General features: G+C 70.3%; 49 protein-coding genes (2 of these 49 running past the window's edge). 29 read left to right on the forward strand and 20 right to left on the reverse strand.

Annotated features, from left to right (window positions below; translation table 11 throughout):
* The 3 genes in view from K4S16_RS00575 to K4S16_RS00585 are tightly spaced (each overlapping or abutting the next) and all read right to left on the reverse strand, a layout consistent with a single transcriptional unit that may run on beyond the window.
* Positions 1-456 carry the 5' portion of a class II fructose-bisphosphate aldolase gene (locus K4S16_RS00575; protein ID WP_149256812.1) on the reverse strand. 393 nt of this gene lie to the left of the window's left edge, so the window shows 456 of its 849 coding nt (coding positions 1-456); it begins with the start codon at positions 454-456; its stop codon lies off the left edge, out of view.
* Positions 444-1,334, reverse strand: coding sequence for a 1-phosphofructokinase family hexose kinase (locus K4S16_RS00580; RefSeq protein ID WP_149256813.1), 891 nt, complete (start codon positions 1,332-1,334; stop codon positions 444-446). The genes K4S16_RS00575 and K4S16_RS00580 overlap by 13 nt, the downstream gene beginning before the upstream one ends.
* Positions 1,334-2,203 carry an SIS domain-containing protein gene (locus K4S16_RS00585; RefSeq protein ID WP_149256814.1) on the reverse strand — a complete coding sequence of 290 codons (870 nt, stop codon included), beginning with the start codon at positions 2,201-2,203 and terminating at the stop codon, positions 1,334-1,336. The genes K4S16_RS00580 and K4S16_RS00585 overlap by 1 nt, the downstream gene beginning before the upstream one ends.
* Before the next feature lie 1,631 nt (positions 2,204-3,834).
* Here K4S16_RS00585 and K4S16_RS00595 point away from each other — a divergent pair.
* The 7 genes from K4S16_RS00595 (at position 3,835) to K4S16_RS00625 (ending at position 9,056) form a co-directional block, all read left to right on the forward strand.
* Positions 3,835-4,380: a barstar family protein gene (locus K4S16_RS00595; RefSeq protein WP_149256816.1), complete on the forward strand. Its 546-nt coding sequence runs from the start codon at positions 3,835-3,837 to the stop codon at positions 4,378-4,380.
* A 277-nt stretch (positions 4,381-4,657) separates the two neighbouring features.
* On the forward strand, positions 4,658-5,377 hold the full coding sequence (locus K4S16_RS46870) for a tyrosine-type recombinase/integrase (protein WP_149256817.1): 720 nt from the start codon (positions 4,658-4,660) through the stop codon (positions 5,375-5,377).
* 51 nt (positions 5,378-5,428) lie between these two features.
* Entirely contained in the window at positions 5,429-6,094 is a 666-nt protein-coding gene (locus K4S16_RS00605; protein ID WP_149256818.1) for an alpha/beta fold hydrolase, read from the forward strand.
* A gap of 167 nt (positions 6,095-6,261) precedes the next feature.
* The gene (locus tag K4S16_RS00610; protein WP_149256819.1) at positions 6,262-6,981 is read left to right on the forward strand and encodes an alpha/beta fold hydrolase; all 720 of its coding nucleotides are present in this window, start codon (positions 6,262-6,264) and stop codon (positions 6,979-6,981) included.
* 125 nt (positions 6,982-7,106) lie between these two features.
* A complete protein-coding gene (locus tag K4S16_RS00615; protein WP_200841603.1) occupies positions 7,107-7,946 on the forward strand; it encodes an alpha/beta fold hydrolase in 840 nt (279 codons plus the stop codon).
* Positions 7,947-8,052: 106 nt separating this feature from the next.
* Entirely contained in the window at positions 8,053-8,814 is a 762-nt protein-coding gene (locus K4S16_RS00620) for a pyridoxamine 5'-phosphate oxidase family protein (protein WP_149256820.1), read from the forward strand.
* Positions 8,811-9,056, forward strand: a complete 246-nt coding sequence (locus tag K4S16_RS00625) for a DUF2630 family protein (protein WP_149256821.1) — start codon at positions 8,811-8,813, stop codon at positions 9,054-9,056. The genes K4S16_RS00620 and K4S16_RS00625 overlap by 4 nt, the downstream gene beginning before the upstream one ends.
* A 107-nt stretch (positions 9,057-9,163) precedes the next feature.
* Here the strand turns inward: K4S16_RS00625 and K4S16_RS00630 are convergent, their stop codons facing one another.
* The 5 genes from K4S16_RS00630 to K4S16_RS00650 form a co-directional block, all read right to left on the reverse strand.
* Positions 9,164-10,330, reverse strand: coding sequence for a S9 family peptidase (locus K4S16_RS00630; protein ID WP_149256822.1), 1,167 nt, complete (start codon positions 10,328-10,330; stop codon positions 9,164-9,166).
* Between the two features lie 91 nt (positions 10,331-10,421).
* Entirely contained in the window at positions 10,422-11,393 is a 972-nt protein-coding gene (locus K4S16_RS00635; RefSeq protein ID WP_149256823.1) for a fumarylacetoacetate hydrolase family protein, read from the reverse strand.
* A 14-nt stretch (positions 11,394-11,407) separates the two neighbouring features.
* The gene (locus tag K4S16_RS00640; RefSeq protein ID WP_149256824.1) at positions 11,408-12,346 is read right to left on the reverse strand and encodes a VOC family protein; all 939 of its coding nucleotides are present in this window, start codon (positions 12,344-12,346) and stop codon (positions 11,408-11,410) included.
* Between the two features lie 26 nt (positions 12,347-12,372).
* Entirely contained in the window at positions 12,373-13,503 is a 1,131-nt protein-coding gene (locus K4S16_RS00645) for an FAD-dependent monooxygenase (protein ID WP_149256825.1), read from the reverse strand.
* A 23-nt stretch (positions 13,504-13,526) separates the two neighbouring features.
* Positions 13,527-14,549, reverse strand: a complete 1,023-nt coding sequence (locus K4S16_RS00650; RefSeq protein ID WP_149256826.1) for a cyclase family protein — start codon at positions 14,547-14,549, stop codon at positions 13,527-13,529.
* A 178-nt stretch (positions 14,550-14,727) separates the two neighbouring features.
* Between K4S16_RS00650 and K4S16_RS00655 the strand changes: the two genes are divergently transcribed.
* Positions 14,728-15,654 carry a LysR family transcriptional regulator gene (locus K4S16_RS00655; RefSeq protein WP_149256827.1) on the forward strand — a complete coding sequence of 309 codons (927 nt, stop codon included), beginning with the start codon at positions 14,728-14,730 and terminating at the stop codon, positions 15,652-15,654.
* 10 nt (positions 15,655-15,664) lie between these two features.
* Here the strand turns inward: K4S16_RS00655 and K4S16_RS00660 are convergent, their stop codons facing one another.
* Positions 15,665-16,924, reverse strand: a complete 1,260-nt coding sequence (locus K4S16_RS00660; RefSeq protein ID WP_149256828.1) for an ROK family protein — start codon at positions 16,922-16,924, stop codon at positions 15,665-15,667.
* 197 nt (positions 16,925-17,121) lie between these two features.
* Here K4S16_RS00660 and K4S16_RS00665 point away from each other — a divergent pair, with 197 nt between their 5' ends.
* The 9 genes from K4S16_RS00665 to K4S16_RS00700 are packed head-to-tail and all read left to right on the forward strand — an operon-like array spanning position 17,122 to position 28,543.
* Entirely contained in the window at positions 17,122-18,192 is a 1,071-nt protein-coding gene (locus K4S16_RS00665) for a Gfo/Idh/MocA family protein (protein WP_149256829.1), read from the forward strand.
* A 14-nt stretch (positions 18,193-18,206) separates the two neighbouring features.
* The gene (locus K4S16_RS00670) at positions 18,207-19,400 is read left to right on the forward strand and encodes an ABC transporter substrate-binding protein (protein ID WP_149256830.1); all 1,194 of its coding nucleotides are present in this window, start codon (positions 18,207-18,209) and stop codon (positions 19,398-19,400) included.
* A gap of 53 nt (positions 19,401-19,453) precedes the next feature.
* Positions 19,454-22,210: a branched-chain amino acid ABC transporter permease/ATP-binding protein gene (locus K4S16_RS00675; protein ID WP_149256831.1), complete on the forward strand. Its 2,757-nt coding sequence runs from the start codon at positions 19,454-19,456 to the stop codon at positions 22,208-22,210.
* Complete coding sequence (locus K4S16_RS00680) at positions 22,207-22,914, forward strand: ABC transporter ATP-binding protein (protein WP_149256832.1); 708 nt, start codon at positions 22,207-22,209, stop codon at positions 22,912-22,914. The genes K4S16_RS00675 and K4S16_RS00680 overlap by 4 nt, the downstream gene beginning before the upstream one ends.
* Before the next feature lie 2 nt (positions 22,915-22,916).
* The gene (locus K4S16_RS00685; protein ID WP_200841604.1) at positions 22,917-24,218 is read left to right on the forward strand and encodes a DUF6379 domain-containing protein; all 1,302 of its coding nucleotides are present in this window, start codon (positions 22,917-22,919) and stop codon (positions 24,216-24,218) included.
* Positions 24,218-24,604: a DUF6379 domain-containing protein gene (locus K4S16_RS00690; protein WP_149256833.1), complete on the forward strand. Its 387-nt coding sequence runs from the start codon at positions 24,218-24,220 to the stop codon at positions 24,602-24,604. Before K4S16_RS00685 ends, K4S16_RS00690 begins: the two co-directional genes overlap by 1 nt.
* A complete protein-coding gene (locus tag K4S16_RS44835; RefSeq protein ID WP_200841605.1) occupies positions 24,601-25,602 on the forward strand; it encodes a sugar phosphate isomerase/epimerase in 1,002 nt (333 codons plus the stop codon). The genes K4S16_RS00690 and K4S16_RS44835 overlap by 4 nt, the downstream gene beginning before the upstream one ends.
* The gene (locus K4S16_RS00695) at positions 25,599-27,056 is read left to right on the forward strand and encodes a GMC oxidoreductase (protein ID WP_200841606.1); all 1,458 of its coding nucleotides are present in this window, start codon (positions 25,599-25,601) and stop codon (positions 27,054-27,056) included. Before K4S16_RS44835 ends, K4S16_RS00695 begins: the two co-directional genes overlap by 4 nt.
* Complete coding sequence (locus tag K4S16_RS00700) at positions 27,053-28,543, forward strand: GMC oxidoreductase (protein ID WP_200841607.1); 1,491 nt, start codon at positions 27,053-27,055, stop codon at positions 28,541-28,543. The genes K4S16_RS00695 and K4S16_RS00700 overlap by 4 nt, the downstream gene beginning before the upstream one ends.
* Before the next feature lie 152 nt (positions 28,544-28,695).
* On the opposite strand, the gene K4S16_RS00705 is transcribed toward K4S16_RS00700, so the two are convergent.
* The 3 genes from K4S16_RS00705 to K4S16_RS00715 all read right to left on the reverse strand — a co-directional run bounded on the left by K4S16_RS00705 (position 28,696) and on the right by K4S16_RS00715 (position 35,498).
* Complete coding sequence (locus tag K4S16_RS00705; RefSeq protein ID WP_235036489.1) at positions 28,696-31,383, reverse strand: nucleoside hydrolase-like domain-containing protein; 2,688 nt, start codon at positions 31,381-31,383, stop codon at positions 28,696-28,698.
* 223 nt (positions 31,384-31,606) lie between these two features.
* Positions 31,607-33,646, reverse strand: coding sequence for a nucleoside hydrolase-like domain-containing protein (locus tag K4S16_RS46340; RefSeq protein WP_160160827.1), 2,040 nt, complete (start codon positions 33,644-33,646; stop codon positions 31,607-31,609).
* Between the two features lie 436 nt (positions 33,647-34,082).
* Complete coding sequence (locus K4S16_RS00715; protein ID WP_149256837.1) at positions 34,083-35,498, reverse strand: cellulose binding domain-containing protein; 1,416 nt, start codon at positions 35,496-35,498, stop codon at positions 34,083-34,085.
* A 287-nt stretch (positions 35,499-35,785) separates the two neighbouring features.
* On the opposite strand from K4S16_RS00715, the gene K4S16_RS00720 reads away from it, so the two are divergent.
* A complete protein-coding gene (locus K4S16_RS00720; RefSeq protein ID WP_235036481.1) occupies positions 35,786-36,793 on the forward strand; it encodes a sugar-binding transcriptional regulator in 1,008 nt (335 codons plus the stop codon).
* On the opposite strand, the gene K4S16_RS00725 is transcribed toward K4S16_RS00720, so the two are convergent.
* The 5 genes from K4S16_RS00725 to K4S16_RS00745 all read right to left on the reverse strand — a co-directional run bounded on the left by K4S16_RS00725 (position 36,787) and on the right by K4S16_RS00745 (position 42,305).
* Positions 36,787-37,806 carry a sugar phosphate isomerase/epimerase gene (locus K4S16_RS00725; RefSeq protein ID WP_149256838.1) on the reverse strand — a complete coding sequence of 340 codons (1,020 nt, stop codon included), beginning with the start codon at positions 37,804-37,806 and terminating at the stop codon, positions 36,787-36,789. The two genes, K4S16_RS00720 and K4S16_RS00725, sit on opposite strands and share 7 nt — an antisense overlap.
* Positions 37,803-39,320: an FGGY family carbohydrate kinase gene (locus K4S16_RS00730; protein WP_149256839.1), complete on the reverse strand. Its 1,518-nt coding sequence runs from the start codon at positions 39,318-39,320 to the stop codon at positions 37,803-37,805. The genes K4S16_RS00725 and K4S16_RS00730 overlap by 4 nt, the downstream gene beginning before the upstream one ends.
* A complete protein-coding gene (locus K4S16_RS00735; protein ID WP_149256840.1) occupies positions 39,307-40,269 on the reverse strand; it encodes a transketolase family protein in 963 nt (320 codons plus the stop codon). The genes K4S16_RS00730 and K4S16_RS00735 overlap by 14 nt, the downstream gene beginning before the upstream one ends.
* On the reverse strand, positions 40,266-41,147 hold the full coding sequence (locus K4S16_RS00740; RefSeq protein ID WP_149256841.1) for a transketolase: 882 nt from the start codon (positions 41,145-41,147) through the stop codon (positions 40,266-40,268). The genes K4S16_RS00735 and K4S16_RS00740 overlap by 4 nt, the downstream gene beginning before the upstream one ends.
* A 135-nt stretch (positions 41,148-41,282) precedes the next feature.
* Positions 41,283-42,305, reverse strand: a complete 1,023-nt coding sequence (locus K4S16_RS00745) for a sugar-binding transcriptional regulator (RefSeq protein WP_149256842.1) — start codon at positions 42,303-42,305, stop codon at positions 41,283-41,285.
* 409 nt (positions 42,306-42,714) lie between these two features.
* Here K4S16_RS00745 and K4S16_RS00750 point away from each other — a divergent pair, with 409 nt between their 5' ends.
* From K4S16_RS00750 to K4S16_RS00765, 4 genes are all read left to right on the forward strand, one after another.
* Positions 42,715-43,401: a DUF2291 family protein gene (locus K4S16_RS00750; RefSeq protein WP_149256843.1), complete on the forward strand. Its 687-nt coding sequence runs from the start codon at positions 42,715-42,717 to the stop codon at positions 43,399-43,401.
* The gene (locus tag K4S16_RS00755) at positions 43,398-44,972 is read left to right on the forward strand and encodes a sugar ABC transporter ATP-binding protein (protein ID WP_149256844.1); all 1,575 of its coding nucleotides are present in this window, start codon (positions 43,398-43,400) and stop codon (positions 44,970-44,972) included. Before K4S16_RS00750 ends, K4S16_RS00755 begins: the two co-directional genes overlap by 4 nt.
* Positions 44,969-46,048, forward strand: coding sequence for an ABC transporter permease (locus K4S16_RS00760; protein ID WP_149256845.1), 1,080 nt, complete (start codon positions 44,969-44,971; stop codon positions 46,046-46,048). The genes K4S16_RS00755 and K4S16_RS00760 overlap by 4 nt, the downstream gene beginning before the upstream one ends.
* A 97-nt stretch (positions 46,049-46,145) precedes the next feature.
* Positions 46,146-47,090 (forward strand): D-ribose ABC transporter substrate-binding protein, encoded by a 945-nt coding sequence (locus K4S16_RS00765; protein WP_200841608.1) that lies wholly within the window; start codon positions 46,146-46,148, stop codon positions 47,088-47,090.
* Positions 47,091-47,158: 68 nt separating this feature from the next.
* On the opposite strand, the gene K4S16_RS00770 is transcribed toward K4S16_RS00765, so the two are convergent.
* From K4S16_RS00770 to K4S16_RS00780, 3 genes are read right to left on the reverse strand one after another with little or no spacing between them, the layout of a single operon-like run.
* Positions 47,159-47,632, reverse strand: a complete 474-nt coding sequence (locus K4S16_RS00770) for a nuclear transport factor 2 family protein (protein ID WP_149256847.1) — start codon at positions 47,630-47,632, stop codon at positions 47,159-47,161.
* A gap of 57 nt (positions 47,633-47,689) precedes the next feature.
* Entirely contained in the window at positions 47,690-49,222 is a 1,533-nt protein-coding gene (locus tag K4S16_RS00775; RefSeq protein ID WP_149256848.1) for an AarF/ABC1/UbiB kinase family protein, read from the reverse strand.
* Positions 49,223-49,276: 54 nt separating this feature from the next.
* The gene (locus K4S16_RS00780; RefSeq protein WP_149256849.1) at positions 49,277-49,483 is read right to left on the reverse strand and encodes a hypothetical protein; all 207 of its coding nucleotides are present in this window, start codon (positions 49,481-49,483) and stop codon (positions 49,277-49,279) included.
* An 820-nt stretch (positions 49,484-50,303) separates the two neighbouring features.
* On the opposite strand from K4S16_RS00780, the gene K4S16_RS00785 reads away from it, so the two are divergent.
* The 7 genes from K4S16_RS00785 to K4S16_RS00815 all read left to right on the forward strand — a co-directional run.
* Entirely contained in the window at positions 50,304-51,305 is a 1,002-nt protein-coding gene (locus K4S16_RS00785; RefSeq protein WP_149256850.1) for a hypothetical protein, read from the forward strand.
* Between the two features lie 128 nt (positions 51,306-51,433).
* Positions 51,434-53,146 (forward strand): DUF11 domain-containing protein, encoded by a 1,713-nt coding sequence (locus tag K4S16_RS00790; RefSeq protein ID WP_149256851.1) that lies wholly within the window; start codon positions 51,434-51,436, stop codon positions 53,144-53,146.
* Positions 53,147-53,614: 468 nt separating this feature from the next.
* Positions 53,615-54,892: a beta-ketoacyl synthase gene (locus tag K4S16_RS00795; protein ID WP_149256852.1), complete on the forward strand. Its 1,278-nt coding sequence runs from the start codon at positions 53,615-53,617 to the stop codon at positions 54,890-54,892.
* Positions 54,889-56,049, forward strand: coding sequence for a beta-ketoacyl synthase N-terminal-like domain-containing protein (locus K4S16_RS00800; RefSeq protein WP_149256853.1), 1,161 nt, complete (start codon positions 54,889-54,891; stop codon positions 56,047-56,049). Before K4S16_RS00795 ends, K4S16_RS00800 begins: the two co-directional genes overlap by 4 nt.
* Before the next feature lie 37 nt (positions 56,050-56,086).
* The gene (locus K4S16_RS00805; protein ID WP_149256854.1) at positions 56,087-56,359 is read left to right on the forward strand and encodes an acyl carrier protein; all 273 of its coding nucleotides are present in this window, start codon (positions 56,087-56,089) and stop codon (positions 56,357-56,359) included.
* Between the two features lie 40 nt (positions 56,360-56,399).
* Positions 56,400-57,482 carry a methyltransferase gene (locus K4S16_RS00810; protein ID WP_200841609.1) on the forward strand — a complete coding sequence of 361 codons (1,083 nt, stop codon included), beginning with the start codon at positions 56,400-56,402 and terminating at the stop codon, positions 57,480-57,482.
* Between the two features lie 58 nt (positions 57,483-57,540).
* Positions 57,541-57,671: the 5' portion of a methyltransferase gene (locus tag K4S16_RS00815; protein ID WP_149256855.1), read on the forward strand. It continues 889 nt past the right edge of the window; only the first 131 of its 1,020 coding nucleotides appear in the window; it begins with the start codon at positions 57,541-57,543; the stop codon falls past the right edge of the window.

Raw genomic sequence — 57,671 nt, forward strand, 5'->3', positions numbered from 1 at the left:
GCCGGGATCGGTCCGGACGCCCGGCGCGTGCGCGCCGTCCTTGCCGCCGACCTCGCCGAGCTCGGCCTCCACCCACAGGCCCCGCTCGTGGGCCCAGGCGACGGCGGCGACGGTGCGCGCGACGTTCTCGCCGTAGTCGTGCTCGGACCCGTCGTACATCACCGATCCGAAGCCGTGGTCGGCGGCCTGCCGGAGCAGGTCGTCATCGGTCACGTGGTCGAGGTGCAGCGCCACCCTGGCGGTGGAGCCCTCGGCCACGGCTGCCGTGCCGGCCGCGATCGGGCCGAGTCGGCCGCCGTGGAACCGCACCGCGTTCTGGCTGATCTGGCAGATGACCGGCCGTCCGGTCCGCTCGGCCGCCGCGACGATCGCCTCGGCGTGCTCCAGCGTGATCACGTTGAACGCGGCGACGCCGCGGCCGGGCCCCACGAGCTCGGCCGTCCTCACCAGGGGCATGGTGTCTCCCTAACCTTCGGGGCCCGGCGCTGCCGCCGGAGAACGTCGGGGTCGAACTCGCCGGCGGCGGGCGCCGCGACCGCGGCGGCCGCCAGGGCGACGGCCTCGCCGAGCGCTCGCGGCCAGGGCAGCCGCTCGCGCAGGGCCACGGCCAGCGCCGCCGCGGCCGCGTCCCCCGCGCCGGTCGGGTTCCCGGCGACGATTTGGGACGGGACCGCCTCGAAGCAGCCCTCGGGCGTGACGGCGATCATCCCGTCGGCGCCGCGCGACACGACGAGCGAGCCGGCGGGCGAGCCGTCCGCCGGAAGACGGTCCAGGTCCGCCGCCGCCATCTCGGCGGCATTTGGCTTGAGCACGTCCGGACCGGCCGCTGCGGCGGCGCGCAGCGCGGCGCCGCCCGCGTCGACCAGCACCCGAGCCCCCGCCGCCCGCGCCAGGCGGGTCAGGACGGCGTAGGCGTCCTCCGGCACGCCCGGCGGAAGGCTCCCGGACATCACCACCACCGCGGCCTCGGCGGCCTGCGCGCCGAACGACTCCTGAAAGGCCGTCCACTCGTCCGGGTGGACTTCGGGGCCGGGCTCGTTGAAGACGGTGGCGTCGGTGTCCACGACGGTGACGGTCCGGCGCGTCTCCCCGGAGATCGCGACGAAGTCGTGCGGGACGTCCAGCGCGGCCTCCACCATGGCGCCGGTGGCGCCGCCCGCCAGGCCCGTCGCCATGGTCCGCTCGCCCAGGGCGTGCAGGACGCGGGCGACGTTCAGCCCCTTGCCGCCCGGACGCTGCAACGTCGCGCCGACGCGGTGGGACCCGTGCCGCGTCAGCCGGGGGACCCGGTAGGTCACGTCCCACGCCGGGTTCAGGGTGACCGTGAGGATCATCAGGACAGGATGATCGACCGGGTCAGGTTGCGCGGCCGGTCCGGGTCCAGGCCCCCGGCCCCGGCCAGCGCGACCGCGAGCCGCTGGACGCGGACCAGGTCGGCCAGGGCGTCCGCCCCGGACGCCTCGACCTGCGCGCCGGTGCCCCGCACCTGCTCGGCCAGCCCTGCCGGCGGCGTGCCGAAGAACCAGACGAGGCTGCGCTCGTCGGTCACGCTGATCGGCCCGTGCCGGTACTCCATCGCCGGGTACGACTCGGTCCACGCGCTCGCCGCCTCCCGGACCTTCAACGCCGCCTCGTTGGCGATCCCGTTCGTCCAGCCTGCCCCGAGGAAGGTGAATTGGCCGCGTCCGGTGGCCCCGGCGGGCAGCGGCGCGTCGACCGCGGCGCGGCACTGGTCGACCAGATCGGCGGGGAACAGGCCCAGGTGCGCGCGCAGCAGCGCCAGCGTCGTCGTGGCGAACCGGGTCTGTACCACCGACCGCTCGTCGGCGAAGTCGAGCACGGCGGTCGCGCCGGCGGCGTCCACGATGGGCGTCCGCGGGTCGCCGATCACGGCGACGGTGGGCAGCGCGGTGGTCCGCAGCAGCTCCAGCACCTCCGTCGTGGTTCCCGACCGGCAGATCACCACGACCCGGTCGTACTCCCGCGCATGGGGGAACTCCGACGCCGGGAAGGCGTCGCTCTCGCCCGCCCCGGCCGCCTCCCGCAGGCCCGCGTACGCCTGGGCGATGAACAACGAGGTGCCGCATCCGACGACCGCGACGCGCTCGCCCCGCGCAGGCAGGCCGCGCACGCCGTCCGCCATCTCGGCGGCGCGCTGCCAGCAGCTCGGCTGCGAAGCGATCTCCTCACTAACGAACGACACCGAAGCTCTCCTCTGCTCATTTGTGCGCTTTATAGGCCTATAACGTACAAGAGCGCGCACATCACCGGCAAGGACCCCGCGCGGCAACGCCCCCATCACTCCGGAGAGCGATGAGGGCGTCGGGCGGACGAGGGCTCCGTGGCGCGGCTGCGCGCCGGGGAGCCGGGGGCTCAGGGGCGGCCGGCGATCGACTGCTTGTTGCGGGCATCGCCGGCCGGGTCGGCTCGGTCTTCGCTGACCGGCAACGGCACCCGACCGAGTTGGCGTGTGCCAGAGCGGCAGAGGTTCCTCACTTGCAGTCAGGGTCTACGGGAGTTCAGGTGAACCCGGTACGGCTCATCTCGCTCTGCTAGGAAGGCGCGGGAGCCAGTTTCGGGAGCCACCGCAGTCAGGCTCCGATCGACACAATGCGACTTGGACAGGGCGTTTGTACAGGTGAGAGGCTCCCCGTTCGACTCCGATCGACCTAGATCGACTTGCCTGCTTTGCTGCGCGCTAGAGAAGTTGATCAGGGTCGCTGTGGCTGCGTGATGTTGTGCGCTGGTTCGTGCAGGGTGGCGATGGCTCGGACGTCGTGTTGCCCCGGGCCTGACCGGCGATGAGTGGGCGCTGGTGGAGCAGTTGCTTTCCCGCGCCTGGCAGCGGGCGCCGTCCGGGGGAGCACTGGCGGCGCGAGGTCGTGGGAGTGGTGTACGTGGTGCGCACCGGCTGCGCTTGGCGGCGGCTGCCTGCTGGCTCCCTGCCTGGCGGGCGGTGTGTTGGTACTTCGTGCGGTGGGGGAGAGCAGCGGGCTATCCAGCGGATGCTGGACGTGCTGCGGCAGCAGGTCCAGCGGGACAAGGGCCAGGGCGCCGCGCCCAGCGTGAGCCCCCATGGGTGCCCGAGATCGTTCCGGTTCCGATGGACGACGGCTCAGGCAGGTACATCCTGGTCATTCGTGTGGTCCCCGGCGTCGGGCCGCGGCCGCTGGTGGCGACTGCAGCATTCGCAAGTTCCACCGCCGCGGACACAACCGGTCCCGCACAATCAGGCTCCAGTGGCAGGGACTACCCCCGGGCCGGTGCTGGTGCACAACGACAACGAAGTTCCTGGGTGGGCTGCAAGCGAGATTGCCAGGATTAAGGCCGGGCAGGGGACCCCGCGCACGGTAAGCCCCACAGATCCTACTCAAAAGCTTTATCAATGGCGCGAATCGGCGAGGCGCGCGGCCAAGTGGGGTCCTCACGCGGAGTCGGGTTTCCAGGGCTCGCCCGAATGGGAGGTTCCCGGGAAGGGCGATACGTACAGGATCGTCGGTCCGAACCGCTTTGGGGAGTATGGCTAGACGGACCCGAAAGTCAGGTCCATGGAGATCTCCGTTGTCTCCTGTTGATTCGACGTGTTCCCAGTGGAAGGTGGGCGACGTTGTCAGTGAAGTATTCTGTCCGGTTCGAGGAAAGTGACACATTCGTATTTGCCTGCGATCTGGAAGGGTTATTTGTCGGGCGCTACAGCGGCGACGACTTTGGCGCGTTGCTCGACACCGAGAACGCCCGAGTCGCCTTCAGGCTTGTGCGGCCGACCCTATACGCGCCGATCGAGACGCTCAGGGGGACATCGAGGTACTTGTCCTCGACGCCGAAGGTCGGCCCATGGGGCGCTACGTGCTGTGGGCCGCCAAGCTAGTAGCCGGGGATACGCCGGAATATCTAGTCGTCACGGCACGAACGGGTTTGGCTCCGCATGCCGAGGCCCGCAGGTTGTGGGACAGGTTCCGCGTTTCCCGGCCGCAGCGCGGTGAATGGTGCACGCTTCAGGTCGGAGCCCGTGAAGCGTGGCTGGAAGTAGCCGGTCTTAGGTACGCCGAATCCCCTTCTGAGGGGGAGCATTCGGTTCCCCCTCGAGAGTTCGTTATGGAGGGTGATGAAATCAAGGATGTCGCGAGTTTCTTCTGTGCGATTGGCGAGGCTTTCCGTGGCCCAGGAGGGTATATCGGGTGTAGTTTTACCGAATTGGACGAGTCCCTTGAGGATTATCTCCAAGGCGCTCCGGTTCGGCTGATTTGGCGGAACATTTCCGTTGCGCGCTCGTCCTTGTCTGCAGTGATGGATATTGCTGGCGGGCCGATTTCCAAATTCGACCTGCTTCTTAGTATTCTGTCGCAGAATAATGTTGAAGTCATTCTTGACGGGCCATAGTCTGAATGTTCGAAGTGCTGAATCTGGGGCGACGGCTCGAATTCAGCATGATGGTGTAAATGTGTGGTCATGCCGAGAAGGCATCGGCAGCATGAGAGTCTTCCGATCCAAGGAGCTCTAGCCTCAGGATTTGCGATGGCCCGCAGGTCCGCGGGTACGTTCTGTCGGCGGGAAGCAAGAACGTCAACGTCGGCTACGACTACGACCCGGCGGCGCTCAGCATGACCCTGTCCCTGCCGAAAACTGGTGTGCCCGCTCAAGACCGCGCAGCACCCGGATGATCGCGCTGGACCGCACCACCATCGCGGCGCTGCGCGTGCACCGCTCCCGGCAGCAGGCCGAGGTGGCGGCCTATGGTGAGGGGTACCGCGACAGCGGGTATGCGTTCACCAACCTCAACGGTGACCCGGTCGCCCCGGGCCGGCTCACCCACGTGTTCCAGAAACTGATCGCCGAGCACGATGTGCCGCAGATCCGGCTCCACGACCTGCGCCACGGCGCCGCCACTTTGGCGCTTGCGGCCGGGGTGCAGTTGAAGGTGGGACAGGAGATGCTCGGGCATTCCAGCATCGTGCTGACCGCCGACACCTACACCTCCGTCCTGCCCGAGGTCGCGCACACGGCCGCAAAGAAGACCGCCGCCTACCTGCTTCACGCGGCTGGGTGGTGCCTGGCACCACCCAGCGCCGGGCCGTGCTCCGGCTCGCCGTCGACGGCCGGCGGCGAACCGTACCCGGGCGGGCCTGGTGCGGCGCCGGTCGATCGCCCCGCTCCCCGAACCGGCGTGGTTGCCGCGACGCGAGGCGCGTGTCTCCCCTGCCACCGTCTACGCCCAGTGCGGAGGCAAGGAGGGGCTGCTCCAGACCTTGATGGACATATGGACGACGAGCCCGACGGTGGGACGGATCATCACCGACGCGGCGGCGGCGCCGACGGGCCGGACCAAGCTGGAGGTTCTGGCCGCCGGTTACGCCGCGCACGCCGCGGAGGCGGGTGACATCATGCGCATCGTCGAACGCGTCGCCCCGAGCTCCCCGGCCGCCCAGGAATTCCTCGACGTGGCCGACCGGCGCCACATCGAGGCGCTGGAGATGACGACCTCACGCAGGCCCTCCTCGCGCGGCTCGGCATCGATCGGTACTGCCTGTTCGTCCACGACCACGGCGCGGCGATCGGGTGGCGGCTTGCCCTGAGGGCACCGGAGGCGGTCACGGCGATCGTCACCCAGAACGGGAACGCGTACGCGGAGGGACTGCGGCCGGAGTTCTTCACCGCCGTGGGCGACTACTGGCGAGAGCAGACCCCCCGGACCGAGGCCGGGATCCGACAGGCGCTCACCCTTGAGCTGACCCGCTGGCGGTACCTCGCGGGCGTGACGGACGAGACCCTGGTGGACCCCGTCACCTGGACTCACGATCACGACCTGCTGTCGCGGCCCGGCAACGACGAGGTGCAGCTGGCGCTGTTCCAGGACTACGCCAGCAACCTGGCCATGTACCCCGAGGTGCACAGATACTTCCGCGAGCGGCAGGTTCCGCTGCTCGCCGTCTGGGGGAGGAGCGACCCGATCTTCGGACCCGCCGGGGCGCTCGCCTTCGCCACCGACCTGCCGGACGCCGAGGTCCACCTTGTGGACGGCGGCCACTTCCTGCTCGAGAGCGCTCTCGACGAGGTCATGCCTCTCATCCGTGCCTTTCTCGACAAGCACCTCTGACGCGCCACTTCCCGGGCGCGATCCACAAACCGGTCACTGGAAGTCCACCGCGGCTCCCTAGCGTCGGAGGCGATGGCAGGGGCTCCCGAGGAGCATCCGACATCTCACGGACGTGCCGGACGGCGCGTTCCCACTGCCGCCACCGGCGGTCCACCGAAGGAGATCCCATGTCCGACACGTCCACCGTGGTCCTGGTCCACGGAGCCTTCGCCGACGCGTCGAGCTACGCCCGCGTCGCCGCCGAACTGCTCGCCGACGGCACCCGGGTGCTGGTTCCGGCCGTGCCCAACCGCGGCCTGGCCGGCGACGCGGCGTACGTCGCCTCCGTCGTCCGGCAGATCGAGGGCCCCGTCCTTCTCGTCGGCCACTCCTACGGCGGCGCGGTGATCACCGTCGCCGGCCGTGAGGACAACGTGGTGGGGCTGGTGTACCTGGCCGCCTACGTCCTCGACCAGGGCGAGAGTCTCGGGGAACTGCAGAGCCGCTTCCCCGACTCGCCGCTGGCCGAGGCCCTCGTCTTCACGCCCTACCCCGTCGAGGGCTCCGACGAGCCGGGCACCGACGTGTCGGTGGACGTCTCCAGGTTCCCGGAGATCTTCGCCGCGGATGTGGACACCGCCCTCACGCGTGTCCTGGCCGTCTCGCAGCGGCCTCTCGCCGCGGCCGCCTTCGGCGAGCCGGCCGGCGCGGCCGCCTGGAAGGACCTGCCCGCGTGGGGGATCGTCGCGGCCGCCGACCAGGCCATCAACCCCGACGTCCAGCGGTTCGGCTACGAGCGCGCCCAGGCCAAGGTCACCGAGGTCGACTCCTCGCACCTGGTGATGCACGCCCACCCGGCGGAGGTCGTCAGGGTGATCCGCGAGGCACTCGCTTCCGCGGCCATGTGACAACACCCGGAGCAGGTCAAGGCAGCGTCGCGGGCCCGACCCGTGAGGCTGAGCCACGACCCTCCACACAGCGAGCGCCAGCGGCACTCGAACCTCTCGATCCCATGAACTCATCAGGAGTCACAGTGGAAATTTCCCGAGCGCGGCGGCTGCACAAGGCCGGCCTTCTCGCCCTCATCGGGATGCTGGTTCTGACCGGCATCTCCGCGACCCAGGCGTCCGCGACGAGCACGGCGCTTTCAGGTAAGCCCAAACCCACGGTGGTGCTCGTCCACGGAGCCTGGGCGGACTCCTCGGGTTGGGCGAAGGTCACCCGTGGCCTGCAAGCCAAGGGCTACCAGGTCCTCGCTCCGCCGACCCCGCTCCGCGGGCTGCGCGAGGACTCGGACTACCTCGCCGCATTCCTCCGTGACCGGACCACCGGCCCGGTCGTCCTCGTCGGCCACTCCTACGGAGGAGCCGTCATCACGAACGCCGCCAGGTCGGACAAGGACGTCGAGGCCCTCGTCTACATCAACGCGTTCGTTCCCGACGAGGGCGACAGCATCCTCGGGTTGCTGGACCCGAACCACGAACTCGACCCGGCCGATCTGTTCGACTTCGTGCAGTACCCGGGCGCTCCGGCCGGCGACAACGACCTCTACCTGAAGCAGAACGTCTTCCCGGACGCCATCGCGAACGGGATCCCGGCACGGGACGCGGCTGCGATGGCCGCCGCCCAGCGGCCCGTCACCCTCAGTGCGCTCACGGCTGGGTCCGGCGCGCCGGCCTGGAAGTCGCTGCCGAGCTTCTACCTGCTCGGGACCCAGGACCACATCGTCCCTCCCGCCTTGCAGAGCACGATGGCCGGGAACGCAGGGGCCAAGATCACCAGAGTCAGGGCGGGGCACCTCCCGCTGATCACCAACCCGCACACCGTCGAGGCGCTGATCGTCCAGGCCGACCGGTCGACGCCGGCAAGGTAGGCGACGCGGTCTCGGGCCACCGGGCCGCCTGCGCCCCGCGCAGGCGGCCTGTGAGTGGTCATAGGACGTCTCATCCCAGCAGTCGCTCGCTCCACGAGGGGGACAGGTGAGCCGCAACTACCATTCGATCGCCTTCACCGAGCCGGTCCTGGAGGCACAGGACCAGTACGGAAGCCGACCCGCTATCGACCGCGCGGACCGGCGCCTCTCCAGCCCGAGGCGTCCGGGCATCGGGGCGGCGGACGGGAGCGGCTCGGCTCCGAACACCGAGGCCGCGGAGACCGACGGACTCGAGCAGATCAAGGACCCCTTGGGCCGCGCTGAACGAGACTTCATCGCCGGGCGGGACGGCTTCTATCTGGCGACGGTCGCCGTCGGCGGGTGGCCGTACGTCCAGTTCCGCGGCGGCCCACCGGGATTCGTGACAGTGCCCGACGAGCACACCCTGGCCTGGGCCGACTTCCGAGGCAATCGTCAGTACATCAGCACCGGCAACGTGGCGCACGACCCGCGCATGTCCATCATCTTCATGGACTACGCCCGCCGGCTGCGCCTCAAGATCTTCGGAGTCGCGACCATCAACGACGTACGCCACCAGGGACCGTCGCCGAGTGCGTCCGCGATACCGGGGTACCGGGCGATCGTCGAACGTGAGGTGCGCGTCGAGGTCAAAGCCTTCGACTGGAACTGCCCTCAGCACATCACTCCGCGCTACACGGCCGAGGAAGTGGCGCCCATGCTGCGACCGCTTCGACAGCGCGTTGACGTTCTCGAGGCCGAGAACGACCTACTTCGTCTTCGGGTCGCATCACCCCTGGCGGACCCCGAGAATCGTCCGTCCCAGCCACAACGGCCGGAGGACCAGTGAGCGACGACAACATCCTGGACCGGATAAGCGCACTGGTCGATCGTGAGCACGCGTTGCGCAGCCATCGGGCAGACGGGTCCCTGGACGAGCGGACCGAACACCGCGAACTGCAGGCAATCGAGGTGGAACTCGATCAGTGCTGGGACCTCCTCCGGCAACGTCGCGCGAAGCGGGACATCGGCGGAGACCCTGATGAGGCCGTCCCCAGGTCCGCTTCAGTAGTCGAGAGCTACTGGCAATAGGTCGGCGGCAGGCCCCGCCGCTCCCGCCGCCAGTGACGAGACCTGCCCACCTCCACCACAGAAGGCAGCCATCCCCGATCGGAGTATGGGAGGCAAGAACAGGCGCCCTAAGAGTTGGCCTGGTCGGTGAACGTGTCGGCTACCCAGTCGGCGATGAAGGTGCTGACGTGGGGGAGGTGGTCCAGGCCGATGTGCTCGGTCGCGCCTTCTTCGGGGCTGAAGATCCGGAGTTCGCGTTTGGGGGAATTGACGGCCTGGTCGTAGGAACGGTGCGCGTATTCGAGGGGGATCTGCCGGTCGTTCGCGCCGTGCGCGATGAGGAACGGCGCGGTGATGCGTTCGACGACGCCGTCGAGGTGGACGTCGTCGGCGAAGCCGATGAAATCTTGGAGGTCGGTGTGGCCCCACACCCACAGGACGTGCTCCCAGTAGTGGGGGACCGGTCGCTCGCCTTCGCGTTCGAGGCGGCGGCGCTGGACGGCTCCCCAGTTGTGGTTGGCGCCCCAGGCGACGACGAGGGCGTAGCGCTTCTCGAAGGCGGCGACCCGCGGGGCGTAGTAGCCGCCGAGCGACCAGCCGACGATGCCGATGCGGGCTGGGTCGACGTCGGTGCGGGTGTGGAGGTAGTCGATGGCGGCCGAGCCCCAGGCCTCCGCGTCGATCCGAGCGGTCAGCCCCTGCATGCGTAGCGCTTCACCGGTTCCGGGCTGGTCGAGCATGAGGCAGGAGATGCCGCGGGCGGCCAGCTCTTCCCAGTGCCCGGAGGAGTACTGGTGCTCCTTGGTGGAGTCCAGGCCGTTGACGAGGACGACGGCCGGTGCGGGACCGTGTGCGGTGGCCGGCGCGGCGCTGAAGTACCCCGGCAGCGTGGTGCCCTCGTAGGGGACGGCTACACGGGTCACGTGCCCGTGGTCCTTGAGGTCGAAGGCCTTCTGCTGCAGGTCGAGCACCCGCCGGTAGGCGGGGAGGCGGTCGGGGTCGGAGTTGGACAGCATCCGTTCGGCCTGGCAGAGGTAGTTGGTCGCTCGCGCGTATAGCTGTCCTGCGGTGCGCGTGTGCCCGGCCTTCTCGGCGGCTTCCGCCTGGCCGGCGAGCTGGTCGGTGAGTGCGGTCCAGGCGCGCAGGAAGTCCGGTGTGCCGGCGTCCTCGCCGTCGGCGGCGGCCTGCCGGATCGGGCGGCAGGCGCGGTCGACCTCGTCGATGAGGCCGCCGGAGTTCAGCGCGGCGACCACGCCCAGGTTCCAGACGTAGTTGCCGGGGAAGTACTCGAACACATTGATCCTTTCGCGGTGATGAGGTCAGCGGACCGGCCGCCGTCGGCCACGGCGCCGGTGACGGTGGCGATCATGTCGGCGGCCCGTGCTCTCACGCTTGACGCTTCCGGGCTCGGGGGCGCGGCCGGGCCGCGCGGACCGGCGGCAGATCGCGGCCGGGCACGACGCGGTTGCGGAGGGTGCCGATGCCTTCCACGGTCATCTCGACGACGTCGCCGGGCCGCAGCGGCGGCGGGTCGAGTTCGCCTCGGCGGCCCCACAGCTCGGCGAGGCAGCCCCCGTTGCCGCAGGTGCCGGACCCGATGGCGTCGCCGGCGCGGACCAGGGTGCCGCGCGAGGCGTAGGCGATGAGTTCCTCGAAGGGCCAGCCCATGTTGCTCAGCAGGTCCTGGCCGACCTCGACGCCGTTGACCGCGACCCGCATCTCGAGCGCGAGGAAGCCGTCGTCGTCGCGGTGGCCGTCGAGCTCGTCCGCGGTGACCAGCCATGGGCCGAGTGTCGTCGCGGAGTCCTTTCCCTTGGCCGGTCCGAGGTTGACCTTCATTTCCCGTGCCTGCAGGTCGCGGGCCGACCAGTCGTTCATGACGGTGTAGCCGAAGATGCACTCGCGGGCCTGTTCGGGAGCGAGCGAGGCGCCGTCACGGCCGAGGACGGCGGCGACTTCGAGCTCGAAGTCGAAGCGCTGCGAACCCGGTGGCACCGGCACGTCGTCGTACGGGCCGACCACGGCGTAGGGGTTGGTGAAGTAGAACGTCGGAGCCTCGTACCACTCCGGTGGAACCCCGCCCACGCCGTCGATGCTCTTGCGGACTCCTTCGACGTGTTCTTCGAACGCGACATAGTCCCGCAGCGTCGGGGGTGCCAGCGGGGCCAGGAGCCGGATCCGTTCGTCGCGGGGTACGGCGGGCCCGTCCAGTGCGTCGGCTCCGGCCTGCAGCGCCGCGGGCAGCCCCGCGCGGACGAGTTCGAGCACGGTGGTGCCGCCAGGAAGCGGGTGCAAGCCGGCGTCGCCGACGACGCCCGTCCGGACGCGTCCGTCGGCCTCCCAGGTGGCGAACCTCATGGGATGGGCTCCGATCAGACCGGCGGGGCCACGAACAGGCCCTTGTCCGGGTCGTTGAAGGACCTCTGGGCGACGAACTCGTTCATCGCGTTGGCCGTGCCCCACTGGTCGGAGACCTCGGGCCGGGAGAAGTCGTAGAGGTGGGGGTGCCAGGTGTCCTCGTCGACCAGTTCCAGCTCGGTGGTGTACTCCATCGTGTTGCCGGACGGGTCGAGGAAGTAGCTGAAGGTGTTGTCGCCGGCCAGGTGGCGGCCCGGACCCCAGATCTTCTCCACGCCGGCGCGCAGCACCCGGCCGGTGCCGCGCATGTACTCGTCCAGACCGCGCAGCTCGAAGCTGGCGTGGTGCAGCGACGGGTGCGGGCAGCGCGCGATCGCCAGGCTGTGGTGCCAGGCGTTGACGCGCAGGAACCACATCATCTCGCCCATGCGCGGGTGCATGAGGGTGTCCGACAGCGCGAAGGCCAGGTGCTTCTCGTAGAACGCGCGGGTGCTCTCGGGATCGGCGGAGTTGACGACCACGTGCGAGAGGCGGACCGGGACGGACTCGCCCTCCTCGATCGTCCGGTGCCGCCGGACGGCGACGTCGCAGGAGACCTCGACGGTGCGGCCCTCGTTGTCGAAGAACCGGAAGCCGTAGCCGCCGCCGGGGGTCTGCAGGACGTCCGGTTCGCTGACCAGCCGCACCCCGTCCGCGGCCAGGCGCGCGGCCAGAGTGTCGACGTCGGCGGCGGTGGCGGCGCCGAAGGAGATGAGGTCGATGCGCTTGTCGTCGGATTCGCGCAGCCGCACGACGTACTGTTCGGGGCTGCCCTCGGCGGTGAGGAAGGCCAGGCCGGTGTCGCTGTGCTCGGCCCTCAGGCCCCAGGTGCCGGTGTAGAAGTCGAGTTGCCGGCGGTAGTCGGGCACGGCCAGGGCGACGTGCCGCAGGTGGGTGATCAGTCGGTCGGGCATGGATCTCTCCTGAGCGGGACGTGGGGTCAGGCGGGTCGGCCGACGAGTTCGGCGATGCGGTGCATCAGGGCCGGGACGTCGCCGGGCTGATGCGTGAGCTGCCATTCGGCGAGCCGGTTGGACGCGTCGACGACGGCCCGCGCCCTGGGCAGGCGCCGGGCGTGGAAGGCGTCCCAGAGGTCCTGGTCGACGGCCTGCCGGTCGGCCAGCAGTTCGGTGAGCACGGTGGCGTCTTCGAGGGCTTGGGCGCCCCCTTGAGCCAGGGTGGGCGGGCAGGTGTGCGCGGCGTCGCCGATCAGGACCACGCGGCCGCGGTTCCACGGCGCCGGCAGCACGTGCGTCTCGAACCAGGTGTAGTTGACCCGGCCGGGATCGGTGAGGGTCTCGCGGATGTCGTCCCAGGGGCCGTGATAGGCGGCGGCCAGTTCTTTGAGGACGGCCAACTGCTCGTCGGGTGACAGCGTGGAGCGGTCCTGCGCCGGTTCCACGATGTACGCGTAGAGCGAGTCCTCCCCGGTCGGGCAGTAGCCGGCGATGAAGGAGGGGCCGCCGTAGTAGAGGTCGGTGCGGGTGACGGCGGCGGGCCTTGGTCCGAACGCACGCCAGATGCCCATCCCGACCGGTTTGGTCTCCAGGTCGATGCCCAGGGCGCGGCGGGTCCACGAGCGGACGCCGTCGGCGCCGACCACCAGGTCGTAGCGGCCGGTCGAGCCGTCGGAGAACGTCACGTCCACACCTGTGCCGTCCTGCCGGAGGTCGGTGTGGGTGATGCCGAAGCGGATCCGGGCGCCGGCGTCGGTGGCGCGGTCGAGCAGGATGCGCGCCAGGTCCGGGCGTGGCATCCCCAGTACCGCGGGCAGGTCCGGGCCGCCGGTCCGGGCGTCGGGGATCTCGGCGATGACGGTGCCGTCGGCGTCGGGCGCGCGGATGCCGGTGACGTCGAAGGCGTATCCGTGCTTCTGGACGTCCTCCCAGACGCCGAGCGTGCGGAGTTCGCGCAGGGCGTTGCCCTGCAGGGTGATCCCGGAGCCGAGGGCGGCCGCCTGCGGCTTGATCTCGATCAGGTCGACGGCGACGCCTCGGGCGGCGAGGCGGATGGCGGCGGCGGTCCCGGCGAGGCCGCCGCCGACGACGAGGACGCTGTTCACGGCGGGCATGGAGGGCTCCTTCGTCTGGAGCGTCATTTGACGGCGATGGGGTTGACCGGGGCGCCGACGGCACCGGTCACCGGCAGGGGAGCGGCGGTGAGGAAGAACTCGTAGACGCCGTCGGCGGCGCAGTCGGCGGCGAGGGCGTCGAGGTCCCACATCTCGCCGATGAACAGCCCCATGTTGGGGATGCACACCTGGTGGAGGGGCTGGAACGCGTCGTCGAACTCGTTGGGCCGAACCTCGAACCCCCAGGTGTCGGTGGCGATGCCGGCGATCTCGGTGCGGTGCAGCCAGTCCGCGGTGGTGAACGACAGCCCCGGGGAGGGGCCGCCGGCGTAGTCGCCCCAGCCGTCCCGGCGCGCGCGGGCCAGCCGGCCGGTGCGCACGCAGACGAGGTCGCCTCGCCCGACTCGGGCGGTGTCTCCCTGGGCGGCGATCGTCGCGTCCAGGTGCTCGGTTGTGATCGCGAAGCCGTCGGGCAGTTCGCCGCCGGCGCCGATCACCGCGCCGACGTCCAGCAGGACGCCCCGGCCCGCCGGGTGCGCCGCCGCGGTCTCGATGCCGGTGACCCGGTCGCCGTCGCTGGTGACCACCTCGCCGGCGCGGCGGCCGTTCCAGGCCCGGCCGTGATCGAAGATGTGGCCGAGGCCGTCCCACTGCGTGGAGGCCTGGAGCGGCATGAAGACCACGTCGTCGGCGCCGCCCAGCCCGTGGGGGAAGCCCTGGGCGCCGCGCTCGGCGTCCGTGCCGGTGTCCAGCATCGTGTGCACCGGGTTGGTGCGCCGCCGCCAGCCCCTCTGCGGGCCGTTCATGTCGAACGACTGGGCCAGCGAGAAGCTCGCGCCCCGCCGCACGAGCGCGGCTCCTTCGCGGCGCTTGGCCGCGTCCAGGAAGTTCAGCGTTCCCAGCACGTCGTCGGGGCCCCAGCGGCCCCAGTTCGAGCACCGTGCGGCGGCCGCGGCGATCGCGCCCTCCGGGTCGGTCCGGTCGAGTTCGAAGCCGGGCGCGGCGGCGCCGGTCCCGGACGTGCCGGCGGTCGGTCGTTCGGTCATGCGGCCCGCTCCCTTCGCTGATGCTCGAGCGCGCCGGGCCGCCGCGAAGGGGGCCGCGGGTCGACCCGCCTGACCAGTACAGGCGGAGCGTCGAGTCGCGGCCATTCTCACGAGGGGCATGGCCATCAGGAAGATCAATTTATTGATGTGGTCTATAGACGGGTCCTATAGTGACCGCGTGGCAGTCGATCGTCTGCTGGTCAATCTCGATCTGAACCTGCTCGTCACGCTGGACGTGCTGCTGCGCGAGCGCAACGTCACCCGGGCGGCGGAGCAGCTCGGATGCAGCCAGCCCACCGTGAGCAACGCGCTGGCGCGGCTGCGCCGGTACTTCGACGACGAGCTGCTGCACCGGGCGGGCAACCGCTACGAGCTGACCCCGCTGGCCGTCCAGCTGGCGGCGCGGACGCCTCCGGCCGTGGCGGGCGTCCGCCGCGTCTTCGACGTCCGGGAGGAGTTCGACCCGGCCACGGTCGAGCGGGAGTTCACGATCATCACCTCGGACTACGCGACGGCGGTCCTCGGTCCGATCGTCGCGCGGCTGGTGGCCGAGCGGGCGCCGGGCGTCCGGCTGCGGATCCAGCAGGCCACTCCCGATGCGGTCGACCATGCGCCCGAATCGCTGCGCACGGTCGACGGCGTCATCCTGCCCCATGGCTTCCTCACCAACGTGCCCCGCACCGAGCTCTACGAAGACCGCTGGGTGTGCATCGTCGACCGGGACAATCCGGCGGTCGGTGCGCGGCTCAGCCTGGCGCGGCTGGAAGAGATGCCGTGGGTCGTGCTGTTCGACCGGCCGACGGCCTTCGCCCCCGCAGCGCAGCAGTTGCGCATGATCGGGGTCGAGCCGCGCGTCGAGATCGTGGTCGACGGCTTCCTGCAGATGCCGTTCCTCGTCGCCGGCAGCGACCGGGTCGCCCTGGTGCAGGAGCGGCTGGCCTGGAGAATCGCGGACGCCGCCGGTGTTCGCGTCCTGGAGTGCCCCTTCGATGCGGTGCCGCTCGCCGAGGCGTTCTGGTGGCATCCCATGTACCGCAGCGACGTCGCGCACGCCTGGCTCCGCGAACTCCTTGTGGAAGCCGCCGGGCAACTCGCCGCCACCTGAGCCCGCAGGCTCAACGGGCGGCGGGCGTCCCGGCGCCGCCGCCGGCCACGCGCGGCGAGCCCCCGGCCAGCCAGGTCTCCAGGTTGGCGGGGGAGAAGACCTCGTCGAGGGCGAGATGCACCGCCCCCGTCACGCCCGAGACCTCCTCGCGGAGGGTCGCGACGTCGATCCGCAGGGTCCGGGTGGCCAGGGACAGCGCTCTGCGGTGGATGACCTCCCGGATGGTGGGGAGGACATGCGCCTTGGCCCGGACGATGCCTCCGCCGAGCACCAGCAGCGCGGGGTTGTAGAAGCTGACCAGCGTGGCCAGAGTGCCGCCGAGCAGGGTGGAGGTGCGCTGCAGCAGTGCCTGGGCGGCCCGGTCGCCCTGGTCGGCCGCCTCAGTGACATCGAGCGCGCGGACCTCCCGGGATGCGGCGAGGACGGCGGCCAGGGCCGGGCTGTGTCCGGTCTCGGCGAGCATGCGGCCCTCACGGGCGAGTGCGGTCCCGCCGGCCACCGCCTCCAGGCAGCCGATGTTGCCGCAACGGCAGATGATGTTGCCGCCCTCCGGGACGGCCACGTGGCCGATGTCGCCGGCCGAGCCGTTGGCACCGCGGTAGAGCCCGCCGTCCACGACGATGGCGGCGCCGATGCCGACGCCGGCGCGGACATAGAGCATGTGCCGGGCCTCCGAGGCCCGGGGGTCGGAGCGCAACTCGCCCAGCGCCATCACGTTGACGTCGTTGTCGACCCAGACCGGGGCCCCGTAGCGGGCGGCGAAGCGGTCCCTGATCGGGTAGCGGTCCCAGCCCGGCATGATGGGCGGTACCACCGGCAGCCCGCTGCCGAACTCCACCGGGCCGGGCACGCCGACCCCGATCGCCCAGATCGACGCCGTGTCATCGCCGATCAGCTCGTCGGCGAGCCTTTCCGCCAGGGACAGCACGACCTCCGGCCCGGCGGCGACGTCGATGGACTCCTGGCGGGTGGCGAGCAGGCCGCCGCTGAGGTCGGCGAGCCCGACGACCAGCTCGGTGGCGGCGACGTCCACCGCGAGAACCCGGCCCCGCTCCGCCCGCAACCGCAGCCGCCGGGGGGCCCGGCCGCCCGATGACGGGCCGAGCCCGGCGCCCTCGATGAGGCCCGCGGTCTCCAGTTCCGCGACGCGTTGGGCGATCACGCTGCGGCCGAGTCCGACGCGCTCGACCAGGGCCGGCTGGGTCACCCGCGCGTCGGCGCGCACGGCGGCGAGGACGGCGGCGAGGCCGTTGATGCGATCGCTGGGCACACCCCAACCCTAACCGAGTTCTTCCGGAGATCGGTAAAAGACGAGGTCCTGCGGGGTGAAAGATCCGCGGTCCGGGACCACTATCGGCGGGATCTATACATGTCATCACCCTTTTTCGTTGCAGTAACGATTGACTTTGTCCGTTAACAGAAAGAAGTATCGGCGCATTCAGTTACCCAGCTCACAGAGGAGGAAGCGTGGGCGACGCGGTCCGCGCCGGGGTCATCGGCGTCGGCTTCATGGGAGCGGTGCACGCCCGGGCGATCCGGCGCAGCGGCGCGACCCTGTCACGGGTCGCCGGCTCGACCCGGGAGTCGTCCCGCGCGGGCGCCGATCGTTTCGGCGCCGTCCACCCGGGCGACACGGCCGAGGCGCTGCTGGCCGCCGACGACATCGACGTCGTCCACGTCTGCACGCCGAACGCGGCACACGGCCCGCTGGTCCGCGCCGCGATCGCCAACGGCAAGCACGTCGTCTGCGAGAAACCGCTCGGAGTCAGCCTGCCCGAGGCCGGTGACCTGGCCGCGCTCGCAGAGGCGGCCGGGGTGACCGCGACGGTCCCGTTCGTCTACCGGTTCTATCCGACCGTCCGCCTGGCGCGAGCGCGGATCGCCGCCGGAACCGCCGGGGCACTGCGGCTCCTCCACGGTTCCTACCTGCAGGACTGGCTGGCCGACGAACACGGCGACGACTGGCGGGTCGACCCCGCCTCCGGCGGACCCTCGCGGGCGTTCGCCGACATCGGAGTCCACTGGTGCGACCTGGTCGAGTTCGTGACCGGGCACCGCATCGTCCGTCTCGCGGCCCGCACCACGGTGGCCGTCCCGGCGCGCGGTGGCCGTCCGGTCCATACCGAGGACGCGGCAGTGCTTCTGTTCGAGACCTCCCACGGCGCCCTGGGGAACCTGACCGTCAGCCAGGTCAGCCCGGGACGCAAGAACCGGCTCTGGTTCTCCGTGGACGGCGCCGCGGAGAGCCTGTCCTTCGACCAGGAGGCGCCGGAGACGCTCTGGGTCGGTGCGCGCGCCGCCAACCAGCAACTGCTGCGGGCCGCCGGCGACACCACACGCTACGACGCTCTGCCGGCCGGACACCCGCAGGGCTACCAGGACTGCTTCGACGCGTTCGTGGCCGACACCTACTCCGCCCTGTCGGGCGCGGCGCCGGACGGTCTGCCCACCTTCACGGACGGACTGCGCGCGGCGCGGCTCACCGCGGCGGTGCTGCGGTCCGCCGAACGCGGCACCTGGGTCGACGTCAACGACTAGAGAAAGGCCCATCGATGGCTTCGAAACTCCGGCTCGGTGCCGCGCTGCTCGCGGGGAGCCTGCCCCTCGCCGCGTGCAACGCCGCCGAGGGATCCGGCGGCGACACGATCACCGTCGGCATGTTCGCCACCACCAGCGCCGCCACGTCGGCCGCGTTCGTGAACACCTGGTCGGTGGACGGCGTCCAGGCCGGCCTCAAGGTGATCAACGACGCCGGCGGCGTGGACGGCAAGAAGATCCGGCTCAAGGTCTGCGACAACGCCGGCGACCCCAACCGGGACGCCGCCTGCGCCCGCCGGGCCGTGCAGGAGAAGTGGGTCGCGGTGCTCGGCGGGTTCGACCCGTACGCGCCGAGCCAGACCCTGCCCGTCCTGGAGGCCGGCGACATCCCCTACATCGGTTACCTGCAGGGGACCCCGACCGAGTACCAGAGCAAGGTGTCCTTCCCGGTCGCGATCGGAACGGTCGGCGGGTACGTCGGCACGTTCAGCCAGATGGTGCAGGACGGCTGCAAGAGGCCGGTCTTCATCGGCGCCAGCGACGCCGGCAGCGACGTCACCTACGCGCAGGCCAAGGACGTTCTCGGCGGCGCGCCCGGGGTCGCCTTCAAGGGCGCGATCAAGTTCACCACCGGCACCACCGACGTGACCCCGACCGTGGCCGACGCCCTGGCGCAGAGCCCGGACTGCCTCGCCTTCGGAGGCGGGGGCAACGACGCGGCGAAGATCTTCGCCGCCGTCCGCAAGGCCGGGAACAAGGCGACCCTGTACGCCCCGCCCGGCGTCCTGCAGCCGCAGGTCATCTCGGCGCTCGGAAAGGCCGCCGAGGGGATCAAGGGCGCGTCGGACACCCCGCTGCCGAACAGCTCGGACCCCTCGGTGCGCACGTTCCTGTCCGATCTCAGGAGCTACAGCCCGAAGGCGGTGCCCAACGGGTTCGCGCTGATCGGCTACTCCTCGACGATCCTGCTCCGGCAGGGGCTGACCGGCCTCGACGACGTCACGGCGAAGAGCCTGCTGAAGAGGCTCGGCGGGATGCGCGGCGTCAAGGTCATGAACTTCCCCCCGCTCGACTTCACCAAGACCCGGGCCAGCGAGCAGTACCCGCGGATGTTCAACAGCGGCGTCTGGTACGGCGTCGTCAAGGACGGCCAGTGGACCAGCAGCGGCTCGGAGTCCCCGACCGACATCGGCCAGTACATCAAGTGATCCCGCCGGGGCCGGCCGCGGCCGGCCCCGGCGCACCGGAGTGAGGCCAAGTCATGAATCTGTTCCTGCAGTTGTTCGCGCTCGGCTGCGCGACCGGCGGCATCTACGCGATCAGCGCCATGGGCGTCGTCGCCGTCTTCCGCAGCTCGGGCGTCATCAACTTCGCGCACGGTGCGGTCGCGATGGCCGGCGGCTACGTGATGTACTCCGTGGCCGACACCGCCGGGCTCAGCCACCTGATCGCCGTGCCCGCCGGGGTCCTCGCCTCCGCGTTGATCGGCTGGCTCGTGTACGTCCTGGTGATCCGCCCGCTCGCGGAGACCTCGACGCTGACCCGGGTGATCGCCACCCTGGGCGTGTTCGTCGTCCTCCAGCAGGGCGTCGTGCTGGTCTACGGCAGCGCCCTGAAGATCCCAGAACCGTACCTGCCGACCGGGGCCGTCCGCGCCGGGCCGATCGCCGTCGGCGCCGACCAGCTCATCCTGTTCGTCTTCTCGGCCGGGTTGACCGCCGTCCTGTGGGCCGTGTTCAAGCACACCCGCTTCGGCCTCGCCACCTCGGCGGTCGCCGAGAGCCCGCGGTCGCTCGCCGCGCTCGGCTGGCGGGTCGGCCGGCTGCGCGGCGCCAACTGGGCACTCGGCGGAGCCCTCGCCGGGGTGGCCGGGATCGCGTTGGCACCGGGCCTCCAGCTCCAGCCCAACAGCTTCGCCCTGCTGATCATCCCCACCCTGGCCAGCGCCATGCTGGGCGGCCTGCGCTCGTTCCCGCTCACCCTGCTCGGGGGTATCGCGCTAGGCGTCCTGCAGGCGCTGTGCGCGCACTACCTCGACCTGCCCGGCGTCGGCGACGCGGTGCCGTTCCTGGTGATCATCGGGGTGCTGATGCTGATGGGCCGCGCGCTGCCGCTGCGCAGCCACGTCAACGAGCGGCTGCCCAGGGTGGGCGGCGGCAGGGTGCGTCCGGTCCGCCTCGTCGTCGCGGTGGCCCTGGCCGCGGTGGCCGCGCAGACCCTGCTCGGAGTGCAGCTCCTGGACGGCCTCACCGTCACCCTGGTCACCTCGATCATCCTGCTGTCCCAGGTCGTCGTCACCGGCTACGCCGGCCAGCTCTCCCTGGCGCAGGTGCCGATCGCCGGGGTCGGCGCCATCATCGCCGGGCGGGTCCTGGCCGCCACCGGCATCCCGTTCGCGCTGGCGATCCTCGTGGGCGGCGCGGCGGCGATACCGGTCGCGCTCGCCGTGGGCCTGCCCGCGCTGCGCGCCCGGGGCGTCAGCCTGGCCATCGCCACCCTGGGCTTCGGCGTGGCGATCAATGCGGTCATCCTGCGCAACAGCGATCTCAACGGCGGCGCCGGCGGGCTGCAGGTCGGCTTCCAGTCGGTCTTCGGCATCGACGTCGGCTCGATCGTCTACCCGGCCCGCTACGCGATCCTGTGCGGCCTGGTCTTCGTCCTGCTGGCGCTGATGACGGCGAACGTGCGCCGCGGCCGGGTGGGCCGCCGGATGCTCGCGGTGCGCACCAACGAGCGCGCCGCGGCGGCACTCGGCGTCGACGTCGCCTCCACCAAGCTGTACGCGTTCGTGCTCGCCGGCATGATCGCCGGGATCGGCGGCGTGCTCAGCGCGTTCCGCAACCCGACACTGACCTTCGCCTCCTACGACCCGCTCACCTCCGTCAACGGGCTGATCCAGTCGGTGATCGGCGGCATCGGCTACATCCCCGGCGCGCTGTTCGGCGGTATCGGGCAGAACGGCGGCCTGGCCACCGCGATCGCCAACACCTGGCTGTTCGACATCGCCCGGTACCTCGTGCTGATCCTCGGCATCGGCCTGATCGTCCAGGTGATCGTGCAGCCCAACGGCATCGCCGACGTGATCGCCCACCCCCCGCGCGAGCGGAGGCCGCGCCTGCGGACGCTGCGGGCCCGGCTGCCGCAGCCGCCGAACCCCCTCGCCCGCCGGCGCGCCGCGGCGGTGGACGCGCAGATCGCGGCCGCCCGGCAAACGGCCGGCCGCCCGTCAGGCGGCCGCCTCGAGGCGCGCGGGGTGACCGTCCGCTTCGGCAGCGTCGTGGCCGTGGACGACGTGTCCCTGGAGGTCCGGCCAGGAGAGGTCGTCGCGGTGATCGGCCCGAACGGCGCCGGCAAGACCACGCTGATGGACGCCCTCTCCGGGTTCGTCCCCGCCTCCGGCACCGTGGCCCTGGACGGCCGGCCGATCTCCGGGCTTCCGGCGTTCCGCCGCACCCGGGCCGGCCTGACCCGCTCCTTCCAGTCGCTGGAACTGCTGGAGGACATGACGGTGCTGGACAACCTGCGCTGCGCCGGCGACCCGGCCGACGCCGCCTCCTACCTGATCGACCTCGTCCGGCCCGACCGCGGGCGGATCAGCGGGGCGACGGTCGCCGCCATCGACACCTTCCGGCTCGCCGGGCACCTGCACCAGCTCCCCACCGAACTGCCCTACGGAACCCGCCACCTGGTCGCGATCGCCCGCGCCGTCGCCGCCGCGCCGAAGGTGCTGATGCTCGACGAACCGGCGGCCGGCCTCTCCGAGGTCGAGCGCGCCGAGGTCGGCGGCCTCATCCGGCACCTGGCCGACGACTGGGGCATCGCGGTCCTGCTCGTCGAGCACGACGTGGAGCTCGTCCGGCGCGTCTCGGACCGGGCGATCGCCCTCGACTTCGGCGAGCAGATCGCCGCGGGCACACCGGACGAGGTCCTCGCCGATCCGCGCGTCGTCGACGCCTACCTCGGTGGAGCGCAGCCCGCGCTCTCCACCGCGACCGCGCCCGCGAAGGAGCGATCATGACCGCGGCCCTGCGCACCACCGGCCTGAGGGCCGGATACGGCGAGGTCGCCGTCGTGCACGACCTCGACCTGGAGGTCCGGCCCGGAGAGATCGTGGCGCTGATGGGCGCCAACGGCGCCGGCAAGACCACCGCCCTGCTCACCGCCGCGGGAGCGCTGCGCCCGCTCGGCGGCGACCTGGAGGTGCTCGGCTCCGCCGACCCCCGCGAGGGCCTGCGCGCCCGCGCGGCGCGCGGCCTGGCGCTGCTCACCGACGACCGGTCGGTCTTCCGCGGCCTCACCACCCGGGAGAACCTGCGCCTCGGTCGCGGCCCGATGGACCTCGCGCTGGCCGCGTTCCCCGAGTTGGAACGCCTCCTCGACCGCCCCGCGGGCCTCCTGTCCGGGGGAGAGCAGCAGATGCTCGGCCTCGGCCGGGTGCTCGCCGCACGGCCGAAACTGCTCCTCGCCGACGAGCTGTCGCTCGGCCTGGCGCCGATCGTCGTGCACCGGCTCCTCGCCGCGGTGCGCGACCTCGCCGCTTCCGGTTGCGCGGTGCTGCTCGTCGAACAGCAGGTCCGCCTGGTGCTCGAGGTCGCCGACCGCGGATACGTCCTGCAGCGCGGCCGGGTGGCACTCTCCGGCACCGGCGAGGAACTGCGGCGCAACCGTGCCGACATCGAACGCTCCTACCTGTCCGTGACCGTCGAGAAGGAGGACGGCTGATCGTGCTCGACCGCGACATCATCCAGAACCGCGGCTTCCGCAACGTGCCCGGCGGCTTCGAGTTCCGCCTGCGCAACCCCAACTACCGCGGTGTGGCGGGCAGCCTGCTCGACGGCGTCGAGGTGGTGGTGGACGGGCGGAAGCGGGACCACGACGCCCCCCGGATCACCCTGCAGGGCCGTACCTTCACCCTCGACGAGCTGCGCGCGAGCACCGACGTGCGGTGGCAGCTGGACGAGACCGCGACGGTGACCGTGCCGCAGCCCGGCGGTCTGGCACCCGGTGTGCACGACATCGAGGTCGCCGTCTATCTCCGCCGGCCGTACTTCCCGCCGTTCGTCGCCCGCTCGGTGTTCCGGGCCGCTGGGAAACGGGTGATCGTTCCGGAGGTCCCGGCCGGCGGCCTGCGCTACTGCGTCTCGCTCTACAGCTACTCCGGCGACATGTACACCGCCATGACGCTGGAGGACGCCATGGCCGACATCGCCGACCTCGGCGCCACCGGCATCGAGATCCTCGGCGAAGGCAACGTCCCGGGCTACCCCTCCCCGGCCGCCGAGTGGATCGACCACTGGCACCGGCTGCTCGGCGAACACGGGCTCACCGCGACGAACTACGGCTCGTGGGTGGACACCGCGATGTGGCGCGACCGCGACCTGACCGCCAGGGAGGCGGCCGACCAGATCCGGCTGGACCTGCGGCTCGCCGCACGGCTCGGATTCTCCTCGATCCGCCCCAAGTTCGGGGTCGTCTCCGCAGAACTGGACCCGCACCCGGTCTGGCGGGAGGCGGTCGAACGCAGCCTCGACCTGGCCCAGGAGCTGGACGTCGTCCTCTGCCCGGAGATCCACAGCCCGACTCCGATCCGGCACCCGGTGACCCAGGCGTACCTGGACTTCATCGAGAAGACCGGCACCGACCACTTCAAGCTTCTGATCGACACCGGCATCTTCCAGACCGCGCCGGTTGACGACGGGCACGAGGGCATCGAGGGCAAGAAGCGGCCGGCGTTCCTGGAACCCTTGGCCGTGCCGATGGACGACCTCGTCGAGATCCTCCCGCATGTCCACTTCATCCAGGCCAAGTTCTTCGAGATCGACGACGCCCTCACCGACCTGCACGTGCCCTGGTCGCCGATCGTCGGCACGCTGCTGCGGCACGGCTGGAGCGGTTGGCTGTCCAGCGAGTACGAGGGCCGGCGAGAGCCGTACCGCGGCCGCGACCAGGTCCGCCGCCAGCATGCCCTGCTCCGCGCACTCCAGGCCTCCGAGAGCGCGCCCGGCGACGAGGAAGAAGGACGCTGATGGGCCCCCTCGACGATCAGGTTCTGCGCGACGACGCGCTCACCGCCACCCCGGACGGCCTCGACATCGCCGTCCACACGCACTGGTACCGCGCCCTGCCGCTGTCGTGCGTGGTCCGACTCGACGTGACCGTGGACGGCGCGCCGGTCGTCCCGCAGGTGACGGTCAACGGCGTGCGCCGCGCCTGGGAGGAGCTCACCGGCCTGACCCATGAGTACTGGTTCACCACCGACCCGCTGATCCTGCACGTTCCCGGGGATGCGGGCGAGCACCGCATCGGGCTCGAACTGGGCCTGTCCATCCCCTACATCCTCACCGGCCCCGACCGGCAGCCGCTGCTGTCCACCAGCCGCACCGACCGCACCCTCGCAGCGAGGCGACCGTGACCGACACCGCCATCGGGCTTCCCCGCCTCGGCACCACCCTCTTCAGCCTCACACTGGAACAGCGGCGGCCCGGCACGGACGTGATCACGCTGATCCGCGACGTCGCGGCCCGCGGGCTGGGCCCCGGGCTGGAGATCGTCGCCTTCCAGAGCCTGCGCGGCTGGCCGCGTCCCGACGAGGAACTCGTCCGCACGGTACGCGGCGCGCTCGACGACACCGGGCTCGTCCCGTCCTGCCTGGCGATCAATCTGGATCTCGCGCTCCGCCCCGGCCGACTGCTCGGCGACGACGAGGCGTACGACTACCTCGCCGTGCAACTGCGCGGCGCCGCGGCGCTGGGGTTCCCTGTGGTCCGCGTCGGCGCCGAATGCGGTCCGGCTGTGCTCGCCCGGCTCCTGCCACTGGCGGAGAAGCTGCGGATCCGGATCGGCGTGGAGATCCACAGCCCGCTCACCCTGGACGCGCCTCCGGTCGCGGCCCTCAAGGAGTTCTTCACCCGCCTCGAGACCGAATGGCTCGGGTTCATCCCGGACTTCAGCGCCAGCATGCGCGCCCTCCCCGACGCGGTGGCCGACGCCCACCGGGAGGCCGGCATCGCACCGGCGCTGACCGGACTGGCCGAGCAGGCGTGGGCCGAAGCGGGGCCGGCCATCGCCAAGTTCGGTGACCTGGAGCAGCGCGCCGCCGCCCTCGGCGCCCGCCCCGACCAGGTCGGCCACCTGAAGATGCTGCTCACCATGCACGGCCGGATGCAGCCGGACCGATGGGCGGACTTCTTCCCGCACGTCGTCCATGTGCACGGCAAGTTCTACGGCATCACCGACGGCGAGGATCCGTCGATCGACTACCCGGCCGTGCTCGCGGTGCTGCGCGAGCAGCGGTACACCGGCTTCATCTCCAGCGAATACGAGGCCCACGCCTATACCGCCCGCCACAACGCCTTCGACCAGGTCGCCGCCCACCAGCGGATGTGCAAGAGCATTCTGGAGGCGCTGTGAGCGGCTACGACGTCGTGATCGTCGGCTCCGGACCGGTCGGCACCGCCATCGCGCGAGAGCTCACCGACCTGGAGCCGTCGCTGCGGTTGCTCGTGTTGGACGCCGGCCCGGTGCTCGGGCCCGAGGCCGGCGGGCACGTCAAGAACATCGCGGACCCCTCGACCCGCGCGTCGGCGGTGGCCGCGGTGACGGGAAGGCGCACTCCGGCAGGTGCGACGCCACCGCGGCCCGGCACCGCCTTGATCGGCACGCCCGCCATGCCGAACGCGGCCGTCTCCACCAACGTCGGCGGGATGGGCGCGCACTGGACCTGCGCGTGCCCCCGCCCCGGCGACGACGAGATCCCCGACTTCCTGGACCCGGCCGCGTTCGACGCCGCCCTCGCCCGCGCCGAGCAGCTCCTGCACGTCACGACGCACGCCTTCGACCGGGCACCGCTGACCCCGATGGTGCAGAAGGTGCTCGGCGAGCGGCTCGACCGGCCCGGCGTCCGCCCGGTCGGCCCCATGCCGATGGCGGTGACCGTGGGCGCCGACGGTTCGCCGCACTGGACCGGTCCCGCCGTCATCGCCGGCGACCTGTGGCGGCGCCCCGGGGTGACGCTGGCCCCCGGGACGCTGGCACGGCGGGTGCTGGTCGAGGACCGCCGCCGCGCCACCGGCGTCCAGACGGTCGACATCGCCACCGGCTCCGTGCGGCGGGTCACGGCACGGGCGGTCGTCGTGGCCGGCGATGCTCTGCGCACTCCGCGGCTGTTGTGGGCCTCCGGCATCCGTCCCGCCGCACTCGGCCGCTACCTGAACGACCAGCCGCAGGTCATGGCAGCCGCGCTACTGGACAAACCCGGCATCCTCCAGACCTCGGCTCCTGGCACGGCCATCGTCCCCCTCTCGGGGGTCTCCTGGGTGCCCTACGCCGCCGACCGGCCGTTCCACGGGCAGGTCATGCAGCTCGACGCCTCACCGGTGCCCCTCGACCCCGGTACCACCGTCCGGCCCGGGCAGGTCGTCGGCCTCGGCTGGTTCTGCCGCAAGGAACTCTCCGCCGACGACCGGGTCTGGTTCGACGAAGGTGAGCTCGACGAGCACGGCATGCCCGCTATCCGCATCGAGTACCGCCTGACGGCTGCCGACCGCTCCGCCGTCGCGGCGGCCACCGCCGAGATCAAAGCGGCCGCGAAGGCGCTCGGCCGGCCGCTCGACGATCCGTTCGTCATGCCCGCGGGCAGTTCCCTGCACTACCAGGGGACCACGCGAATGGGACCGGCGGACGACGGCACCAGCGTCTGCGACGCCACCGGCCGGGTCTGGGGCACGGACAACCTCTACGTCGGAGGCAACAACGTCATCCCCACCGCCACCGCGTGCAACCCGACCTTGACCGCTGTCGCGTTCGGCGTACTGAGCGCCCGCGCGCTTCAGGCCGGGCTCCGTGCCAAGGAGGAGAACGCGTGACGAGAGTCCTCATCGTGGGCAGCGGACCCACCGGTGCCGCCTACGCCCGCGTGCTGACCGAGGCGCTGCCGTCCATCCAGGTGGTCATGGTGGACGCCGGGCCGATCCTGACCGACCCGCCCGGCATGAACATCAAGAACATTCCCGAGCCCGGCGGGCAGGCCGCGGCGCGCGACGCCTCCCAGGGGACCGCGGGCCTGCCCGGCGTGGCAGGCGTGCCCGGCGGCACCGTCGCCGAAGGGACCGTCACCGCCAGGCATGGAACGCACCTCATCGGGCGCCCGGCGAAAGGCTCCGGCGGCATGCCCGCGGCTGCCGTCTCCACCTGCGTGGGCGGGCAGGGCGCACACTGGACCTGCGCCACTCCCCGGCCCACCGGTACCGAGCGCGTCGCCTTCATAGATCCCGCCGAGTGGGAGGAGCACGTCGCCGACGCCGAGCGGCTGCTGCACACCACCCACTCCGCGTTCACCGAATCACCGCAGGCCGACGCCGCGCTCGCGCTACTCGCGGACGCGTTTCCGGACGTTCCGGTAAGGCGTCTGCCGATCGCGGCGGATCCGAAGCCCGACGGCATGCTGCGGTGGGCCGGCACCGACGTGGTGCTTCCCCGCCCGGGCCGATTCCTTCTCCGCCCGCGGACCCTGTGCACGCGGCTGCTGGTGTCGGGCAACCGGGTGACCGGCGCTGTCCTGCGCGACCAGGAGACCGGTGCCTCGGAACGGCTGGAGGCGGACGCCGTGGTGGTCGCCGCCGACGCTCTCCGCACCCCGCAACTGCTGTGGGCTTCGGGCATCCGTCCCCCCGCGCTGGGCCGCTACCTCACCGAGCATCCGCTGCTCTTCGGCGTGGTCGCGGTGCGGCCCGGAACCCTGCCCGCCGTGCGGGCCCGGTCCCTCGACCCGATCACCACGGCAGTCAACCTCGGGTACAGCGACACCGCCCATCCGTTCCACGCCCAGCTGATGTTCACACCGACCTGTCCGGTGCCACTCCCACCCGACCACCCGCAGGCCGACAATCCGGCGGGCTACATCGGCATGGGCTGGGGCGTGCGCAAGTGGCCCCGGTCATCCGACCGCGTCACCTTCGACGACGGCGCACCGGACGACACCGGCCTGCCCGCCATCCGCATCGCCTACGAACTCACCGAACGAGAGGAAGCGGAGCTGGACCGGGCGCGGTCCGTCGCGCTCCGTGCCGCGGCGCTCTTCGGCGACTTCCTGCCGGGAATGCCGCGTGCGATGCCTGCGGGCAGTTCGCTCCATTACATGGGGACGTTCAGGATGGGCCCTGCCGACGACGGAACCAGCGTCTGCGACACCTACTCGCGCCTCTGGGGCACGGACGGCCTGGTCCTTGCCGGCAACGGTCTGATCCCCACCGCCAACGCCTGCAACCCCACCCTGACCAGCGTCGCCCTGGCCGCCAGAGGTGCGGCGGCGCTTGCCGCCCGCCTTCGTATGGGGACCCCGATCCGTCCGTAAGCCGATACGCGGGTCAGTGGGGACTTCTGAGGGTTCAGCATGAGGACGGCACGGCCACCGCGGATCGGAGGTCCTGGAGACCCAGGTGATCACAGCGGTGGCCGCCCGTCGTCAGGGCTCGCCGGGGGCCTGTCCCAGGCGATGGCGAAGCGCTATGAGGTCGGTTCGAAGACTATCCGGCGGTAGTCGCTGAGGTTGTGCTCGCCGTTGTCCTTCACCTCCAGGATCACGTGGAAGATCTTTCCGGCGGAATCGGACGGCACGTTGATCGTGGCGGTGCTTGAAGAGCTGTTGGAGATGTTGACCGTTCCGGGGTAGGTGCCGGCGTCGGACTGGATCCACCAGCTGTAGGTGAGGTTGTTCCCGTCAGGGTCGGTCGTCTTGGAGGCGTCCAGCGTGACCGCGGTGCCCTGGCGGGGAGTCTTCTTCAGGACGCTGACGCCGTTGTCGCCGTCAAGGACGATGACGGGGTTCCGGTTGCCGGAACCGGACTGCGCCCAGTCCATCCGCGCCGCGAAGTTGTTGTAGGAGGCCGAGTAGAAGCGGTTGTTGTACGTCCCGCAGGTACTGGAATCCGTCCAGACGTTGTTCGAGTCTCCCTTGTACGTTCCGCCCCAGCTGGCCTGGTTGGGATGGTCCGGGTCGTTGAGGCCGGTGGGCGTGACGTAGAGGAAGGACGGGGTGTCGCCCTCTACGCCGTAGACGTACTTGGGGTATTGCCTGCCGAGGTTTCCGTGGCCCTGGATATCGGTCGCGTACTGGTTCCAGTTCGCTTTGCCGGTTCCGTTCTGGAACTTCCAGGCGCATTCGTCCCAGATGAAGAGGAGGTTGCCTCCCGAGACGCTGCGCATCCACTGGTGCGAGCTGTAGCTGAGCGGCTGGGAGGAGTCCCTGTCCTGGTCGGTGATGGTGTACACGCGGAGCTTGCGGAGGAACGCGTCCAGTTGCGCCTGCGTCCGGTCCTGCTTCACGCGCCAGATGGACTGGGCGACCGTGTTCCCGCCGCCCCAGACGGTGACGTAGAGCGGACGGGCGTCGTTCTCGTCCGCCAGCTTGATGATCTCGTTGCTGCCGGGGGAGTCGTTGGAGGCGCCCAGGAACTGGACACCCCGGTTCCGGCTTCCGGTCATGACCCGGCTCCTCAGGTACTGGGCGCTCGGCCAGTACCCGATCTCCTGCCTGCTCTCGTCGGCTGCGAAGCCCACCTGGTTCGAGCGCTTCATCAGGTTGGGCAGGTCCTTCTCGTACGCGTTGATCGTGTCGTTGATGATGCTGATGAAGCCGCTCTTGGTGGGGTCGTTGAGGGTGTCGATGCTCCAGCCGGTCGTCAGGACGATGCTCTCGATCTCATACATGTCCGCATGGGCGAGGAGCCGCGTCAGCGACTCGTGGTCATCCGGCTCCCAGGTGGAGATGTCCGTCAGCACGACCACGCGCGGCTTGAGGGACGTCGCCTTGCTGACGGAGATCGTCTTTTTGGCGGAGCCGGTGTGGCCGTCGTTGTCGGTGACGGTCACCGTGACGGTGTAGCTGCCTTCGCCGGCGTACTTGTGGGTGGCGGTCCGGGTACCGGCGGTGGCGCCGTCCCCGAAGTCGATCTTGTAGGCGCTGATGGTGCCGTCGGGGTCGAAGGAGCCGGACGCATCGACGGTGACGGTCTCTCCGGGCTTGGGGAACTCGGGGGAGACGGTGAACGCGGAGACGGGGTCGCCGGAGTAGACCTTGACCGTCTGGCTCTGGCTTCCGCTCTTGCCGTCGTTGTCGGTGACGGTCAGTGTGACCTTGTAGTCGCCGGCGGCGGTGTAGGTGTGGGTGGCCTTCTGCCCGGTGCCGGTGGTGCCGTCTCCGAAGTTCCAGGCGTAGGCGGTGATGGTGCCGTCAGCGTCGCTGGAGGTCGAACCGTCGAAGGTGACGGTCTCGTGCGGGACGGGCTTGGCGGGGGTGTAGGTGAAGGCTGCCGCCGGCCCGGCGAGAGACACCTTGATGGCGTTGACTTTGGCGTTCTCGACGTTGGAGATGAATTTGAGGTCGAGTGCTCCGTCGGTGACGGTGACGGGGGTTTGGGTGGTGTAGGCGGTGTTGGCTCCTGCTTTGGCGTAGATGTCGAGGTCGGTGATGCGTTCGGTGCCCTCCATTTGGACGTCGAAGCTGCGTTTTCCTGTTTGTGTGTGGTAGGTCTCGGCGAAGTAGAGGGTGACCAGGTATGCGGCGTTGGGGACGGTGGCTTTGTAGGTGAAGTTTCCGTATCTTTCGGTTTGGTAGAGGGGGTCGTCGGTGGTTGCGGCGATGGGGTTGGTGGTGGTGTAGGTGGTTCCTCCGGTGAAGCCGGTGTCGGCGGTGAATGTGGTGCCGTCGGAGGCGGTGTAGGCGTTTCCGCCGGCGTTGACGGCGAAGACGGTGCCGTCGTTGTGCGGGGGTGTGGAGGTTCCGGAGAAGGTGAGCCAGTCGAGGTTGAGGTTGCCGTTGACGAAGACGAGTTTGACGTCCTGGACGCCGTTTTGGGCGGGCAGGGTGAGGGATTTGGTCTGGTAGGTGTCCCAGCCTCCGGTGCCGCCGATGGTGAGGGTGGCGGTGTTGGTTCCGCCGATCCAGACCTGGACTTTGGTGTCGCCGCCGCCGTTGGCGGCGTTCAGTTGGACGGTGTCGGTGCCGGTGTGCAGGTCCACGCCGTTGTACTGGACCCAGGCGTTGGCTCCGACATAGCACAGCACCCCGTTGCAGGTCTGCAGCGAGCCACCCGAACCGGTGTAGCTCTCCGCCTCGATCCTCGTCCACCCATCTATGGTGGCCGCGGCCGAGGCCCGCGGAACGGAACTGACACATTGCAGCAGCAGGAGCATCGTTGTCACGGCTGCAGTGCACAGGACCATGAACGGCCTATGCCTTCTTGACGACATTAGAATCCTTTCCTCTTTGAGGACGAGAAACTCGAAACCGCTCTAGCTATGGAGCGGACCTGCCGATATGGCCGCCTCCCGTCACGGGAAGGGCCTGAAGGCGTCGCCTTTCAACGCCTTCAGGCCCCCGGATCTGGTGGAACTACGCCCTTGTGTCAGCCCACACTCATGGGAGGTTCCAGTCCGCGCGTTCGGCGAAGGACGACTGGAAGTCGGCGCGCCACCTGGAGATGGTTCCTCCGCCGGGCCCGTCGACCCAGTGGTTGGTCGATCCGTCGCGCTTGTACTGGCCGCCCCAGCTGGGCTGCGTGGGGTCTTCGGGGTTGTTGATCCCGCGGTTCGCGCTGAGCAGGTGAAGGAACGACGGCGAATCGCCCTCCTGGACCCCTGTGATGCAGCATCCTCTCGGCGGGTACACGGCCCCGAGAGGCCCGTGGTTGTTGCGGATGTTCGCGTCGAGCCACGCCAGGTTGCACAGCGAGGTGTCGCCGCTGTTGCAGAACATCCCGCCGTAGGTGGTGTTCGAGTGGATGATGAACAGGTTCGGGAAGTTCTGCTTCATCCAGTCGATCGTGTCGTCCTGGTGCGCGATGGCGAAAATGCGCATCTTGCTGAGGAAGCGGTCCAACTCGGCCTGGCTGCGCGTGTTCTTCACCTTCCAGATCGCCTGCGCCACCTGGCTGTTGTCGCCCCAGATGGAGAACCACACCGGCCGCGAATCGGCCTTGTCGACGATGCTGATGACCGCGTCCGAGGCGTCGCTGTCCTTGCCGGCCCCGATGTTGTTGCCGGTCGATCCGCCCCAGGTGCCGTTGCGGCCCTGGTGGACGATCGAACGCAGGTAGTCGGGGCTGGGGTAGTCGGGGTCGTGCTTCTTGAGGTTCTGGTACACCAGGGCGTACTTGTCGATCGCGGCCAGCATGTTCTGCTTGTTGGCGACGTTGCGCGTGGTGGCGGCCGTGGCCAGCATTCCCTCGATGTCGAACTCGTTGCTGTACATGAGGAAGCGGACCATCGACTGGACGTCGTCCGGGTCGCTGTTCGCTCCGTCCAGCGTCGGGAAGTCCGACGAGACGACGATCCGGTACTTCTGCTTCTGGGATACGGAGATCGTCTTCTTGGCGGTGCTGGTGCGGCCGTCGTTGTCGGTGACGGTCACCGTGACGGTGTAGCCGCCTTCGCCGGTGTACTTGTGGGTGGCGGTCGCGGTGTTCGCGGTGGCGCCGTCCCCGAAGTCGATCTTGTAGGCGGTGATGGTGCCGTTGGGGTCGAAGGAGCCGGACGCGTCGACGGTGACGGTCTCTCCGGGCTTGGGCCGTTCGGGGGAGACGGTGAAGGCGGCGACGGGGTCCTCGGCGGGTCCGGCCGTGGTCACCTTGATGGCGTTGACCTTGGCGTTCTCGACGTTGGAGATGAATTTGAGGTCGAGTGCTCCGTCGGTGACGGTGACGGGGGTTTGGGTGGTGTAGGCGGTGTTGGCTCCTGCTTTGGCGTAGATGTCGAGGTCGGTGATGCGTTCGGTGCCCTCCATTTGGACGTCGAAGCTGCGTTTTCCTGTTTGTGTGTGGTAGGTCTCGGCGAAGTAGAGGGTGACCAGGTATGCGGTGTTGGGGACGGTGGCTTTGTAGGTGAAGTTTCCGTATCTTTCGGTTTGGTAGAGGGGGTCGTCGGTGGTTGCGGCGATGGGGTTGGTGGTGGTGTAGGTGGTTCCTCCGGTGAAGCCGGTGTCGGCGGTGAATGTGGTGCCGTCGGAGGCGGTGTAGGCGTTTCCGCCGGCGTTGACGGCGAAGACGGTGCCGTCGTTGTGCGGGGGTGTGGAGGTTCCGGAGAAGGTGAGCCAGTCGAGGTTGAGGTTGCCGTTGACGAAGACGAGTTTGACGTCCTGGACGCCGTTTTGGGCGGGCAGGGTGAGGGATTTGGTCTGGTAGGTGTCCCAGCCTCCGGTGCCGCCGATGGTGAGGGTGGCGGTGTTGGTTCCGCCGATCCAGACCTGGACTTTGGTGTCGCCGCCGCCGTTGGCGGCGTTCAGTTGGATGGTGTCGGTGCCGGTGTGCAGGTCCACGCCGTTGTACTGGACCCAGGCGTTGGCTCCGACGTAGCACAGCACCCCGTTGCAGGTCTGCAGCGAGCCACCCGAACTCGTGTAGCTCTCCGCCTCGATCCTCGACCAGCCGTCCGTGGAGGCCGCCGCCTCCACAGCTCCCATGCCTTGCAGCAGCAGAAGCAGTGCTGTGGCGACCGCGGTGCACAGCACCGCGAACGGCCTATGCCTCGTTGACAACATTCGAACCCTTTCCTCGCACTCCAGACGGCACACGTGATGCGACTCAGCCTGCGATCGGCATCCGCACACCATCCGGCGATTGAACCCTTGGAAGTAACCCTTTCGACGGATGCGGCCGCTGAAGGACAGCGCTTCCTATATCGATTGCAGGCTTTATTGCCATGGTCGTTGTAAAGCGAGTGACGCGCCGCAGGACGCCGCGCCTGCTCACCGGATGTCTCGGCGGGCCGACTATCTCCAGTTGGCTGGATTGCCCGTGATGATTACACAGGCGACTGGTGTCGACAAGTTGTATTCAGCCTTGAATATACATTCACTCAACTTTCGCGACGAGCTCGTTCCGCGATGTACCTCTCGTCTACTGTGGTCCCGCGCAGCGGCTGACGATGCCGGGGACGTCGGCCGCGGTGTCCGGCTTGTAGCTGTACGGAGGGTCGGTGAACGGGGTGACGCCCCCTCCGGTGCCGCCGGCTCCGCTGTCCCGCTTGCCGCTGGTGTTGTCGTAGGCGTTGCCGCGGGCCGTGATGTACGACGGGCGGTCGTACATGAACTGGTGGGGGTTGTGCGTGCCCTTGAAGTAGTTGTTCTCGATCAGGACCGAAGCGAGCGCGCCCACGCCGACGGCGTACGTGTTGCCGGTGGCCGTGTAGTAGTTGTTGTAGACGTGCCCCTTGCCGAAGAGCATCCGCGGCATTCGCTGGTCGACCAGGTCGGCGAACCAGTTGTGGTGGAAGGTGGCGTTCTCCTTGCCCGCGTCCGTGGAGTCGTGGTCGGCGCCGGCGCTGATCAGGCTGGCGAAGCGGTGCGAGTTGTTGCGGTCGGTGTACCAGAACTTCACCCAGGACACCGTGAGGAAGTCCGAGCCCTTGGTGAGGTCCAGGAGGCCGTCGCCCGCGTCCTGGACGTTCAGGTGGTCGAACCAGAGGTGGTCCGAGCCGCGCGCCGCGAGCGTGTCGGCGGGGTAGCGGCCGTACCCGGCGCCGCGGATGTTCAGGTTGCGGACGATGATGTTGCCGTTGCCGGACTCGATGTTGAGCCCGCCCTGGATGGTGGCGTTCTTGTCGGCGCCGACCAGGGTCTTGTTGCTCGCGATGTTCACGGCGCTGGTGCCGGTGTTGATCGTTCCGGAGATCCGGAGGACGCGTGCCGTGGAGTCTCCCGCGTACTTCTGCAGGTCCCCCAGCGTTGTGATGGTCTGCGGGGTCGCGTCGCCTCCGCCGGTCGTCGTGTTGCGGCCGGCCCCCGCGACGGCCGCCCAGCCGTGGAGGGCGGTGTCGCAGGTACCTGAGCCGGGGGGCGGGGTGTCGGTCGGCGTGGGAGTGGGGGAGCCGGGGGCGGTGGATCCGGTGCAGGCCGTGCCGTTGAGGGTGAAGGACGAGGGCTTGGGGTTCGGGCCGGACGAGAGGCCGTTGAATCCGATCTCGACGGAGCCGCCGGAGGCGATCGCGGCGTTCCAGTCCATGCTCTTGGCGGTGACGTTCCGCCCGCTCTGGCTCCAGGCGGCAGACCAGCCGTTGCTCACCTTCTGGCCGGAATCGGGGAAGGTGAAGCCCAGCGTCCATCCGTTGACCGCGTCACCGAGATTCTTGATGCTGACGCCGGCGGTGAAGCCGCCGTCCCAGTCGCTGGTCGTGTAGGTCACCGCGCAGCCGGCGGCCGCCTGCGCCTGGATCGCGGACACTCCGGTGACGAGGCCGCCTGCGATCAGCGGTACTGCGGCGAGGGCGACGCGGCGCTGCCGGGAGCGAGCGGCTCCAGGCCGGACGAGTCTCATGAGACCTGCTCCTTCCCGCCACGGCCGTGGGGTGGCTCGTGACTTGCCTGCCCGCCTCGGGGGAGGCGCTCAGTGCCTGGTCCCAGGAGGGGACCGCCGAGATCGTCCCTCCGGGAAATGCCTGCCGCAATGGCCTCTTTCATAATGTTTCACATATGAATATTCATTCAAGCATCATGGGCGCGGGACACCGTTCGTCACGCCCACTCAGGCGTGAATGGACATTCAGCTAGCATGAGATCGCGGGTGTTGTCCGGCGCCCCGCCCCCGGTCCGCAGAGGAGTCTCGTGCCCAGCGATCGCAGGCGAGAGCCCGCCATCGGCGGTGTGGCGACCACGCAGCTACGACTGCTGACCAAGGTCGCCCGCATGTACCACGAACACGGCATGCGGCAGCCCCGGATAGCCGAGCAGCTGCACATCTCCCAGCCCCGCGTCTCGCGGCTGCTGAAGCAGGCCGCGGAGCTGGGCATCGTCCGCACCACGGTGGTCACCCCGGCCGGCGTCCACGCCGAGCTGGAGGAGCAGATCGAGCAGCGCTTCGGCCTGCGCGACGTGGTCGTGGCCGACCCCGGCCAGTCCTCGCCCAGCGAACGCTCCACGCTGCAGGCCATCGGCGCCGCCGCCGCCGTGTACCTGGAGACGACGCTGACCGGCGGCGACCGCATCGGCATCTCGTCGTGGAGCTCGACGCTGCTGGCCACCGTCGACGCCATGCACCCCCGGCCGACCCCGGTCGCCGAGCAGGTGGTCCAGGTCATCGGGGGAGTCGGCAACAGCACCTCGCAGGTCTACGCCACCCGGCTCGCCGACCGGCTGGCCATCCTCACCGGGGCCGAGGCGGTCTTCCTGCCCGCCCCCGGCCTGGCCTCCTCGCTGGAGGCCCGTGACGTGCTGATGGCCGACCCGCACATCAGCGAGGTCCTCGCCACGTACGGCGGCCTGACGACGCTGCTCGCCGGCGTGGGCAGCCTCGAACCCTCGCCGCTCCTGGTGGAGAGCGGGAACGCCATCGCCGACGCCGAGCAGGACGCGCTGCGCGAGCTCGGCGCGGTCGGCGACATCTGCCTGCGCTTCTTCGACGAGGAGGGCGAGGTCGTCAAGTCCGAGCTGGACGACCGGGTCCTGGGCATCGACGCCGCCACGCTGCGCTCGATCCCGCGCGTGGTCGCGATCGCCGGAGGCGCCCGCAAGTACACGGCGATCCGCGCCGCGCTGCGCGGCGGCTGGGTGGACGTCCTGGTGACCGACCTGGACGTCGCGCGACGCCTCGCCCAGGAGCCTGCCGGTCAGTAGCCGCGCTCCGGCCCCTCGGTCTGGGCGCTCAGGAGCGCGCGCTTTGCGATCCGCTGGGCGGCGAGGGCGTCCTGCCGGGCCTGGGCTTCGGCGAGGGCCTCGGTGTCGAGGACCTGCAAGGCGCGCCAGATCGTGCGCATCATCTCGATGCCCGCGCGGGCGGCCTCCACGGCGTTCTCCCGGAACGGGAACTGGTCGAGCTGCCACACGCCCTGCCAGTCGGCCTGGGTGAGGGCGTGGAAGAACTCGAGCGTTTCGACGAGGTGGACGGAGCCGACGACCATGTCGTCGTCCCAGCCGCGGAAGTTGTCGTTGACGTCGATGGCGTAGAGCCGGTCCCGCGCCATGATCATCTGGGCGGCCTCGGCGGGCGACTCCAGCCCGTACAGCGAGTGGCCGAAGTCCAGCAGGATCCCGACGTTGGGCACGTCCATCTCCTCGATCGCCAGCAGTGTCCGGGCGGCGGAGGAGAAGGTCATGCGATTGCGGGGTTCGCGGGGCTTGTACTCGATCGCGAAGCGTAGGTCGGGGTGGCGCTGGGCGAGCTCGCGGACCGCGTCGATCGACATGGCCCACAGCGCCTTGTAGTCGGCCTGGAACGGGTAGTCCCAGCCGTCCTGGCCCGGCCAGAGCTTGACGTAGTCGCCGCCGAGCCGGCGGGTGAGGTCGGCAGCGTCGCTGACCAGCTCGATGGCCTGGCGGCGGACCTCCGGGTCGGGGTTGGTGAAGCCGCCCCGGCAGAACGTCCGCGTGTAGATCTCCGGGGTCAGGGCGATGGCGCGCAGGCCGTTGGCCTTGAGCGCGTCCTCGACGGCGGCGATGTCCAGCTCGGCGGGGTTGAACGGGTAGTTGATGTCGACGACCGAGAGGTCTCCGACGTCCCCCGCCCGGTCGATGGCCTCCAGGGTGGAGACGGGCGGCCCGTACCCGTCGGTGGCGTAGCGGTCGCGGAACTGCCCGAAGTGCCAGAGGCCGGCGCCGTAGAGGGGTTCGGGCTTCGGCTGGTTCGTCATTGAGAGCCTCCTGAGGGTGGGACGTCGGCGTCCGCCGACGGAGCGGTGGCGCGTGCGCGGGACACCGCCTGGTGCCATGCGGAGCGCATGCGCCGGCGATCATCGGCCCCGGTACGGGGGGAGAAGACGCGGGCGGGTCGGTCGATTTCCTCCAGCCGGCCTCGGGTCCACAGGCCGCAGGCGAGACCGGCCATGTGCGCCGCCCCGATCGGCGAGAGGTCGCTGACCAGGGACTGGTGGACCTGCCGTCCGCCGATGTCGGCCTGGATCTGCATGAGGGTCGCATTGGCGGCGGCGCCGCCGTCGGCCAGGAGGGTCTCGTGCGGGCCGGCCGCGGCGACGACGTCCTCGACCTGGAACGCGGTCGACTCCAGGGCGGCGCGGGCGAGCTGGGGGAGCCCGGTCGCCAGCGTCATGCCGACCAGCGTGGCCTGGGCGGTGGAGTCCCACCAGGGGGCGGCCAGGCCGCCGAACGCGGGGACGAGATGCACGCCGTCGCTGCTCGCCCCGTCGGCGAGGTCGGCGAGTTCCGCGGGCGTGCGGCCGACGGTGTCGGCGAGCCACCGCAGCGTGGCCCCGGTCGAGAGGATGTTGCCCTCCACCGCGTGCGCGATCGTGCCCTCGCCGGGACCGGAGCCGAGACCGGTGGACCAGGCGATGGTGAGGCACAGCCCGGCGCCGACGGCGGTGGTGTCGGAGTGCAGGGCCATCACCGACGAGCCGGTGCCGTAGGTCGCCTTGACCCGGCCGGGCAGCCAGCCGGCGTGGGCGAACAGGGCGGCGTGGGAGTCGCCGAGGACGGCGGCCACCGGGACGCCGTCCGGCAGGGGCGGCAGGCCGCGGGCGGAGGGGAACGGTCCGGTGGACGCGACGAGGCGGGGCAGCACCTCCGGCGGGATGTCGAAGAGCTCCAGCAGCCGCTGGTCCCACCGTCCGGTGCGGACGTCGAGCAGCTGCGTGCGCGACGCGTTGCCGATCTCTATGACGTGCTCGCCGCCGAACCGGCTCAGCAGCCAGGAGTCGATGGTGCCGAGGCACAGGTCGCCGCGCAGGGAGCGGCTCCGGTCGGGGTCGGCGTGGTCGAGCAGCCAGGCCCCCTTGGTCGCGGAGAACATCGGGTCCAAGGGCAGCCCGGTGACCTCCCAGACCTTCTCCCCATATCCGGCGGTGAGCAGGTTCGCGCAGCGTGCCGCGGTGCGCCGGTCCTGCCAGCTGAGGACGGGGGTGACCGGGTCGCCGGTGTGCCGGTCCCACAGCAGCATCGACTCGCGCTGGTTGCTGATGCCGACCGCGGCGACGCGGGCGGGATCGTACCCGTCCAGGCAGCGGCGGGTCGCGGTCCGCACGCTGGTCCAGATCTCGTCCGGTGACTGCTCGACCCAGCCCGGACGGGGATGACTCCGCCCCAGCGGATGGGACGCGCGGGCCAGCACGCGGCCCTGCCGGTCGACCAGGAGCGCCTTGGTGGAGCTCGTCCCCTGGTCGAGGGCGAGGATCACCTCATCGCCGCTCATCGCCGGCCAGCTGCCGGGCCGCGGCGGCGATCCCGTCCGCGGTGAGGCCGAAGTGGGTCAGCAGGAACTCGGTGCTCCCGGTCGGTGCGAAGGTGCGCGGCACGCCGAGGATCTTCATCGGGGTGGGCCGCCGCTGGCTGAGCAGGCCGGACACCGCGGCGCCCAGGCCGCCGGTCACGGTGGCCTCCTCGACCGTGATGACCCCGCGGGTCTCCGCGGCGGCCCGCAGCACCGCCGCCTCGTCGAGCGGTTCGATCGAGGCCATGTTGATCACGCGCACCGCGATCCCCTCCTCCTTCAGCCGCGCCGCCGCGTCGAGCGCCCGCGACACCATCGTCCCCACGGCGATGACCGTCAGATCGTCGCCGTCGGCGAGCTGCCGCGACAAGCCCGGTGAGAAGCTGATGGTGTCCGGGTGCACGGCGGGGACGGCGAACCGGCCGATCCGCAGGAAACTGGGGCCCTCGTGGGAGGCCGCCCAGCGCAGCGCGGCGCGGGTCTCGGCGGGGTCGGCCGGGACGATCACCGGCAGGTCGGCGACCGCCCGGATCCATGACAGGTCCTCGATGGAGTGGTGTGTGGGCCCCAGCTCCCCGTACGCCATCCCAGGGCTCTGCCCGCACAGCACGACCCGGGCCCGGCTGTAGGCGATGTCGGCCTTGATCTGCTCCAGCGCGCGGCCGGTCAGGAACGGCGCGGCCGCGCTGACGAAGGGCAGCATGCCGCCGTTGGCGAGACCGGCGGCGACGCCGACGAGGTCCTGCTCGGCGATGCCGACGTTGATCAGCCGGTCGGGGAACTCCTCGCGGAACCGCACCAGGTTGCTGGAGCCGACCGAGTCGTTGCAGACCACGACGACGCGCTCGTCGCCCGCGGCCAGTTCGGCGAGCTCATCGGCGAAGGCCTTCCTGCAGTCGAACAGCGGCGCCGCGGCGACGGTGTCGGTCATCGCGCGAGCTCCTCGAACGCCGAGGCGGCCTGCTCCGCCGAGGGGACCTTGTGATGCCATTCGACGCGGTCTTCCATGAATGACACGCCTTTGCCTTTCGTGGTGTGGGCGATGACGCAGACCGGCCGGTCGCCTGCGGGCTCGGTGAAGGCGGCCAGCAGGCGGCCGTGGTCGTGGCCGTCGCATTCGCGGACGTCCCAGCCGAAGCTGCGCCACTTGTCGGCCAGCGGTTCGAGCTGCTTGGTCTCCTCGGTGCGGGCGCCCTGCTGGAGCCTGTTGCGGTCCACGACGGCGGTGAGGGCCGACAGCCCGTGGTGGCCGGCGGTCATCGCCGCCTCCCAGTTGCTGCCCTCCTGCAGTTCGCCGTCGCCCAGAACCACGAAGGTCCGGCTGCGGGAACCGCGAAGCCTGTGCGCCAGCGCCACGCCGACCGCGACCGGGAAGCCGTGGCCGAGGGGACCGGTGTTGGTCTCCACGCCCGGCACCTTGGTGCGGTTGGGATGGCCGTTGAGCGGCGACAGCGGTCCTGCGAAGGTCTCCAGGGCCGACCGGGGGAAGAACCCGAACTGGGCCAGGACCGCGTAGAGCGCTCCGGCGGTGTGCCCCTTGCTGAGGATGAGCCGGTCCCGGTCGGGGGCGAGCGGAGCGCGCGGATCGACCGACAGCACGGCCCCGTAGAGCGTGACCAGGATGTCGATGACCGAGAAGTCGCTGCCGATGTGGCCGAGCCCCGCCCGGCGGATCATGGCGAGGTCGGTCCGGCGGACCTCGCGGGCGATGTCGGCGAGCGCCGCCGCCGCGTCGGCCGCGCTGCCTTCGGCGAGCCGCCGCCGCAGCCGCAGGTAGTGGTCGGCTTGGGGGTCGTCGGTGGTCAGCATGTGGTCCCTTTCCCACCCGTTCAGGCACCGCGCCGGAGGGAGCCCCGTGGAGCCGCTCTCAAGCCCCGGGGCCGGCGCTCTCAGCGAGCTCGGGCACCTGCTCCTCGATGAGGAGGAATATTTATTCGTAAGCGATTAGCAATACCGTATGGGGGGCTGATCGGGCGTGTCAATGGCGGCGGCCAGCCACAGGGCGGTCTGGTAGTCGGTGATCAGGACGTTGACCCAGCCGCCCAGGAGGGCGGCCCTGATCGCGGTGCGCTTGCGTTCCCCGCCCGCCAGGCCGATCCGGCGCGGCACCCGGCGCAGTGTGCCGGGGGCGATCCCGAGGATCCGCTCGTCGAGGCTCGTCCGCAGGTGCCTGCCGTGCTCGTCGAAGAACCGCAGGCAGACGTCGCCGACGGCGCCGGCCGCGCGGAGCTCGGGCAGCTCGCTCTCGGCGAAGGCGTTGCCGCTGTCGCGCAGCAGCGGCGAAGGAGTGAGGCTCCCGATGCCCACCAGGGCCATGGTGAGGTCGTCGCAGGCCGCCAGCGCCGACTCGATGTTGGGATCGGTGACGATCACCTGCCGCATGGATCCGGACCCCAGCAGGCCCGGGGCGGGCAGGAACACCGGATCCGCACCGGTCAGCTGGGCCAGCCGCCCGGTGATCCGGGTGGCCCGCGCCTGCGCGGTGACGTTGCCCACCCCGCCGAGCATCTGGACCACCCTGCCCGCGTCCGCCGCCGGACGGGGGCTCATCGACTCCACCGCCGCCAGCAGCGTCGAGCTCCAGGAGGACACCCCGATGCGCTCGCCGCCCATCAGGGTGGTCTCCAGGTACGCGGCCGCGGCCGAACCGAGCGCGGGCAGCACGTGCGGCTCGTCCGCCTGGTCGCCTGTGTCCACGACGACGACCTCGCTGAGCCCGTAGCCCTGTTCGAGCCGCTCCTCGACATCGGCGTGGACGCCGCGGGGGGTGACGACCGTCGTTCGGACGATGCCGAGCTGGGCCGCCCGCTTGAGAAGCCGCGACACCCGGGGCTGGGAGATGTGCAGCTGCTCGGCGATCTGCGGCTGGCGCATCCCGCGCTCGTGGTACATCCGCGCGACCTTGGTCAGCAGCCGGATCTGGTCCGGCGGGATGTCGCTCAGGGGCAGCGCCCCGGGACTGTTCATGATGCTCGGCGCCTCTCTGTCCACACCCTCGGCCGACCGGCGCCGCCGCAGTCCCCGCGGTCGCGGCGCTCGATGGGCCCGGACGCCCGGTCCCGGCCGCGCCTCCACCGGGCGGATCGCGCCCATGGCGACGCGGCGAGGACCGTGCCGAGGCAGAGAATAGCCATTCAAGTGCGTTTGCCTAGTCGCCCCCTGGTGGTCGCCGGGTGATCCGGAGGCGACCTCGAATGCCGCGTGGAGGGTTCAGGGCGTCGCTGTGCCGCGTCCGCTCCCGCGGTGACGTCGCGTCTGACCTGCTCGCCTGAGATCGGGTCGTGATCCCCGGAGTTATTGACACCGGATTTGGGCTGCGTTAGCTTGCCGCATAGACAACAGTTCATGAATATAAATTCAACGTCGAGGTGGTGCCATGGCTCACGCAGCGAGTGCCCGGCACGGGAGACGAGCCCGCGGGCTGCTGGTTCCCGGGGCCGTCCTGCTCGCCCTCTCGCTGGCCGGCTGCTCAGGCGTCCCCGGCGTCTACGTGGTCGAGAAGGCAGGCCATGCGAGTTCCGGCCCGGGCGGCGGCGAGAAGTTCAACGCGACCGCATTCGCCGAGCAGGTCTGGGCCTCGAAGGTCGTGCCGACCGCGCAGAAGGACGCCCAGGACGCCGCGACCCTGCTGCCCGCCCTGCGCGCTGACCAGAAGGGGGCCAGCGCCCGGTACGGCAAGCAGGCCGGCGCCGGTTCGCCCTACTCGTTCCTGGTCAGGGGAACCGGCACGGTCAAGGACGTGACCAGCGGCAACGCCGTGGGCAGCATGCGACTCGACATCCCGGGCGCCGGGAAGACCGACGTGAACCTCGCGATCGGCCCCGCCTTCGTGGGCACCGCCGTCCGCGACGCCGTCGGCTTCATCGGCTTCGGCCAGTTCAACAACCAGATCGACTACGCCGACGCGGCCGCCGCGCTCAACAACAAGGTCAAGACGACCGTCGTCCGCGACTTGGATCCGGCCTCGGCCAAGGGCAAGAAGGTCACCTTCACGGGTGCGTTCCAACTCGTGGCCCCCTCCAGCGTCATGATCACCCCCATCACGCTGGAGGTGGCCCCGTGACGGAGCCGACCCCTCCGGCCGAAGCCCGGCCGAAGGACCCGGACGACCCGGCTGCCGCACCACCGGTCCTGGTGGCCGAGGACATCACCAAGAGCTACGGCGGCGTGCAAGCGCTGCGCGGCGTCACCTTCCGGGCCCGTACCGGGGCGGTGAACGTCCTGGTAGGGGAGAACGGCGCGGGCAAGTCGACGCTGATGAAGATCCTCAGCGGGGCGGAGCAGCCGACCGGCGGCCGGATCCTGCTCGACGGTGAGGCGGTGGAGTTCCCCACGCCCCGCGCCGCGCTCGAGCACGGGATCGGGATCATCCACCAGGAACTCAGCCTGTTCCCCAACCTCAGCATCACCGACAACATCTTCGCCGGGCGTGAACTCCACAACCGTGCGCACCTGACGGGCGTCGCCGAGCAGCGCCGCCAGGCCAAGGCCGCACTCAAGCGGCTGCGGCAGGACATCGACCCCGACACCCAGGTCGGGGACCTGCCGATCGGCACGCAGCAACTCGTCGAGATCGCGCGGGTGCTGTCCCAGGACGTGCGGATCCTCATCATGGACGAGCCGACCTCCGCGCTGAGCAACGCCGAGGTCGACGTGCTGTTCGAGGTGATGGACGACCTGCGGGCGCAGAACGTCACCGTCATCTACATCTCCCACAAGCTGGAGGAGTTCCGCCGGATCGGCGACCACGTCACCGTGCTGCGCGAAGGGGCGTTGGTGGCCGAGGCGCCCATGAGCCGGACCGACACGGGCTGGATCGTCCAGCAGATGGTCGGCCGCTCGCAGGACAGCCTTTTCACCCGCTCAGCAGGCCAGACCGGGGACGTGCTGCTCGACGTCGAGCACCTCACGGTGCCCGGCAAGCCCGCGCCGCCGGTCGACGACGTGGGCTTCCACGTCCGGGCCGGGGAGATCGTCGGGATCTACGGGCTCATGGGGGCGGGGCGCACCGAGTTGATGGAAGCCCTGATCGGCCTGCGGCACCACACCGGGACGATCAGCGTGGCCGGGCGGCGGGCCGACGACAGGCGCGTCCCGGGCCGGCTGGCGCTGGGCCTGGCGCTCGTCCCCGAGGACCGCCAGCGCGACGGGCTCGTCCAGGCGCTGTCGGTCCGCGCGAACCTCCTGCTCTCCACATTGAGGACGCTCACCAGATACCGCCTGCTGTCGCCGGTGCGCGAACGCCGTGCGGCCGCCGGACAGGTCGCGGACCTGCAGATCAAGGTGCCGGGAGTCGACGCCCAGGTCACCCAGCTCAGCGGCGGCAACCAGCAGAAGGTGGTCCTCGGCCGCGCGCTGCGGACGGGCCCCAAGGTCCTGCTGCTGGACGAGCCGACCCGCGGCATCGACATCGGCGCCAAGACCGAGATCTTCCGCGTCATGAGCGACCTGGCGGACCAGGGGCTCGGCGTCCTGTTCGTCAGCTCGGAACTGGCGGAGGTGATGGGCATGTCCGACCGGATCCTCGTCATGGCACGCGGGCGCATCACCGCCGACCTGCCGCGCGCCGAGGCGACCGAGGAACGCCTCGTCAACGCGTCCGCATCAACGACCGTCATGAAGGTGAGCCCATGAGCACCAGCACCGGAAGCGACGTCCAGGGCAGCGTGGCCGCCGGGCCGGGCGCCCCGGCCGGCGGGGGAGGCCGCGGGACCCGGCTGGCGCTGGCCCTCCTGCAGGGCAGGACGCTCATCGTCCTGGTCGCCCTCGTGATCATGTTCAGTCTGATCTCCCGCGACTACCTGACCACGAGCAACCTGCTGCTGATGAGCAAGCACGTGTCCATCACCGCGCTGCTGGCCATCGGCGTCACCTTCGTCATCCTCACCGGCGGCATCGACCTGTCGGTCGGATCCATCGCCGGCCTCGCCGGAATGATCTCCGGGGGACTGCTCTACGAGGGCCTGAAGCTGCCCGGCGGCGACACGGTCTGGTTCTCCACCGTCATGGTCGTCGCGATCGGGATCCTCGTCGGAGCCGCCGTCGGGGCCGTCAACGGCCTGCTGGTCACCAGACTCAACGTCGCCCCGTTCATCGCCACCCTCGGCGTCCTGTACGCCGCGCGCGGGCTGGCCGACCTGCGCAGCAACGGCGGCACCTTCCCCAACCTCGCCGGGACGCCCGCGCGGCACAACACCGGCTTCGACGTCATGGGCGGCCAGAGCCTGCTCGGAGTCCCCGTCGCCATCTGGATCATGGTCGTGGTGGCGGCGCTGGCGATCCTCCTCACCACCCGCACGCCGTTCGGCCGCCGCGTCTACGCCGTCGGAGGCAACGAGCGCGCCGCCGAACTGGCCGGCATCCGCACCGCCCGCGTCAAGCTCGCCGTCTACGTCATCTCCGGCGCGTGCGCAGCGCTCGCCGGGCTCATCCTCACCTCCGAACTCGGCGCCGCCTACCCCGACACGGCGACGACCTACGAGCTCAACGCCATCGCGGCGGCCGTCCTCGGCGGCACCTCGCTGTCGGGCGGCAAGGGCACCATCGTCGGCACGATCGTCGGCGCCTTCGTCATCGGCTTCCTGAGCGACGGGCTCGTCCTGGTCGGCGTCTCGACCTTCTGGCAGCTCGTCGTCAAGGGCACCGTCATCGTGCTCGCCGTCGTCCTGGAGCAGACCCAGGAGCGCGTCAAGGCGCGCATGGCCGCCTAACAGCCTTTCCGCACGACCTTTCCAAACCACCCCTGGAGCCGTACGGCCCGAAAGGACGTCCACGATGCACCGCTTCATCAGCCGTTCCCTTGCCGGAGTGACCGCCGTGACCATCGCCGCGATGAGCCTCACCGCATGCGGCGACGACTCCAAGCCCGCCGCGGGCAAGGACGGCGGGTCCAAGCTGATCGTGATCATCACGCCCTCGCCCGACAACGTGTTCTTCAAGGCCGAGCAGCAGGCGGCCGACGCCGAGGCCAAGAAGCTCGGCTACACCACGCTCGTCCTCAGCCACGACGACGACCCGACCAAGCAGAGCCAGGAGATCGACACCGCCATCTCCCGGAAGGCGGCGGCCATCATCCTCGACAACGCGGGCGCCGACTCCACCGTCACCGCCCTGCAGAAGGCCGCGAAGGCGGGCATCCCCAGCTTCCTGATCGACCGCGAGATCAACCAGACCGGCATCGCGAAGGCACAGATCGTCTCCAACAACTCCCAGGGCGCCACGCTCGGCGGGCAGGAGTTCGCCAAGGCGATGGACCAGTCCGGCGAGTACTTCGAGCTCACCGGCAAGGAGACCGACACCAACGCCGGCGTCCGCTCCAAGGGCTACCACTCCGTCCTGGACCAGTTCCCCAAGATGAAGATGGTCGCCCAGCAGAGCGCCAACTGGGACCAGACCGAGGCGCTGCAGAAGGTCCAGACCATGCTGCAGGCCCACCCCAAGGTCAAGGGCATCATCGCGGGCAACGACACGATGGCGCTGGGCGCCTGGGCCGCCCTGCAGGCCGCCAAGAAGACCGACGTGATCGTCACCGGCTTCGACGGCAGCCCCGACGTGGTCTCGTCCGTCCTCAAGGGCGGCGTGCGGGCCACCGTCCTGCAGCCCGCCGCGAAGATCTCCCAGATGGCCGTCGACCAGGCCGACAAGTACATCAAGACCGGCTCGACCGGCCAGCCGGAGAAGCAGTCCGTCGACTGCGTCCTGGTCAACAAGGACAACGCCGCCAAGGTCAGCAACTTCTCCCTCGGCTCATGACCCGGCACTGAACGTCGGTGGAAGCCGGGTCCGGGAAGGTCCTGGACCCGGCTTCCGCTCGTCCCAGGCTAGAGCAGGAGGTGTTCGCCGGAGAAGTAGCGGATCTCCAGGGTGAAGTGGGCGATGCGCCAGCCTTCGGGGGTGCGGCGGAGCTTCCACTGGTGCCATCCGGCCCCATCGGCGTGTCGTCGCGGGTCGTTCGCGTCGAGCAGGTGCGCGGCGAAGAAGCAGGACCGCGCTTCGGCCGTATCCCCGTCCAATGTGATCGCGTGGTTGGTGCTGAGGTGGTGGGTGCCGGCGTATCGGCCGAGGTTGGCCGCGACGAACTCGGCCATGCCCTCGCGTCCGCGGTGGGTGATGCTCTGGGCGATGAGCGGTGAGACGGTGAGCACGCCGTCCTCGGTGAAGTCGGCCGCGTAGCCCTGCCAGTCCCGGTCGTCGAGCGCGCGGGCGAAGTCGATGAGCAGGTCGCCGATCGCCGCCCGGTCGACCAGCCATTGGAGCCTGCTCGCCGAACCGGTCGGCGGGTTCGCTGGTGGCATGTCGCAGGATCTTCCTTCCGATCGGGCGGAGCCGGGGGCGCGGGGATCGCGGAGCGGTCAACCGCCGAGCGTCCGGCGGACGACCGTTTCGGCCGCGGCCGCGGCGGCCGTGGAACCGAGGGAGACATGGTGCTTCAGGCGCTGCCCCCGCCTCGGGCCGAGCGGGTCCGCCTGGTTGGTCCGGACGTTGATACCGAGCTGGCCGGTCGTCATGTCGGCGAGGACGGACTGCATCTGGGAGGACGAGTTGTTGAACGAGTAGATCGAATCCAAGAGCATGTGCATCCCGTTCTCCGGGCCGAGGCTGTCCGCCAGGAGCTCGCGGGCGATTTCCTCCATCACCTTGCCCAATGCTTTGTCGAACTTCAATTTGGGGTAGATGGAACGCACTGATCCTTCGATGTTCCCCATCGACTTGCCGATCAGAGAGACGAGCGGGCTGACCTGGATTCCGCGTTCGGTGGAGTAGCGGGCAAGCGACATCAGGGCGACTCCGAGGTTCAACTCCTCCAGGGAGGCGTTCGCCCAGTAGGGAATGGTGTTCGACACGTCGTTGGCGAAACGGGTGCTGTTGCTCCAAGGCGTGAGCGAGCCCAGTTTGATCCAGTCTCTCGCCAGGGCCGCCCCGTCGCCGCGTGCCATCCCGACCAGGCCCTTGAGCAGGGTCAGGCTCGCGTTTCTGTCGATCTTTCCGTACATCCCCCAGTCGATCACGTGCGCCTTCCCGTCCTGGTCGATGAGGATGTTCCCCGGGTGGGGGTCGGCGTGGAAGGCGCGGTCGACGAAGTAGCCGCGGAACATGAATCCCATCAACTGGTAAGCGATCTTCTTGCGCTGCTTGTCCGACAGCTGGTCGTCCTTCACCCGGTTGATCGGCGTGCCATCGACGAAGGTCTGGACCAGCACGCGGGGCGTCGCCTCGATGACCTTGGGGACCTTGACCTGCTTGAAATGCCGCGCGGCCTTGCGCGCGTCCTTCATGTTGCGGGCCTCGCGCGTGAAGTCCACCTCGGCCTCCATGGCGGTGAACACCACTTCCATCATCGACTTGACGTCGATGACCTCGCACATGTGCGGGGCCGCCCGGTGCAGGAGACCGGCGATCCTTCGCAGCACGGCCATGTCGCCCAGCATGGCCGCGGAGGTTCCGGGGCGCTGCACTTTCAGCACGCAGGGTCGGCCGTCGGTCCAGACGGCGCGGTAGACCTGGGCGACGGAGGCGGCGCCCAGCGGCCGTTCGGTGTTGATCTCCTGGAAGTTGGAGCGCCAGTGTCCGCCCAGTTCGGCTTCGATGACGGGTTCGAAGACCCGGAAGGGGTCGATGCGTGCCTGGTCGTTGAGGTTGGCGAACTCGTCCATCAGGTACTGGGGCATGATGTCGGGCCTGGTCGCCAGTATCTGCCCGAGCTTGATGTAGATCGGGCCCAGGTCCTCCAGCATCGCCCGCAGCGCCCTCGCCCGCTCCTGCCTGCGCAGGCCGTCGGCGGAGACCTGCGACCGGGCCAGCCGCGCCTGGAGGCTGCGGGTCGCCTCGTGGGCGGCCGCTCGTGAAGCGATCTTGATGGTGCGGCTGGCCCTGCCTGCGGGCACGCGTGCTCCCTACCCGCCGACGCGATCGGCCGACGGCACAGTGTTCGGCTCCGGCTACTTCTTCATGTCGGCGATCTGCTGGCTGAGCACGCTGATCTGACCGGCGAGCTCGCGGATATCCCGCTCGTTGCGCTTGGCGCGCTTCTTTCCGCTCTTCTTCTTTTTCTTCACGCCGAGACTCTTCCGCACGGCCTTGGCGTGGCGGTTGCCGGCCTTTTCGGAGCGTCTTATCATGTCGTCGAAGACGGATCTTCTTGCCACGACGCCACCTTTCCCACGTGGTCGGGCCCCGGCTCCGAATCCGCGGAGATCGCCGATTGACGCGTCTTTTTCCGGGGGAGCCTTGTCGGATGCGAGTATGCATCGGGTAGCCCGCCGACTGTCAACACCCCCGCGGGAGCTTCCCGCATACTTCGAACAGGATCGCGTTTGGACAAGCTCACCTCGTCTCATATGGTGCGTTTTAGCTCTTATTTACGGACAATGCGACGGGTCACACACTGTTGTCCGACCAGAAAGGCGCTCATGGGCGGTTTGGATAGGGCGTTCCGGGCCGGCGCCGCCGCGAGGTCCGTGTACAACTGGTGGACGCTCGGCAGGGGCGGCCACGAGGTGGTCGCCGCCGCGCCCGTGGCCTGTCCGGTGAACGCGGCGGACAGAGCGGCGGCCGAGTGTGCTCGGGACCGTTCGCCGATCGGAGCCGAGCGCCGGGCCGAGGCCGCCGACCTTCTGACGGCCGCTGCCGACCGCGGGCTCGCGGCGTCGCGGCGTCTGCTCGATCGAGGCTGCCGGCCGTGGCCGCGCACGATCGGAGCCGACCAGCTCGTGCCGTACCTGGTCGACGAGATCAACCGGATGCTGCGCCGATGCGAGCCTCCCGCTTCGCGGGGAAGCGTGCCGCGGCCGCTGGAGCGCCATGCCGTGCTGCCGGTCCCTCTAGGGAGACGGCCATCCGCCGCGGTCCGGGGGACCGTGTCTTCGTCGGTCCCGCCGGGAGGGGCGCCGCTCCCGGCGGGCCATATCCGGGAAGGCTCCGCCGACCCGGCTCCTGAGGTGGCCGCCGGCGGCCCTCGACCGCTGGATGACCGGCGCGTCGCCCGCCACGACCGCGGCGTGGCTCGCCCACCGGCCGGCCGGAGGACGCGACGGGCGGTGCGTGGGCGCGCTCGACCGCTTGGCACGCCGGCACGGCGGCCCCGTGCCCGGCCTTGGGCCGGCGGTCGCCGGCGAGCAGGCGGAACTGGCGGGCACGCTGGTCCGTGCCGGGCTGGGCACCGCCGTGCCGCCACGCCTGCGGGAGCGGTTGCGACGACAGGTCGGTGGGATGACCGCAGACTGCGGGACCGTGAGCACCGCGCTGTACGCCCTCGCCGAGCTCGGCGAGCTGGGCGAGCGGTGTCCCGCGGAGGTGCTGCGGCCCTTCGAGACCGCGACGCACTTCCAGCGCCGGCCCGGGGACCCGGTCTGGTCGCCTGTCGCCAACGCCCACGTGCTCGAGGCGTTCGGCGCGCACGCCGCGGCCCGGCCCGCCCACATCAGGCGCCACGCGCCCGCCATCTCCGCGCTCACACGCCTGCTGTGCGGCCGCCAGCAGCTGAGCGGCCGCTGGGAGGATCCGGGCCACGCCTCCCCCTACTGCGCCACGTCCCACGCCGCAGCGGCCTTGAGCCGCTTCGGTCGCCGCAGCGCCTCCTCCGCGGTCGCCCCTGCGGTCTGGTGGGTTCGCGGCACCCAGCGGCCTGACGGGTCCTGGGGAGTCTGGAGGGGCACCGCCGAGGAGACCGCACACGCCCTGCAGACGCTGCTGGCAGCGCCGCACCGCGTCCCCCAGGACCTCCTGGCGAGGGGCGCCGCCGCTCTGGAGCGCCTGGTCGCGACCGGGACGGGCCACCCGCCGTTGTGGCACGGAACAGACCTCTACGCCCCCGCCGCCGTCATCGACGCGGCGATCCTGGCGGTGACCCGCCGACTGCGCGGCCATGTCCCGCTTACCAGCCGTGCCTATTCCCTTTCCCTCTCGCTCACGCCGGCTCGCGTAGAGGAACGCGACTCGCAAGGTGCAAAGGGGCTGGTCGGACAGTAAAGACCGGCGTCCGCTCGCGGACGGCTCGATCTTTTGCCCGCCCCCAGACCCCGGTTGCACACCGCCAAGGATTGATTACTGTGGGTGAGCGCGCTTCTCGTTGCCCCCCGCTCGCGTGGAAGGATCACATGTCCCCTCGCATCGCCGACACCGCCGCGGTCGCCGCCCGGATCGCGACCGGCGCCGATCCCGCCGATCAGCCGCCGGCCCCCCAGTTCCCCACGCCGCTGGACGTGCCCCCACGGGTCACCCTGGTCAACGGCAGTTTCGAGGAGCCGAAGATCGCCGGTGGAAACCGGATGCTGCATGATGCCTCCGAGCCCGGCGCGGACTCCGTGCCCGGCTGGCTGACGACGGCCTCCGACCGCGTGATCGAGATCTGGCACAGCCGCAAGGGGGTGCCCGCGGCGCACGGAGAGCAGTTCGCCGAGCTCAACGCCAACGAGCCCGCCGCGCTGTACCAGGATCTCGAGACCACGCCAGGGACCACGCTGTACTGGAGCCTGCGGCACCGCGGCCGCGAGGGCGACGACACGATGTCGGTGAAGATCGGTCGACCTGGCAGGAAGCCGAACAAGACCTGGACATTCACCGACGGCACCGCCGAATGGGTGCCGCACGCCGACTCCTACAAGGTCCCGGCGGGACAGACGGTGACCCGGTTCGCCTTCGAGGCCGGCGGGACCGCCACCGGCGACCCCACCGTGGGGAACTTCCTGGACGACGTCGTGTTCGGCACCGCGCCCAGCGTGGTGGTGACCACCGCCGCCGAACCGGAGTCCGGAGCCGCCGTCGGCGGCACCATCACCTACACCGTCAACCTGAAGAACCACGGTGGCATCCCCGCCGAGAACCTCATTCTGTGCGGCACCGTCCCCGCCGGAACCAGCTACGTGCCCGGGTCCCTGAGACTCGAAGAGGGGCCCGGCCAGAACAGCGGCAACGGCTGGTACGACTCGACCACCGGGCGGCTCACCCTGCCGCTGGGGCAGGGCGCCACCGCCGCCCAGGGCGGCACACTGCCCTCCACCGTCGAGTCGCCCGACGGCATCACCGCCCAGTTCACGGTCCAGGTGGAGCGCGACGGTGCCGGTCGGACGCTCTCCCATCAGGCCACCGCCACCTACGCGGGCGCCCGCGGCGACGCCGTTGAGCAACTGACCTCCACCTCCAACACGATCTACGTGACCGTCGATCCCGTGACCGATGCGGAGGCGGCCGAACTCACCGTGACGATCGTCGCCGACCCGCCGTACGCCGCCGTGGGCGAGGACATCACCTTCCATCTGGCGGTGAGCAACCCTGGGCCCGCCCAGGCCACCAGCGTCGTCGTCTCCGTCCGCCTTCCGGCGGACCTCGAGCTCGTGTCAGCCGAAGGAGCGCGGTCCTTCGACCCGGCCACCGGCCGGTTGGCGATCGAGGCCCTGCCCGCGGGCAGCACCGCTGAGCTTCAGTTGCGCACCACGGCCACGGCTCCGGGCGCGCTGTCCTGTACCGCCACCGTCACCGCCGACCTGCCCGGCGAGCCCGCCCGCACCGGCCATGGCACCGCGACCGCGAGCGTCGCGGTGTGCCCCCATGCACGAAACGCCTGCGCCGCGGCTGACAGGCAGAGCGGTGGCCCCGTCCCCTGCGTTTGCAGACTCGGCTGCGCATGCGGCCGACACGAACAGCCCGGGCAGACTCATTCGGTGCTTTTCCCTGCCACCACGCCCCACAGGTGGCACGGCAAAAAGGGCAGCAAGAAACGGGACAGGCATCACCGGCGGTTCCTGCGTGAACTGGCCTTGCAGGTGCAGACGCTCAGCCGGCAGCTGATCGAAATGCGCGAAGAACGATGACGCGGTGACGCGGCCGTTCACAGGGCGCCTCAGGGCCGGGGATCGTTCCGGGATGCCCTGACATTCGTCCGGCAACACCACCGAACCGGCGATGCTCCTGCGCTGAGTTCTGGTATCACGTGGCCGGACAGATGGTTGCCGACTGAACAGACTCCGGCATGTCCGCGAATTCGTCCATGATTCGGAGCGGCATCGCGCCTGACGTGGGGCATTTTTCTTTTATCCTTGCATTTTCCAGTCCTGGCGCCCTTTGTCGACCGGGCGCCATGACTTGTGCGGCCATATTCGCTTCAAACCATCACAAGATACGATGTCCTGAAAAATCCAATAACATTTTGTGTCGCCAAAGCAACTATTCGCGATGCTAGCGTGCTCATCGTTGCAAGCGCGACAACGGCAACAGGATTGCCGACTCATCCAGATAGTGGGGGAGATCGTGCGTCGTCATCTACATTTCGGAAGGCTCCCATGACCGGGGAGCGGCCCCGCCGCGTGGTCGTTACGGGACTGGGGGCGGTGACGCCGGCGGGGATCGGCATCAAACCGTTCTGGGACCTGGTCATCCATGGCGACTCGGCCATTCGAAAGATCACCTTCTTCGACCCGACAGAGTTTCGTTCCAAAGTCGCCGGAGAATGCGACTTCGATCCGCAGGAGCACGGCATCGGCCCGGACGAGGCCCGACGGCTGGACCGCGCGGGCCAGTTCGCTCACGTCGCGGCGCGGCAGGCGATCGCCCACAGCGGACTCGACCCGGACCGGATCCCCCGGGACCGGATCGGGGTCTCGATGGGCAGCGCGCTGGGCCGGGTCAGCTCCTTCGACCACTGGACCGCGTGCAACACCACCAACCGGTTCGCCATGGCCCTCGGGGGCCCCGGCGGCAGGGGACGGCCGCTGTCCGAGGCGGAGCCGAGCGTGATCGCACAGGTGGTCGCCCAGCAGGTGGGGGCGCGCGGACCGGTGCGCGTGGTGAGCAACGGCTGCACCTCCGGGCTGGACGCGGTCTCCCACGGGGTCCAGCTGATCGAGGACGGGCAGGCCGACGTCGTGATCGCCGGAGGCGCCGAGGCGCCCCTGACGCCGGTCGCGGTCTCCTCGATGGACGCCATCCGGGCCACCTCCGCCCACGACGGCGACCCGGCGGAGGCGTGCCGCCCGTTCGACCGCAACCGCGACGGCATGGTGGTGGCCGAGGCCGCGGGCGTCCTGGTCCTGGAGGAGGCCGGCAGCGCCCGGGACCGGGGTGCGAAGGCCCTGGCCGAGATGCTCGGCTGCGGCCACCGCGCCAACGCCCACCACATGACGGGGCTTGAGGCGCGGGGGTCCGACCTGGCCGAAGCGATCCGGGCAGCGCTGCGCATCGCCAGGGTGCGGGCGGGCGAGGTCGACTACGTCAACGCCCACGGCACCGCGACCGGGCACAACGACGAGCACGAGACGGCGGCGCTGAAGCAGGCGCTGGGACCGCGGGCCTTCACCGTCCCGATCAGCTCGATCAAGTCGACGGTCGGCCACTCGCTCGGCGCGGCGGGCGCGATCGAGCTGATCGCCTGCACCATGGCGATCCGCGACCACCTCATCCCGCCCACGGCCAACCTGTACGACCCCGACCCGAAATGCGACCTGGACTACGTGCCCCTGATCGGGCGCGAGCACCGCACCGACATCGCGCTGTGCACCGGGAGCGGGTTCGGAGGACTCCAGACGGCCATCCTGATGGGCGCCCCCGGAGGTCGACGATGACGCGCTCGGAGAGGATCGTCGTCACTGGCCTCGGTGTGCTGAGCCCGACGGGTCTCGGCCACGCCGACTTCTGGAAAGCGGCTCTGGCCTGCGACACCGGCCGACTCGCCGACGCACGGCAGGTCGCCCTGACCAGCCCCTTCGAACCGGCGGCCCACATCCCCGCCCATCTGCTGCCCCAGACCGCCCGGGTCACCCAGATGACACTGGCCGGGACGGACTGGGCCCTGGCCGACGCCGAGCTCGAACTGTCCGATGTCCCGGCCGAAGGCCGGAGCACCGTGTTCGCCAACGCCTTCGGCGGCACCGACTACGTCGGGCAAGAACTGCGAAAGCTCTGGACGCTGGGGCCCGGGCACGTCAAGCCCTACCTGTCCTATGCCTGGTTCTACGCCGCCAACTCCAGCCAGGCGTCGATCCGGCACGACGCCCACGGCCCGGCCTGGACGCTGGTGAGTGGGCAGGCGGGCGGGCTGGACGCCGTCGCGCAGGCGTGCCGCCACCTCCGCAGGGGCGGCCGCGTCGCCATGACCGGCGGCTTCGACTCCTTCCTCGATCCGATCGGGCGGGAGGTCGCGTCCGGGTACCTCGCCGACGCGGACGCGCGCAGCCCGGACACGAGCAGTGCGGTCGGGGAGGGCGGCGCCGCTCTCGTGCTCGAACCGGACACGGCCAACCCGCGGCCGTCCGCCCCCTACGGGCAGATCAAGGGTTATGGAACCTCCTTCGACCCGGTGGCGCCGCGGCCGGGCGACTCGGGGCTGGAACGCGCGGTCCGCGCGGCCCTCGCCGACGCCGGGGCCGATCCCGCCGACATCGACGTGGTCTTCGCCGGCGGCTCCGGCCCCGGCCTGGACGACGTCGAGACGGCGGTCGTCACCGAGGTCTTCGACGGCCACGCGGTGCCCGTGACCTCTCCCAAGACCCTCACCGGAGAGATGGGGGCGGGCGGAGCCGCCCTCGACGTCGCGACCGCGCTCCTGTCGCTGCGTCACCAGGTCGTCCCCCCGACCGCTCGGCCGGGGGGCGTGCAGGGGCCGCCGGGCGTCGACATGGTCTACGACCGTCCGCGCGAGACCCGGCTGAGCAACGCACTGGTCCTGGCCCGAGGGCACGGCGGCCACAACTCGGCCCTCGTGGTCAGCGCTCTGGACTGACCCGTACTCCAACGTCCGCCTAGAAAGGGCACCGACCATGGACCCGCATGTCCGGCTGAACGAGAAGGACCTCATCGCCATGCTGCCGTCGGACGGCGCGCCCGTGCCGTCCGACGGCAGTGCGACGACCGGCGACCGCAGCCTCGCCGACTTCGGATACGACTCGATCGCGATGGCCGACCTGATGTCGCAGATCGAGCTCCGCTACAAGGTCAAGCTCCCCGACCCCCTGCTCGGCGAACTGCTCCACGTCAGCATCACCCGGGCCACCGAGATGATCAACCAGCACATCGCGGCGCCCGCCCGGTGACCTCGGCCGGGACGTCGCTGACCAGAGGAGACCATTGACCGTGGAGACCACACCGCCCGGCTCCGTCAAGGACCTGATGGAGATCTGCACCGGATACTGGGCGTTCAAGGCCATCGTCAGCGCGCAGGAGCTCGGGCTCTTCGACCTCCTGCACAAGACGGGCGCACAACCGATCAGTGCCCTGGCACGGCGGCTCGACGTGCAGGAACGTCCCGCGGAAACGCTGGCGACCGCCCTGGCCTCGCTCGGGCTGCTCGAAGTCGCCGGCGGCCGGTACGGCAACAGCCCGCTCGCCGAGACTTACCTGGTCAAGGGCGGGAGGTACTACTTCGGCGGCTGGATCGCCCATCTCGACCAGCGCAACTACCCCGGTTGGGCCAACCTGACCGAGGCGATACGCGCCGACCGCCCCATGGGCTGGCAGTCCGGCAGGCACGAGGAGACCCCCTTCGACATCGTCGACCCGGAGCTGACGTCGCAGTTCCAGGACGCGATGCACTCCCTGTCCCGGCAGTCGGCGGCCTCGGCCGCCCGGCGGATCGACCTGTCGAGCGCCCGGACGCTGCTCGACGTCGGCGGCGGGACCGGGGCCTGGGCCATCGAGCTCGCCGCCGCGAACCCGCAGCTGACGATCACCATCTACGATCTGCCGCCGGTGTGCGAGCTCGCCCGGGCCAGGATCGAGGCCGAAGGGCTGAGCGACAGGATCGGCACGGTCGGCGGGGACTTCCGTGTCGAGGAGCTGCCCTCGGGATACGACACCGTCCTGCTCTCGATGATCCTGCACGACTGGACGTCCGACGAATGCCGCCGACTCCTGCGCGCATGCCACCGGGCGCTGGTGCCCGGCGGCCGGGCGATCATCAGCGAGCTCCTCGTCGACGACGACAAGGCCGGGCCCGCCGACGCGGCGCTGATGAGCCTCAACATGCTCGTGACCACCCGGGGCCGCAACTACACCGCCGCCGAGTACGGCGCCTGGCTGCGGGAGGCGGGATTCGAGGCGCCGGAAGTATGGCCGCTCGACGCCCCTTCCTGCAACGGCCTGGTCGTGGCGCGTAGGCAGGCCCCGGCCGGCGGTCCGCCGGCGGGGCGGCACGCCATCGACACATCCGTCTCGTAGGGCGCGGGCCGACTCACGAGTCAGGGCAGATCCGAGAAGACGAGTACGGAGGACCGGTATGACAACAGCCCAGGAAAGCATTGCCGCCGCGACGATCATTCTCGACCAGACCGTCGGGATCTACCGGACCGCGGCGCTCGCCGTCGCGGCCAGGGCCGGCGTCGCCGACCACCTGGACCGGCCGCGCAC

The sequence above is a fragment of the Actinomadura sp. K4S16 genome (assembly GCF_008327685.1).
Lineage (GTDB): Bacteria > Actinomycetota > Actinomycetes > Streptosporangiales > Streptosporangiaceae > Spirillospora.

What these genes read in the sequence shown, in the direction of transcription:
- K4S16_RS00675 (WP_149256831.1), top strand. Translation starts at nt 19,454, where the DNA reads ATGAATCTGTTCCTGCAGTTGTTCGCGCTCGGCTGCGCGACCGGCGGC.
- K4S16_RS00610 (WP_149256819.1), top strand. Translation starts at nt 6,262, where the DNA reads ATGTCCGACACGTCCACCGTGGTCCTGGTCCACGGAGCCTTCGCCGAC.
- K4S16_RS00595 (WP_149256816.1), top strand. Translation starts at nt 3,835, where the DNA reads ATGGGGCGCTACGTGCTGTGGGCCGCCAAGCTAGTAGCCGGGGATACG.
- K4S16_RS00795 (WP_149256852.1), top strand. Translation starts at nt 53,615, where the DNA reads ATGACCGGGGAGCGGCCCCGCCGCGTGGTCGTTACGGGACTGGGGGCG.
- K4S16_RS00745 (WP_149256842.1), bottom strand. Translation starts at nt 42,305, where the DNA reads ATGAACAGTCCCGGGGCGCTGCCCCTGAGCGACATCCCGCCGGACCAG.
- K4S16_RS00650 (WP_149256826.1), bottom strand. Translation starts at nt 14,549, where the DNA reads ATGACCGAACGACCGACCGCCGGCACGTCCGGGACCGGCGCCGCCGCG.
- K4S16_RS00735 (WP_149256840.1), bottom strand. Translation starts at nt 40,269, where the DNA reads ATGACCGACACCGTCGCCGCGGCGCCGCTGTTCGACTGCAGGAAGGCC.
- K4S16_RS00635 (WP_149256823.1), bottom strand. Translation starts at nt 11,393, where the DNA reads ATGAGGTTCGCCACCTGGGAGGCCGACGGACGCGTCCGGACGGGCGTC.
- K4S16_RS00760 (WP_149256845.1), top strand. Translation starts at nt 44,969, where the DNA reads ATGAGCACCAGCACCGGAAGCGACGTCCAGGGCAGCGTGGCCGCCGGG.
- K4S16_RS00670 (WP_149256830.1), top strand. Translation starts at nt 18,207, where the DNA reads ATGGCTTCGAAACTCCGGCTCGGTGCCGCGCTGCTCGCGGGGAGCCTG.
- K4S16_RS46340 (WP_160160827.1), bottom strand. Translation starts at nt 33,646, where the DNA reads ATGGGAGCTGTGGAGGCGGCGGCCTCCACGGACGGCTGGTCGAGGATC.
- K4S16_RS00640 (WP_149256824.1), bottom strand. Translation starts at nt 12,346, where the DNA reads ATGCCCGACCGACTGATCACCCACCTGCGGCACGTCGCCCTGGCCGTG.
- K4S16_RS46870 (WP_149256817.1), top strand. Translation starts at nt 4,658, where the DNA reads ATGATCGCGCTGGACCGCACCACCATCGCGGCGCTGCGCGTGCACCGC.
- K4S16_RS00705 (WP_235036489.1), bottom strand. Translation starts at nt 31,383, where the DNA reads ATGCTCCTGCTGCTGCAATGTGTCAGTTCCGTTCCGCGGGCCTCGGCC.
- K4S16_RS00730 (WP_149256839.1), bottom strand. Translation starts at nt 39,320, where the DNA reads ATGAGCGGCGATGAGGTGATCCTCGCCCTCGACCAGGGGACGAGCTCC.
- K4S16_RS00805 (WP_149256854.1), top strand. Translation starts at nt 56,087, where the DNA reads ATGGACCCGCATGTCCGGCTGAACGAGAAGGACCTCATCGCCATGCTG.
- K4S16_RS00725 (WP_149256838.1), bottom strand. Translation starts at nt 37,806, where the DNA reads ATGACGAACCAGCCGAAGCCCGAACCCCTCTACGGCGCCGGCCTCTGG.
- K4S16_RS00770 (WP_149256847.1), bottom strand. Translation starts at nt 47,632, where the DNA reads ATGCCACCAGCGAACCCGCCGACCGGTTCGGCGAGCAGGCTCCAATGG.
- K4S16_RS00790 (WP_149256851.1), top strand. Translation starts at nt 51,434, where the DNA reads ATGTCCCCTCGCATCGCCGACACCGCCGCGGTCGCCGCCCGGATCGCG.
- K4S16_RS00690 (WP_149256833.1), top strand. Translation starts at nt 24,218, where the DNA reads ATGGGCCCCCTCGACGATCAGGTTCTGCGCGACGACGCGCTCACCGCC.
- K4S16_RS00750 (WP_149256843.1), top strand. Translation starts at nt 42,715, where the DNA reads ATGGCTCACGCAGCGAGTGCCCGGCACGGGAGACGAGCCCGCGGGCTG.
- K4S16_RS00715 (WP_149256837.1), bottom strand. Translation starts at nt 35,498, where the DNA reads ATGAGACTCGTCCGGCCTGGAGCCGCTCGCTCCCGGCAGCGCCGCGTC.
- K4S16_RS00680 (WP_149256832.1), top strand. Translation starts at nt 22,207, where the DNA reads ATGACCGCGGCCCTGCGCACCACCGGCCTGAGGGCCGGATACGGCGAG.
- K4S16_RS00785 (WP_149256850.1), top strand. Translation starts at nt 50,304, where the DNA reads ATGACCGGCGCGTCGCCCGCCACGACCGCGGCGTGGCTCGCCCACCGG.
- K4S16_RS00580 (WP_149256813.1), bottom strand. Translation starts at nt 1,334, where the DNA reads ATGATCCTCACGGTCACCCTGAACCCGGCGTGGGACGTGACCTACCGG.
- K4S16_RS00740 (WP_149256841.1), bottom strand. Translation starts at nt 41,147, where the DNA reads ATGCTGACCACCGACGACCCCCAAGCCGACCACTACCTGCGGCTGCGG.
- K4S16_RS00645 (WP_149256825.1), bottom strand. Translation starts at nt 13,503, where the DNA reads ATGCCCGCCGTGAACAGCGTCCTCGTCGTCGGCGGCGGCCTCGCCGGG.
- K4S16_RS00800 (WP_149256853.1), top strand. Translation starts at nt 54,889, where the DNA reads ATGACGCGCTCGGAGAGGATCGTCGTCACTGGCCTCGGTGTGCTGAGC.